This window comes from Marcopretia estuarina LEGE 06307 (assembly GCF_056633115.1).
The window spans coordinates 225,089-281,711 of the sequence record NZ_JBSJOY010000005.1 but is presented as its reverse complement, the minus strand read 5'-3'; the positions used below and the strand labels follow the sequence as shown (position 1 = coordinate 281,711).

At 68.2% G+C, this 56,623-nt stretch carries 53 protein-coding genes and 1 tRNA gene (2 of these 54 cut by a window edge); 36 read left to right on the top strand and 18 right to left on the bottom strand.

The window, feature by feature from the left end; all coding sequences use genetic code 11:
* From ilvB to ppsA, 5 genes are all read left to right on the top strand, one after another.
* Positions 1-498, top strand: partial view of a biosynthetic-type acetolactate synthase large subunit gene (gene ilvB, locus ACWJI3_RS13045; RefSeq protein ID WP_255139893.1) — the 3' portion only. The gene continues 1,317 nt to the left of window position 1, outside the view; only the last 498 of its 1,815 coding nucleotides appear in the window; its start codon lies off the left edge, out of view; its stop codon occupies positions 496-498.
* A gap of 176 nt (positions 499-674) precedes the next feature.
* Complete coding sequence (locus ACWJI3_RS13040; protein WP_315855824.1) at positions 675-1,052, top strand: hypothetical protein; 378 nt, start codon at positions 675-677, stop codon at positions 1,050-1,052.
* Positions 1,049-1,351 (top strand): GIVxVP protein, encoded by a 303-nt coding sequence (locus tag ACWJI3_RS13035; RefSeq protein ID WP_480203891.1) that lies wholly within the window; start codon positions 1,049-1,051, stop codon positions 1,349-1,351. Before ACWJI3_RS13040 ends, ACWJI3_RS13035 begins: the two co-directional genes overlap by 4 nt.
* A 26-nt stretch (positions 1,352-1,377) precedes the next feature.
* Positions 1,378-2,565, top strand: coding sequence for an ABC transporter substrate-binding protein (locus tag ACWJI3_RS13030; RefSeq protein ID WP_480203890.1), 1,188 nt, complete (start codon positions 1,378-1,380; stop codon positions 2,563-2,565).
* A 25-nt stretch (positions 2,566-2,590) separates the two neighbouring features.
* Entirely contained in the window at positions 2,591-5,095 is a 2,505-nt protein-coding gene (gene ppsA, locus ACWJI3_RS13025) for a phosphoenolpyruvate synthase (protein ID WP_480203889.1), read from the top strand.
* A gap of 70 nt (positions 5,096-5,165) precedes the next feature.
* On the opposite strand, the gene ACWJI3_RS13020 is transcribed toward ppsA, so the two are convergent.
* Positions 5,166-6,716: an FAD-linked oxidase C-terminal domain-containing protein gene (locus ACWJI3_RS13020; protein WP_255139851.1), complete on the bottom strand. Its 1,551-nt coding sequence runs from the start codon at positions 6,714-6,716 to the stop codon at positions 5,166-5,168.
* 241 nt (positions 6,717-6,957) lie between these two features.
* On the opposite strand from ACWJI3_RS13020, the gene hemL reads away from it, so the two are divergent.
* The 7 genes from hemL to ACWJI3_RS12985 all read left to right on the top strand — a co-directional run bounded on the left by hemL (position 6,958) and on the right by ACWJI3_RS12985 (position 14,289).
* Complete coding sequence (gene hemL, locus ACWJI3_RS13015; RefSeq protein WP_094513051.1) at positions 6,958-8,259, top strand: glutamate-1-semialdehyde 2,1-aminomutase; 1,302 nt, start codon at positions 6,958-6,960, stop codon at positions 8,257-8,259.
* Between the two features lie 5 nt (positions 8,260-8,264).
* Positions 8,265-9,458, top strand: a complete 1,194-nt coding sequence (locus tag ACWJI3_RS13010) for an ABC transporter substrate-binding protein (RefSeq protein ID WP_480203888.1) — start codon at positions 8,265-8,267, stop codon at positions 9,456-9,458.
* Positions 9,455-10,399: a branched-chain amino acid ABC transporter permease gene (locus ACWJI3_RS13005; protein ID WP_480203887.1), complete on the top strand. Its 945-nt coding sequence runs from the start codon at positions 9,455-9,457 to the stop codon at positions 10,397-10,399. The genes ACWJI3_RS13010 and ACWJI3_RS13005 overlap by 4 nt, the downstream gene beginning before the upstream one ends.
* Positions 10,396-11,301 (top strand): branched-chain amino acid ABC transporter permease, encoded by a 906-nt coding sequence (locus ACWJI3_RS13000; protein WP_480203886.1) that lies wholly within the window; start codon positions 10,396-10,398, stop codon positions 11,299-11,301. The genes ACWJI3_RS13005 and ACWJI3_RS13000 overlap by 4 nt, the downstream gene beginning before the upstream one ends.
* Positions 11,298-12,071, top strand: a complete 774-nt coding sequence (locus tag ACWJI3_RS12995) for an ABC transporter ATP-binding protein (RefSeq protein WP_480203885.1) — start codon at positions 11,298-11,300, stop codon at positions 12,069-12,071. The genes ACWJI3_RS13000 and ACWJI3_RS12995 overlap by 4 nt, the downstream gene beginning before the upstream one ends.
* Complete coding sequence (locus ACWJI3_RS12990; protein WP_480203884.1) at positions 12,068-12,805, top strand: ABC transporter ATP-binding protein; 738 nt, start codon at positions 12,068-12,070, stop codon at positions 12,803-12,805. The genes ACWJI3_RS12995 and ACWJI3_RS12990 overlap by 4 nt, the downstream gene beginning before the upstream one ends.
* A 107-nt stretch (positions 12,806-12,912) precedes the next feature.
* Complete coding sequence (locus tag ACWJI3_RS12985) at positions 12,913-14,289, top strand: NAD(P)/FAD-dependent oxidoreductase (RefSeq protein WP_480203883.1); 1,377 nt, start codon at positions 12,913-12,915, stop codon at positions 14,287-14,289.
* Here ACWJI3_RS12985 and ACWJI3_RS12980 read toward each other — a convergent pair.
* Positions 14,264-15,073, bottom strand: a complete 810-nt coding sequence (locus ACWJI3_RS12980; protein WP_480203882.1) for an SDR family NAD(P)-dependent oxidoreductase — start codon at positions 15,071-15,073, stop codon at positions 14,264-14,266. The two genes, ACWJI3_RS12985 and ACWJI3_RS12980, sit on opposite strands and share 26 nt — an antisense overlap.
* 114 nt (positions 15,074-15,187) lie before the next feature.
* Between ACWJI3_RS12980 and ACWJI3_RS12975 the strand changes: the two genes are divergently transcribed.
* The 3 genes from ACWJI3_RS12975 to ACWJI3_RS12965 all read left to right on the top strand — a co-directional run bounded on the left by ACWJI3_RS12975 (position 15,188) and on the right by ACWJI3_RS12965 (position 17,676).
* The gene (locus tag ACWJI3_RS12975; protein WP_480203881.1) at positions 15,188-16,111 is read left to right on the top strand and encodes a DMT family transporter; all 924 of its coding nucleotides are present in this window, start codon (positions 15,188-15,190) and stop codon (positions 16,109-16,111) included.
* Complete coding sequence (locus tag ACWJI3_RS12970) at positions 16,108-17,118, top strand: VOC family protein (protein WP_480203880.1); 1,011 nt, start codon at positions 16,108-16,110, stop codon at positions 17,116-17,118. The genes ACWJI3_RS12975 and ACWJI3_RS12970 overlap by 4 nt, the downstream gene beginning before the upstream one ends.
* A 66-nt stretch (positions 17,119-17,184) precedes the next feature.
* Complete coding sequence (locus tag ACWJI3_RS12965) at positions 17,185-17,676, top strand: DoxX family protein (RefSeq protein WP_369803040.1); 492 nt, start codon at positions 17,185-17,187, stop codon at positions 17,674-17,676.
* A gap of 105 nt (positions 17,677-17,781) precedes the next feature.
* Here ACWJI3_RS12965 and ACWJI3_RS12960 read toward each other — a convergent pair whose 3' ends face one another.
* The 4 genes from ACWJI3_RS12960 to ACWJI3_RS12945 all read right to left on the bottom strand — a co-directional run bounded on the left by ACWJI3_RS12960 (position 17,782) and on the right by ACWJI3_RS12945 (position 24,204).
* Positions 17,782-19,419 carry a GMC family oxidoreductase gene (locus ACWJI3_RS12960; protein ID WP_480203879.1) on the bottom strand — a complete coding sequence of 546 codons (1,638 nt, stop codon included), beginning with the start codon at positions 19,417-19,419 and terminating at the stop codon, positions 17,782-17,784.
* A 51-nt stretch (positions 19,420-19,470) separates the two neighbouring features.
* Complete coding sequence (locus tag ACWJI3_RS12955) at positions 19,471-22,134, bottom strand: MGH1-like glycoside hydrolase domain-containing protein (protein ID WP_255139861.1); 2,664 nt, start codon at positions 22,132-22,134, stop codon at positions 19,471-19,473.
* 64 nt (positions 22,135-22,198) lie between these two features.
* Positions 22,199-22,645, bottom strand: coding sequence for an Rrf2 family transcriptional regulator (locus ACWJI3_RS12950; protein WP_094512978.1), 447 nt, complete (start codon positions 22,643-22,645; stop codon positions 22,199-22,201).
* Positions 22,642-24,204, bottom strand: coding sequence for a UbiD family decarboxylase (locus ACWJI3_RS12945; RefSeq protein WP_480203878.1), 1,563 nt, complete (start codon positions 24,202-24,204; stop codon positions 22,642-22,644). The genes ACWJI3_RS12950 and ACWJI3_RS12945 overlap by 4 nt, the downstream gene beginning before the upstream one ends.
* A gap of 57 nt (positions 24,205-24,261) precedes the next feature.
* On the opposite strand from ACWJI3_RS12945, the gene ACWJI3_RS12940 reads away from it, so the two are divergent.
* From ACWJI3_RS12940 to ACWJI3_RS12915, 6 genes are all read left to right on the top strand, one after another.
* Positions 24,262-25,020, top strand: a complete 759-nt coding sequence (locus tag ACWJI3_RS12940; RefSeq protein WP_094513054.1) for a 2-phosphosulfolactate phosphatase family protein — start codon at positions 24,262-24,264, stop codon at positions 25,018-25,020.
* A gap of 74 nt (positions 25,021-25,094) precedes the next feature.
* A complete protein-coding gene (locus ACWJI3_RS12935) occupies positions 25,095-25,913 on the top strand; it encodes a carbon-nitrogen hydrolase family protein (RefSeq protein WP_094513055.1) in 819 nt (272 codons plus the stop codon).
* 35 nt (positions 25,914-25,948) lie between these two features.
* Positions 25,949-27,031, top strand: coding sequence for an N-acetylmuramoyl-L-alanine amidase (locus ACWJI3_RS12930; RefSeq protein ID WP_094512980.1), 1,083 nt, complete (start codon positions 25,949-25,951; stop codon positions 27,029-27,031).
* Complete coding sequence (gene murI, locus ACWJI3_RS12925; RefSeq protein WP_094512981.1) at positions 27,028-27,861, top strand: glutamate racemase; 834 nt, start codon at positions 27,028-27,030, stop codon at positions 27,859-27,861. The genes ACWJI3_RS12930 and murI overlap by 4 nt, the downstream gene beginning before the upstream one ends.
* 23 nt (positions 27,862-27,884) lie before the next feature.
* Positions 27,885-28,856: a solanesyl diphosphate synthase gene (sds, locus tag ACWJI3_RS12920; RefSeq protein WP_094512982.1), complete on the top strand. Its 972-nt coding sequence runs from the start codon at positions 27,885-27,887 to the stop codon at positions 28,854-28,856.
* A 308-nt stretch (positions 28,857-29,164) separates the two neighbouring features.
* Positions 29,165-30,028: a helix-turn-helix domain-containing protein gene (locus tag ACWJI3_RS12915; RefSeq protein WP_480203877.1), complete on the top strand. Its 864-nt coding sequence runs from the start codon at positions 29,165-29,167 to the stop codon at positions 30,026-30,028.
* Positions 30,029-30,086: 58 nt separating this feature from the next.
* Here the strand turns inward: ACWJI3_RS12915 and ACWJI3_RS12910 are convergent, their stop codons facing one another.
* Complete coding sequence (locus ACWJI3_RS12910; protein WP_094512984.1) at positions 30,087-31,082, bottom strand: sensor domain-containing diguanylate cyclase; 996 nt, start codon at positions 31,080-31,082, stop codon at positions 30,087-30,089.
* A 148-nt stretch (positions 31,083-31,230) separates the two neighbouring features.
* Here ACWJI3_RS12910 and ACWJI3_RS12905 point away from each other — a divergent pair, with 148 nt between their 5' ends.
* Together ACWJI3_RS12905 and ACWJI3_RS12900 are read left to right on the top strand one after the other, a co-directional pair.
* Positions 31,231-33,759 (top strand): CPBP family glutamic-type intramembrane protease, encoded by a 2,529-nt coding sequence (locus ACWJI3_RS12905; RefSeq protein WP_480203876.1) that lies wholly within the window; start codon positions 31,231-31,233, stop codon positions 33,757-33,759.
* On the top strand, positions 33,756-34,139 hold the full coding sequence (locus ACWJI3_RS12900; protein WP_480203875.1) for a hypothetical protein: 384 nt from the start codon (positions 33,756-33,758) through the stop codon (positions 34,137-34,139). The genes ACWJI3_RS12905 and ACWJI3_RS12900 overlap by 4 nt, the downstream gene beginning before the upstream one ends.
* Positions 34,140-34,198: 59 nt before the next feature.
* Here ACWJI3_RS12900 and ACWJI3_RS12895 read toward each other — a convergent pair whose 3' ends face one another.
* The gene (locus ACWJI3_RS12895; RefSeq protein ID WP_094512986.1) at positions 34,199-34,999 is read right to left on the bottom strand and encodes a prohibitin family protein; all 801 of its coding nucleotides are present in this window, start codon (positions 34,997-34,999) and stop codon (positions 34,199-34,201) included.
* A 276-nt stretch (positions 35,000-35,275) separates the two neighbouring features.
* On the opposite strand from ACWJI3_RS12895, the gene ACWJI3_RS12890 reads away from it, so the two are divergent.
* Positions 35,276-36,745, top strand: a complete 1,470-nt coding sequence (locus tag ACWJI3_RS12890; protein WP_480203874.1) for an iron uptake porin — start codon at positions 35,276-35,278, stop codon at positions 36,743-36,745.
* 50 nt (positions 36,746-36,795) lie between these two features.
* Positions 36,796-38,022 carry a hypothetical protein gene (locus tag ACWJI3_RS12885; RefSeq protein ID WP_480203873.1) on the top strand — a complete coding sequence of 409 codons (1,227 nt, stop codon included), beginning with the start codon at positions 36,796-36,798 and terminating at the stop codon, positions 38,020-38,022.
* A 92-nt stretch (positions 38,023-38,114) separates the two neighbouring features.
* On the opposite strand, the gene ACWJI3_RS12880 is transcribed toward ACWJI3_RS12885, so the two are convergent.
* A complete protein-coding gene (locus ACWJI3_RS12880) occupies positions 38,115-38,765 on the bottom strand; it encodes an HAD family hydrolase (protein WP_480203872.1) in 651 nt (216 codons plus the stop codon).
* Between the two features lie 886 nt (positions 38,766-39,651).
* On the opposite strand from ACWJI3_RS12880, the gene acs reads away from it, so the two are divergent.
* Complete coding sequence (acs, locus tag ACWJI3_RS12875; RefSeq protein WP_480203871.1) at positions 39,652-41,616, top strand: acetate--CoA ligase; 1,965 nt, start codon at positions 39,652-39,654, stop codon at positions 41,614-41,616.
* Positions 41,617-41,637: 21 nt separating this feature from the next.
* Positions 41,638-42,600, top strand: coding sequence for a hypothetical protein (locus ACWJI3_RS12870; protein ID WP_480203870.1), 963 nt, complete (start codon positions 41,638-41,640; stop codon positions 42,598-42,600).
* On the opposite strand, the gene ACWJI3_RS12865 is transcribed toward ACWJI3_RS12870, so the two are convergent.
* Positions 42,549-43,358 carry a DUF1350 family protein gene (locus tag ACWJI3_RS12865; protein ID WP_480203869.1) on the bottom strand — a complete coding sequence of 270 codons (810 nt, stop codon included), beginning with the start codon at positions 43,356-43,358 and terminating at the stop codon, positions 42,549-42,551. The two genes, ACWJI3_RS12870 and ACWJI3_RS12865, sit on opposite strands and share 52 nt — an antisense overlap.
* A gap of 35 nt (positions 43,359-43,393) precedes the next feature.
* On the bottom strand, positions 43,394-43,861 hold the full coding sequence (locus ACWJI3_RS12860; RefSeq protein WP_094513059.1) for a peroxiredoxin: 468 nt from the start codon (positions 43,859-43,861) through the stop codon (positions 43,394-43,396).
* A 180-nt stretch (positions 43,862-44,041) separates the two neighbouring features.
* Here ACWJI3_RS12860 and ACWJI3_RS12855 point away from each other — a divergent pair, with 180 nt between their 5' ends.
* The 5 genes from ACWJI3_RS12855 (at position 44,042) to ACWJI3_RS12835 (ending at position 49,154) form a co-directional block, all read left to right on the top strand.
* Positions 44,042-45,070: a 3'-5' exonuclease gene (locus tag ACWJI3_RS12855; protein ID WP_480203941.1), complete on the top strand. Its 1,029-nt coding sequence runs from the start codon at positions 44,042-44,044 to the stop codon at positions 45,068-45,070.
* A 109-nt stretch (positions 45,071-45,179) separates the two neighbouring features.
* Complete coding sequence (locus ACWJI3_RS12850) at positions 45,180-45,434, top strand: hypothetical protein (RefSeq protein ID WP_094512991.1); 255 nt, start codon at positions 45,180-45,182, stop codon at positions 45,432-45,434.
* Between the two features lie 218 nt (positions 45,435-45,652).
* Positions 45,653-46,684, top strand: coding sequence for a PstS family phosphate ABC transporter substrate-binding protein (locus ACWJI3_RS12845; protein ID WP_480203868.1), 1,032 nt, complete (start codon positions 45,653-45,655; stop codon positions 46,682-46,684).
* A 295-nt stretch (positions 46,685-46,979) separates the two neighbouring features.
* Positions 46,980-48,059 carry a magnesium/cobalt transporter CorA gene (gene corA, locus ACWJI3_RS12840; RefSeq protein ID WP_480203867.1) on the top strand — a complete coding sequence of 360 codons (1,080 nt, stop codon included), beginning with the start codon at positions 46,980-46,982 and terminating at the stop codon, positions 48,057-48,059.
* Between the two features lie 45 nt (positions 48,060-48,104).
* Positions 48,105-49,154: a CHAD domain-containing protein gene (locus tag ACWJI3_RS12835; protein WP_480203866.1), complete on the top strand. Its 1,050-nt coding sequence runs from the start codon at positions 48,105-48,107 to the stop codon at positions 49,152-49,154.
* Positions 49,155-49,357: 203 nt separating this feature from the next.
* Here the strand turns inward: ACWJI3_RS12835 and ACWJI3_RS12830 are convergent.
* The 7 genes from ACWJI3_RS12830 to ACWJI3_RS12800 form a co-directional block, all read right to left on the bottom strand.
* Positions 49,358-49,431: transfer RNA gene (locus ACWJI3_RS12830), tRNA-Pro, on the bottom strand.
* Positions 49,432-49,446: 15 nt separating this feature from the next.
* Positions 49,447-49,812, bottom strand: a complete 366-nt coding sequence (locus ACWJI3_RS12825) for a hypothetical protein (protein ID WP_094512998.1) — start codon at positions 49,810-49,812, stop codon at positions 49,447-49,449.
* A 2-nt stretch (positions 49,813-49,814) separates the two neighbouring features.
* Complete coding sequence (locus ACWJI3_RS12820) at positions 49,815-50,015, bottom strand: hypothetical protein (protein WP_094512999.1); 201 nt, start codon at positions 50,013-50,015, stop codon at positions 49,815-49,817.
* A gap of 5 nt (positions 50,016-50,020) precedes the next feature.
* Positions 50,021-50,377, bottom strand: a complete 357-nt coding sequence (locus ACWJI3_RS12815) for an MliC family protein (RefSeq protein ID WP_233133014.1) — start codon at positions 50,375-50,377, stop codon at positions 50,021-50,023.
* Between the two features lie 72 nt (positions 50,378-50,449).
* On the bottom strand, positions 50,450-51,208 hold the full coding sequence (msrA, locus tag ACWJI3_RS12810; protein ID WP_094513000.1) for a peptide-methionine (S)-S-oxide reductase MsrA: 759 nt from the start codon (positions 51,206-51,208) through the stop codon (positions 50,450-50,452).
* A 25-nt stretch (positions 51,209-51,233) separates the two neighbouring features.
* Entirely contained in the window at positions 51,234-51,497 is a 264-nt protein-coding gene (locus tag ACWJI3_RS12805; RefSeq protein ID WP_094513001.1) for a hypothetical protein, read from the bottom strand.
* A 123-nt stretch (positions 51,498-51,620) separates the two neighbouring features.
* The gene (locus tag ACWJI3_RS12800) at positions 51,621-53,369 is read right to left on the bottom strand and encodes an ABC transporter ATP-binding protein (protein WP_480203865.1); all 1,749 of its coding nucleotides are present in this window, start codon (positions 53,367-53,369) and stop codon (positions 51,621-51,623) included.
* 149 nt (positions 53,370-53,518) lie between these two features.
* Here ACWJI3_RS12800 and ACWJI3_RS12795 point away from each other — a divergent pair, with 149 nt between their 5' ends.
* The 4 genes from ACWJI3_RS12795 to ACWJI3_RS12780 form a co-directional block, all read left to right on the top strand.
* Complete coding sequence (locus ACWJI3_RS12795; RefSeq protein ID WP_094513003.1) at positions 53,519-53,842, top strand: DUF3288 family protein; 324 nt, start codon at positions 53,519-53,521, stop codon at positions 53,840-53,842.
* A 163-nt stretch (positions 53,843-54,005) separates the two neighbouring features.
* Positions 54,006-55,070 (top strand): anthranilate phosphoribosyltransferase, encoded by a 1,065-nt coding sequence (trpD, locus tag ACWJI3_RS12790; protein ID WP_480203864.1) that lies wholly within the window; start codon positions 54,006-54,008, stop codon positions 55,068-55,070.
* The gene (gene carA, locus ACWJI3_RS12785) at positions 55,067-56,203 is read left to right on the top strand and encodes a glutamine-hydrolyzing carbamoyl-phosphate synthase small subunit (RefSeq protein ID WP_255100750.1); all 1,137 of its coding nucleotides are present in this window, start codon (positions 55,067-55,069) and stop codon (positions 56,201-56,203) included. The genes trpD and carA overlap by 4 nt, the downstream gene beginning before the upstream one ends.
* Positions 56,204-56,318: 115 nt before the next feature.
* Positions 56,319-56,623, top strand: the 5' portion of a protein-coding gene (locus tag ACWJI3_RS12780; protein WP_094513062.1) for an STAS domain-containing protein. The gene runs 46 nt beyond the window's last position; 305 of the gene's 351 nt are visible here — the first part of the coding sequence; the start codon lies at positions 56,319-56,321; its stop codon lies beyond the right edge, outside the window.

Below are 56,623 nucleotides of genomic sequence, written 5' to 3'. Positions count from 1 at the left end.
CCCGGGGATCAGGTGGTGTGCGTCGCCGGCGACGCCAGCATCCTGATGAACATCCAGGAACTCGGCACCCTCTCCCAGTACGGGCTCCCGGTGAAGGTCGTGATCGTCAACAACGGCTGGCAGGGCATGGTGCGCCAGTGGCAGGAAAGTTTCTACGGCGAGCGCTACTCCGCCTCTGAGATGACCGGCGGCATGCCGAACTTCTCCGCCCTGGCTGAAGCCTTCGGGGTGCGCGGCGTCGACATCACCGACCGCAACCGTCTGTATCAGGATCTGCAGGAGGCCCTGGCCCATCCAGGCCCGGCCGTGGTGAACGTGCAGGTGCGGCGCAACGAGAACTGCTACCCGATGGTTCCCCCCGGTGCCAGCAACGCCCAGATGGTGGGCCTGCCCAGCCATCCGGAGCTGGCGATCGACACCACGCGCGACTGCGGCTCCTGCGGTGCCACCACCGAGAGCGCCCATCTGTTCTGCCCCAGCTGCGGGGCAAAGCTCTGACCTCCCCTGCCGTCCTGACGGGAGGCCACAGCGCCCTAGCCCCCCTGAGCATCGCCAGCGCACTCGGGCCCGGTCTCCCCGTCCGGTCGCAGAAGAAGCTGAGACAGAGACCTCACCGTCACTCCAGCCTTCTGCACGATCCCCTGCAGTGTCTGCTGTGGATTGTTTTTCCTTGCTTGCTGGCCGCGCTGCTCATGGTCACCCTCAGCCCTGCTGCCGCTGAGGCGGCCGAAGTGCTCCAGGTGCGTGGCGCCACGTTGTTGCAGGTGGGCGACCAGAACCGCAGCTACCCGGTGCGATTGGGATGTGTACAGGTGGACCCAGCCGATGGTGCGGCCGCCACCTCCTGGCTGCGGGAAGCACTGCCGCGGCGCACGCGCGTGAATCTGCGCCCGCTGGGCACCGCCGATGGCACCCTGCTGGCGCGGGTCACCGTGCTCTCCAGCGGCATCGACCTGGGCACAGGGCTGCAACAGGCCGGTCTGGCCACCCCGCTCGACGCGACAGCCGCGCCACAGGGCTGCCCGGCGGCAGCCGCCTCGGCGGTGTCATGAGCATCAACCGCACCGCCAAAGGGATCGTGCTGGTGCCCAGCCTGCTGCTGGGCGGCGCCTTTCTCGCCGCAGGCACCTGGATGGAGGGGGCAGCCGCCGCCAACCGCCCCCTGGCCTTCACCCTGGGTGGAGTGCTTGTGGCTGCGGGGCTGTTCACCCAGCTGATTCCGGAAAGCCAGAAGGAAAGCTCAAGCCTCGACGAAACAGAGCGAACAACACCACCAGCGCGGCCCGGCCGCAGCCTGGGCAAGCTTGGGGGCAGCACGAACAAGGATGGCGGTGGAGCACAACCCTCCTAGTGTTCACCGGCTGAATGGAAACCCGCATGTCCCCGGGGAAGTCCGCGTCCGGCTCCGGTGGTGAACCACCTCCTCGCCGCCACCTCTTCTGGATGGGTGCCGGTGTGGTGGCTGCCCTGCTCGGGCTGCAGGGCCTCGCTGCCAGTGCACCGATCCGCAGCGATGTGCTGATGCTGCTCACGCCTGAAGGGCTGCTGGCAGGGGTGGGTGACGGCCTGCGCCGCGGCTACGCGCTGGCCATGGAAGAGGCACGCGTCTGCGGGGTGAAGCCGCCCACGCTCCAACTCGGCTGGCTGCCGCCGGAGCAGGACCCCCGCGCGGCGCTCACGGTGCGGCCGCTGCCCGGCTTGCTGATCGCGCCGCCGGCGGTGTCCCTCGTTTCGTATGGGTTGCTGGCGCAGGAGCTGGGCCTCACCGTGCTGCTGCCGCTGCAGCGGGGCAGCTCCCTCAACGGCCTGCCCAGCCTTGCCGGCGCCGACCGGCTCTGGCCGGTGCTGCCGGCGCGCAGCCTGGAGGCCGACCGCCTCGCCAAAGGGCTGATCGAGGAGAAACGCTCACGCGTGATGGTGATCCACGACGGCAGCAGTGAGCAGATCGCCCTGGCCAATCGGTTCGTGGCCTCGCTCAGCGGCGACGGCGGCCGGGTGGTGGGCTATCAGGAGGGAAGCCAGGAGATCGCCGATCCCGATGCCCGCACCATCACCCGCCTGGTGGACGACGTGGACTACTACCGCCCCGAGGCCCTGGTGGTGATGACAGCACCGACCAGCCCGCTGGCCAAGGCGGTGCGAGAAGCGCGCTGGCCTGCCGATCTCACCCTGGTGTGGCCGTTTCCGGCCACGGAACCGCTGGCCAACGCCCAGCTGGGGGTTGATCCGCTCAGCCGCGGGCCCGGCTGGAACCGCTTCGCCGCCAACTTTCAGCGCCGTTACAACTATGTGCCCAGCCTGGTGGAAGCCACCGGGTACGACACCGGCCAGCTGGCGGCCGTGACCGCCCGCCGCCCAGGTGACACCGCGCCGTGGGACATGGCCTGGCTCGACCCCAAGGCACAACCCCGGGCCCTCTGCGCTGCGATCGAAAGCCGGCGGCAGGGCGGGCGCACGGCGCTCAAGGGAGCCGCCAGCCAACTGGATCTGGGTGCGGGCAGCGCTCCAAGTGCCGAACTGCGACTGACTCCCCTGCCTGCAGCTGGGAACGCCCCCCCTTCCTAGTCTCAAAGGATGAGCGGAGATCGTGATGGGTCAGGCACCTGCGATGGCCAGCCCCGATCTGCTGGTGGTGCCGCTCGCGTCCGTCGGCCTTGACGCCATCGCCCAGGTGGGAGGCAAGAACGCCTCCCTGGGAGAGATGATCCGCCAGCTGGGGCCCCGAGGGGTGGCGGTGCCCGGCGGCTTTGCCACCACGGCGGCGGCCTACCGCCTGCTGCTCGCCCACAACGGACTGGAGGCCAGGCTTGCCGACCTGTTCGATGGCCTCGATGCCAGCGATCTGGCGGCCCTGCAGGCGAGTGGCGCCGCCGCGCGGCAACTCGTGCTGAACGCCAGCCTGCCGCCGCCGCTGGAGGAAGCGATCCGTCAGCACTACAAGCAGCTGAATGAGGACAGTGTCGGTGATCGTGACAGCAGCGCCAGCGGCGCGCGCAGCACCGGCACGGGCGGCACTGGCGGTACTGACAGCTCGGTGCCGGTTCCAGTTTCGGTGGCCGTGCGCTCAAGTGCCACCGCTGAAGATCTGCCGGAAGCCAGCTTCGCCGGGCAGCAGGAGAGTTTTCTGAATGTGCAGGGCATCGACGCCCTGCTGGCGGCCTGCCGCCGTTGCTACGCCTCGCTGTTCACGGATCGGGCCATCTCCTACCGGCAGATCAACGGCTTCGCCCACGACGCGGTGGCTCTGTCGATCGGCGTGCAGACGATGGTGCGCTCCGATCTGGCGGCCTCAGGGGTGATGTTCACCATTGATACCGAGAGTGGCTTCCGTGAGGCGGTGCTGCTCACCGCCGCCTATGGCCTGGGTGAGAACGTGGTGCAGGGGGCAGTGAACCCCGATGAATACCTGATCTTCAAGCCGACCCTGCTGCAGGGGCACGCGCCGATCCTGAGCAGACGGCTCGGCAGCAAGAAGCTGCGCATGGTGTACGCCGAGACGGACACCTGCAACGTGCCGGTGCCGGCGGAAGAGCGTGAACGCTTCGCCATCGACGACGCTGATGTGCTCACCCTGGCCCGCTGGGCCTGCGTGATCGAGGCGCACTACAGCGCCCTGCACGGCGGTCCCACCGCGATGGACATCGAGTGGGCCAAGGATGGCCTCAGCGGCAGGTTGTTCATCCTGCAGGCCCGGCCGGAAACGGTGCAGTCGCGGCGTTCGAGCACCCTGCTGCGACGCTGGCAACTGGATCCCCATCAGGCCGAACTGATCGTGGAGGGGCGGGCGATCGGAGCCTCGGTGAGCAGCGGTGTGGCCCGGGTGCTGGCCAGCGCCGATGCCATCAACCGCTTCGAGCAGGGGGATCTGCTGGTGACAGAGCGCACCGACCCCGACTGGGAGCCGATCCTGCGCAAAGCCAGCGGTGTGATCACCAATCAGGGCGGCCGCACCTGCCATGCGGCGATCATTGCCCGCGAGATGGGGATCACCGCGATCGTGGGCTGTGGCACGGCCACCAGCCGCATCGCCGATGGCGATCTGATCACCGCCAGCTGCTGCGAAGGGGATGCGGGCCGGGTCTATCGCGGCGCGTTGCCCTTTCATGTGGAGGAACAGGAACTCTCCGAGCTGCCTCCTACCCGCACCCGCCTCCTGGTGAATGTGGGCAATCCGGAGCAGGCGTTCCAGCAGGCGGCTCTGCCTGTGGACGGGGTGGGATTGGCCCGGCTGGAGTTCATCATCGCCAACCACATCCAGGTGCATCCGATGGCGCTGTTGAAGCCGGAGCTGGTGGCCGATGCCGGTGAACGCGAGGCGATCGCGCAGCGCACCAAGGGGTATGCCCACCCCGCCGATTACTACGTGGACCTGCTCACCCAGGGCATGGCGCGCATCGCCGCCGCCTTCCATCCAAGGCCGGTGATCCTGCGGTTTTCGGATTTCAAGAGCAACGAATATGCCCGTCTGCTCGGGGGAAGCGGCTTCGAGCCCCACGAGGAGAACCCGATGCTGGGCTGGCGGGGCGCTTCCCGCTACACCGCCGAAGCATTCCGGGAGGCGTTCGGTCTGGAATGCCAGGCGCTCAAGGCGGTGCGTGAGGCGATGGGGCTCACGAACGTGATCCCGATGGTGCCGTTCTGCCGCACACCGGAGGAAGGCGAGCGGGTGCTTGCCGAGATGGCCCGTCATGGGCTGGTGCGGGGCCGCCACGGCCTGCAGGTGTATGTGATGTGCGAACTGCCCAGCAACGTGATCGGCGCCGAAGCCTTCGCCGAGCACTTCGATGGCTTCTCGATCGGCTCCAACGACCTCACCCAGCTCACCCTTGGGCTGGACCGGGATTCCGCGCTGGTGGCGGATCTGTTCGATGAGCGGCACGCGATCGTCAAGGAGATGATCCGCCTGGCGATCCGCACGGCTCACCGCTGTGGCAGCCGCATCGGCATCTGTGGCCAGGCTCCCAGCGACTACCCCGACTTCGCCCGCTTCCTGGTGGAGGAGGGAATCGATTCGATCAGCCTCAACCCCGATGCGGTGATCACCACACGCCTGCAGGTGGCAGCGATCGAGCAGGAGCTTGGCAAGGGCGCCTGAACGGGCGGGAAGGAGCTCCAGCCAGGACAGCCGGGTTCAGAGCAATCAGAGCCTTTCAGGACAGCTGAGCTCAGAACAGCTCGACGGCCTCGCGTTCCAGCAAGCCCGGCTGGCCGTCGGCCAGCCAGGGGGCGGACTTTGGCTCCGGCGGCGGCAGTGTGGCCGCAGCGCCGTTGTGGGCAGGCGTTTCGCGCAGCACCGCCACCCGCCGGGACGACTCGCCGCAACTGCGGGGCGTGGGAAAGATCTTGCCGGGATTGGCCCGCCCCAGCGGGTCGAAGGCGCGACGCACCAGCTGCATGGTGTCGAGGTCGTCGTGGGAGAACATCCAATCGAGATAGCAGCGCTTGTCGGCGCCCACGCCGTGCTCACCGGTGATGCTGCCGCCCGCCTCAATGCAGAGCCGCAGGATCTCGGCGCCGAGGGCCTGCACCTTCTCCTGCACGCCGGGCTCGCCTGCGGTGTAAAGGATCAGCGGGTGCAGGTTGCCGTCGCCGGCGTGGAACACATTGGCCACGGGCAGGCCGTAGTGGCGGCTCAACTGCTCGATCGCCGCCAGCACCGAAGGCAGGGCACTGCGCGGCACCACCCCGTCCTGCACGTAATACGTGGGGGTGATGCGCCCCACCGCCGCGAATGCCGATTTGCGGCCCTTCCACAGCTGGGCCCGGTCGGCTTCCTGCTCCGCCTGGCGGATGGAGCGGGCCCCGGCCTCACGGCACAGGTCGCTGGCCAGAGCCACCGCGGCCGCCACTTCCCGCGCCTGGCCGTCGAGCTCGATCAGCAGCACCGCCGCTGCATCGCGCGGATACTCCTCCACCCCGAAGAGGTCGTCGACGGCGTTGATCGTGAAGTTGTCCATGATCTCCATCCCCGCCGGCAGAACCCCGGCGGCCGTGACCCGGCGCACCGCTTCACCGGCTGCCTCCATCGTGACGAAATCAGCCAGCAGCACCTGCACGTTGGGGGTCTGGGGCAACAGGCGCAGGGTGATCGCCGTGGCGATGCCCAGGGTGCCTTCGCTGCCGATGAACACACCGCGCAGATCCAGACCGGGCAGCTCTGCCAGCGGCCCCCCCAGCCGGGTTAGCGTGCCGTCGGGGAGCACCACTTCAAGCTCCAGCACGTGGTTGCTGGTGACGCCGTACTTGAGGCAATGGACGCCACCGGCGTTCTCGGCCACATTGCCGCCGATGCTGCACACCACCTGGCTGGACGGGTCGGGGGCGTAGTAGAAGCCGTCGCCCGCCACCGCGCGGGTGACCCAGCTGTTGATCACACCGGGCTGCACGGTGATGCGCTGGTTGTCGAGGTCGATCGCCAGCACCGAACGCATGCGGCTGGTGACCACCAGCAGGGCCTCCTGCTCCGCCACGGCGCCGCCTGACAGCCCCGTGCCGCTGCCACGGGCAACGAACGGCACCCCCAGGGCATGGCAGCAGCGCAGGATCGCCGCCACTTGCTCGGTGGTTTCCGGCAACACCGCCAGTGGCGGCTCATGGCGATGCAGGGTGAGACCGTCGCTGTCGTAGGTGAGCAGTTCCTGGCGCCGGGCCACCACGGCACGCGCCGGGAGCAGACGGCGCAGCTGACGTTCGATGGTGGACCAGGGCAGGCTCACGGGGTTTCGGCCTGGATGACGGCCTGGAGGTGGGGACGCTGGGCGGGCAGAGCGGCCGGCAGGCCAGCAGTGATGGGCCTGTGACACCAGGCTCATGGCCCTCGGCCAACAAGACCTTACCGAGCAGAGGCGGCAACCACCGCACTGACACATCTTGAGTCAGGATGGGGATCGGCCGAGCGGCATTGCGCTGTCGCGCCGTTCTCAACCGTCTGCGGATCGCGCCTTGACCTCGGCCCCTGTGTCAGTTCCTGCCCTGAACACCAGCCGTTCCCAGGAACTCTTCGCCGCTGCCCAGAAGCTCATGCCCGGAGGGGTGAGCTCTCCGGTGCGGGCCTTTCGTTCCGTCGGCGGCCAACCGATCGTCTTCGATCGGGTCCAGGGGGCCTACGCCTGGGACGTGGATGGCAACCGCTACATCGATTACATCGGCTCCTGGGGGCCGGCGATCTGCGGCCATGCCCACCCCAAGGTGATCGGTGCGCTGCGCAACGCCCTGGGCAAAGGCACCAGCTTCGGCGCCCCCTGTGCCCTGGAGAACCAGCTGGCCCAGATGGTGGTCGATGCCGTCCCTTCTGTGGAGATGGTGCGGTTCGTGAACTCCGGCACCGAAGCCTGCATGTCGGTGCTGCGGCTGATGCGGGCCTTCACCGGCCGCGAGAAGCTGATCAAGTTCGAGGGCTGCTACCACGGCCACGCCGACATGTTCCTGGTGAAGGCGGGCTCGGGCGTGGCCACGCTCGGCCTGCCCGATTCCCCCGGCGTACCGCGCAGCACCACCGCCAACACGCTCACCGCCCCCTACAACGACCTGGAAGCGGTCAAGCGGCTCTTCGCTGAGAACCCCGGTGAAATCGCCGGGGTGATCCTCGAGCCGGTGGTGGGCAATGCCGGCTTCCTGCCCCCCGAACCGGGCTTCCTGGAGGGTCTGCGCGAGATCACCACCGAAAACGGGGCTCTGCTCACCTTCGATGAAGTGATGACCGGCTTCCGCATCAGTTATGGCGGTGCCCAGGCCCGTTTCGGCATCACCCCCGATCTCACCACGATGGGCAAGGTGATCGGTGGCGGTCTGCCGGTGGGCGCCTACGGCGGCCGCGCCGACATCATGGCCATGGTGGCGCCGGCCGGGCCGATGTATCAAGCCGGCACGTTGAGCGGCAACCCGCTGGCGATGACCGCCGGCATCCACACCCTCGAACTGCTGCGCCAGCCAGGCACCTACGAGAAACTTGAGGCCACCACCTCGCGGCTGATCGCCGGCATCCTGGCGGCCGGCAGGGATGCGGGCCTGCCGATCTGCGGCGGCAGCATCAGCGCCATGTTCGGCTTTTTCCTCTGCGACGGGCCGGTGCGCAACTTCGAAGACGCCAAAGCCGCCGACACCGTGCGCTTCGGCAAGCTGCACCGCGCCATGCTTGAGCGCGGCGTCTACCTGGCGCCGAGCGCCTTTGAAGCCGGCTTCACCTCGCTGGCCCACAGCGAGGAGGACATCGACGCCACGCTCGAAGCCTTCCGGGCCGCCTTCGCTGCCATCGCCTGATCGGCATGCATAGGCACCTTTACCCCTCCCGCCGCCTCCTGCTGGCGATGATCGGGCTCGCCTTCGGGGTGGCTGGATGTGAGGCCACCACCTCCGACAAGCCTCTCGATGTCAACAAAGGGGTGCCGGTGGGGGCGGTGCTGGCTCTCACCAGCAACGCGAACGTCTACGGGCAGGACCAACAGCTGGGCCTCAAGCTCGCCGAACGCTGGTTCAAGGGAAAGGGTGTGCCGATCCAGCTCACCATCGAGGATGGAGGTGGTGATGAGCAGGCAGCCAGCCAGGCCTTCAATCTCCTGATCGATGCCGGTGTGGTGGCCCTGATCGGTCCCACCCTCTCCCAGCAAGCCTTTGCCGCCGCCCCGATCGCCCAGCGCCGCGGGGTGCCTGTCGTCGCGCCTTCCAACACCGCCAAGGGCATTCCGCAGATCGGCAGCTTCATCAGCCGCGTTTCAGCCTCCAGCGCTGTGATCGCTCCGTTGGCGATCGAAGCCGCCTTGAAGCAGGATCCAACGATCCGGCGCACAGCGGTGTTCTTCGCCCAGGACGACGCCTACAGCACCTCTGAAGCCGAGATCTTCCAGAACGCCCTGGTGGCAAAGGGGCTGAAACCGGTCACCGTGCAACGCACCCAGTTGAACGACCAGGATTTTCAGAACCAGATCACTGCGGCGCTGCGGTTGAAGCCTGATCTGATTGTGATCTCGGCCCAGGCCGTCGATGGCGGCAACCTGATCCGCCAGCTGCGAGAGCTCGGCTACAAAGGCCGCATCGTGGTGGGCAACGGCATGAACACCCCGAACATCTATCCGATCTGCCAGATCTATTGCGACGGGATCCTGATCGCACAGGCGTACAGCCCGGAGCTGGACACAGCCACCAACGCGGCCTTCGTGAAGCTCTTCAAGGAGGCCTCTGGTGGCGCCATCCCCCCCCAGCTCACTGCCCAGGCTTTCACCGCGTATCAGGTCGTGGCCGAAGCGCTCACACGGCTGAACCGCCGTTCGCCCATCAACGGCCGGCCGCTGACGGAGGTGCGCCAGGAGCTGATGAAGGAACTGCTGGCCGGTCGCTACGACACACCCTTGGGTGAGATCGGCTTCACCCCAGAGGGCGAAGTGGTTCAGAAGCGCTTCTACGTTGCAGAGGTGCAGATGGTTACGGGCGGGCAAAGCGGGCGCTTCGCCTTGCTCGATTGAGCGACACCGTGGATCACCTGCTGCAGGTGCTGCTCAATGGCCTGGCCAGTGGGGCCGTCTATGCCCTCTTTGCCCTCGGGTACACGCTGGTCTTCTCGGTGCTCGGGGTGATCAACTTCGCGCAAGGGGCCCTGTTCACGCTCGGGGCCTATTTCACGTATCTGCTGATCGGCGGCAGCGTGGGCTCCAATGGCCTGCTCGCAGGCGTCCAGCTGCCCTTTGCCCTGCCCTTCTGGCTGGCCCTGCTGCTTGCCGGTGTCGGCGCCGCCGGCATGGGCGTGCTGGTGGAAGCCACCGCTTTTGCACCCTTGCGCCAGCGACGGGCCGAGCCGCTGCTCTACCTCATCTCCAGCCTGGGCGCTGGGGTCGTGATCGTGAATGTGGTGCAGTTGCTGATGGGCGCCGAAAGCTATTCGATCCCCGCCGCCACCCTGGCAGAGCTGCCGCCCACCATCCGGATCGGAGCAGCCCAGGTGCGCTCCGTGCAACTGCTGCTGATGGCGGTGGCTGCCATCGTGCTCGTCACGCTGACGCTCTGGCTGGAAGGCAGTCGCATGGGCAAGGCTCTGCAGGCCGTCTCGGAAGATCCAGACACCGCCCGACTGCTGGGCATCAATGCCGGGGCCATGATCCAGCTCGCCTTTGCACTGAGCGGCTTTCTCGCCGGCGTGGCCGGTGGGCTGGTGGGGCTGAGCGTGAGCATCTCCGGGCCGTACTTCGGGATCGGCTTCGGCATCAAGGCCCTCGGGGTTCTGGTGCTTGGCGGCCTGGGCAGTGTGCCCGGAGCGATGCTGGGGGGCCTGGTGGTTGGCCTGGCCGAGGCACTCGTGCCTGCCGACTTTTCCGGCTACAAAGACGGGGTTGCCTATGCCTTCCTGTTCGCGGTGCTGCTGCTTCGGCCCCAGGGGTTGCTGGGCAAAACCCTGATCAGCAAGGTGTGAGCGACCTCTCCCTGCTGGTGCAGATGGGGCTGGGCGCTCTGCTCGCCCTTTCGGTCTACCTGCCGCTGCGTGCGGGTCAACTGTCACTCGCCACCCCGGGCTTCTATGCCATCGGCGGCTATGTGGCCGCACTGCTTTCCACGCGCTGGCCAGCGCTGGCCGGCAACGGAGCGCTCTATCCCTTGCCCTCACTGCTGCTGGAAATGGTCCTGGCGACAGGGTTGGCCACAGGGCTGGCGCTGCTGATCGGCCGGCCGGTGCTCCAGCTGCGGGGCATCTATCTGGCGATCGCCACGATCGCCCTCGTGGAGATTCTGCGGGTGGTGAACCTCAACGCCGGCTGGAGTGGTGGTGCGGTGGGCATCTTCGCGATCCCACAACCGTTCAACGGCCCGCAGGGCTATCTGATCTGCACGGCGCTTCTCCTGGGGTTCTGCTGCTGGCTGTGCGCCCGGCTGGAGCAGATGCGCCTGGGACGGGCGATGGCCGCCATGCGGGAGGACGAACTGGCCGCCCGCTGCATGGGAGTGCCCACGGCTCAGGTGGCCTTGAGCGCCTTTGTGCTGAGCGCCGCGATCGCGGCGCTCAGCGGGGTGGTGGCCGCCCATTTCCTCAACACCTGGAACGCCCGCCAAGGCAGCTTCGATGCCAGCATCACCACCCTCGCTTTCGTGGTGTTCGGGGGTTCACGCACCTGGCTCGGTCCGGTCCTGGGTGGCCTCTTTCTCACCGCACTGCCGGAACTGCTTCGGCCGGTGGGGGATCTGCGCCTGATCGTGTTCGGTCTGGTGATCCTGGTGGGCCCGATCCTGGCGCCGCAGGGCCTGATCACACCGGAACGGTTGGCGGCCCTGGTTCACGCCCTGCCACTGCCAACGGCCAGAAAAAGCACCTCGGCATGATCGGCACACCACTGCTGGAACTGGAGGCGGTCACCAGGAGTTTTGGCGGGCTGATCGCCGTGAACCGCGTGTCGCTGCAGGTGGAAGCCGGGTCGATCACCGGGCTGATCGGACCGAACGGAGCTGGCAAGACCACTCTGTTCAACCTGATCTCCGGGCTGACGCCCCCCGATGCGGGCCGCATCCTCTGGCACGGTGCCGCCATCGATGGCTTGCCGCCGGAACGGGTGAACCGGCTGGGTATCGCCCGCACCTTTCAGAACCTGCGCCTGTTCGGACCGCTCAGCTGCCTCGACAACGTGCTGGTGGGACTGCACAGCGCCGACAGAGCACCTCTGCTCGGCGCCCTGCTGAACCGATCTGCTTTCCGCCGCCAGCAGGGCCAGCTGCGTCAGCGAGCCCATGAGCTGCTGGAACTGCTGGAGCTCGATCACCTGGCGCACCAGCCGGCCGACAGCCTCGCCTATGGGCTGCGGCGCCGGCTGGAGATGGCCCGTGCACTGGCCACCGGCCCCAGGTTGCTGCTGCTTGATGAGCCGGCTGCCGGCATGAATCCGGCCGAAAAAGCCACACTCGCCGATCTGATTCGGCGGCTGCGCCAGCACTTCGATCTCACCGTGCTCGTGATCGAGCACCACGTCCCCTTGATGATGCGCCTGTGCGACCGCCTTGCCGTGCTCAACTTCGGGCAGCGGATCGCTGAAGGGACCCCCGCCGAGGTACGCAACGATCCACTGGTGATCGAAGCCTACCTGGGGAGCACGACATGAACGGGGATCCGCCAGGCGGACCCACGCCGCTGCTGGCCCTGCGGGGGCTCACGGTCCGCTACGGGGCGATCCAGGCCCTCGGCGATGTGAACCTCGAACTCCACAGCGGCGAGCTGGTGGCGCTGCTCGGTGCCAACGGCGCCGGCAAAAGCACCACGCTGCGCGCCATCTCGCGGTTGGTGGATGCTGCCGCGGGATCGGTGGAATGGAAGGGGCGCTCTCTCGCCTCGTTGTCCACCGAAGCCACCGTGCGCCTTGGCATCGGCCATTGCCCGGAAGGCCGCCGGGTGCTGGCGCGCCAGAGCGTGGCCACCAATCTGGAACTGGGGGCCTTCCTGCGGCGTGATGCCAAGGCGATCCACGCCGACCTCGACTGGTGCTACAGCCTGTTTCCGCGGCTTGCTGATCGGCGCCGCCAGCCGGCCGGCAGCCTCTCGGGGGGCGAGCAACAGATGCTGGCGATCGCCCGTTCCCTGATGGGGCGGCCGGAACTGCTGATGCTGGATGAGCCAAGCCTTGGACTCGCCCCCAGGCTGGTGGAGGAACTGATGGCAGTGCTCCACACGTTGCACAGCCAGGGCCTCACGATCCTTCTGGTCGAGCAGAACGCCCTGGCGGCCCTGGCGATCGCCGACCGTGGCGTGGTGCTCGAAGCTGGCACAGTGCAATTGCGCGGCTCTGCCGCTGCCTTGCTCGCCGACGACGAACTGCGCGCCAGCTATCTGGGCGCTTGAGGGCACGTCAGCACGCGGCCCTGCTCTGTTCTTCGCACCAACGTCCTGGGCGCCTATCCACGCCGATGCGCCCTGAATAGGCTGCGACCGTCCGGCCTGCAACCGCCATGCCACGCGAGCGCTTCTTTCTGGAGTTGGAGCCGCCGGCTGAAGCTCTGCGCGGGCGACCCCATGTGGTGATCGTGGGAGGGGGTTTTGCTGGGCTATCGGCGTGCAAAGCCCTGGCCGGCGCCGATGTTCGCGTGACGCTGATCGACAAGCGCAACTACAACCTGTTCCAACCGCTGCTGTATCAGGTGTCCACCGGGCTGGTGGCTCCGGGGGATGTGACCGTGCCGCTGCGGCTGCTGGTGGGGCGGCAGCGCAACGTGCAGGTGCTGATGGGGGAGGTGAAGGAAATCGATGCCGAAGCGAAGGAGCTGGTGTTCAACGAGCGCCGCTTCAGCTACGACCACCTGATCCTGGCGGCAGGTTCCGGCAGCTCCTACTTCGGCCACGACGAATGGCAGGCGATCGCCCCGCCGATGAAGCAGCTGGACGACGCCCTGGAGATCCGCGAGCGGCTGCTGCTGGCGATGGAGGAGGCGGAGCAGACGCCCGAGGCGGAGAAGCGGCGCCTGCTGCAGTCGGTGGTGGTGGTGGGGGGCGGACCCACTGGCTGTGAGCTGGCGGGGTCGGTGTCGGAGCTGCTGCGCCACGCCCTGGCCAGGGATTTCCGCCAGCTCGATCCCGAAGACACCCGCATCCTGTTGGTGGATCCCGGCGATCGCCTGCTGCGGGGCATGCATCCCGATCTGGGCGCCGGCGCCAGGCGCTTCCTGGAATCCATCGGCGTGGAGGTGCTGCTGGGGGGCCGGGTGAAGGCGATCGAGCCGGGGCGGGTCACGATCAGCACCGCCGCTGGCGAGCAGGTGCGGGAGGCGGCCACGGTGTGCTGGACGGCGGGGGTGAAGGCGTCCCCACTGGGTGCCCGGCTGGCTGAGGCCACCGGCGTGCCCCTCGACCGGGGCGGCCGGGTGCCGGTGGAGGCGGATTTCTCCGTGCCCGGCCATCCCGAGATCCGGGTGGTGGGTGACCTCTGCGCCTATGCCCCCAGCCCGGGCGCCAGCCCGCTGCCAGGGCTGGCCAGCGTGGCGGTGCAGATGGGCAGCTGGGTAGCCCGTGATCTGCGGGCCGGGCTGGAAGGGCGCCCGCAGGCGCCGTTCCGCTTCGTGGATTTCGGCTCGATGGCGATCCTGGGGCGCCTGCACGCCGAAGCCGACCTGCGCGGCTGGCGCGTGGACGGCCCGCTGGGCTGGCTGATCTGGGGCGTGGCCCACCTGGGCTTCATGCCCGCCAACGAGAACCGGGTGAGCCTGCTGGTCAAATGGCTGTGGGCGATCGCCGCCCGGCAGCGCGGCTCCCTGCTGATCATGGGAGAACCGCGCTTTGAGGAGGGTGTGCCGGAGGGCTCTGCCGCTACAGACCCGGGCTGCTCTGCATGATGCCGCCATCGGCAAAGATCGTGGTGGCGGTGATGTAGCTGGCGTCGTCGCTGGCGAGGAAAGCCACCACCTTGGCCACCTCTTCCGGCTGGGCCATGCGGCCCAGCGGGATGGCGGCATCCAGCTTGGCCATCAGCTCCGGATCCTTCATCGTGGAGTCGTTGATCGGAGTGGCCACGGCCCCCGGTCCCACATTCACCAGAGTGATGCCGTGGGGAGCCAGCTCGAGGGCGGCGGTGCGGGTGAGCATGCGCACGCCGCCCTTGGCGAGGCAGTAGGGCGTGTTGTTGGGCATGGGCCAGTCTTCGTGAACCGAGGAGATGTTGATGATGCGGCCGCCGCCGCCCTGGGCAATCATCTGCTTGGCGGCGTACTGGGTGGCGAAGAAAACGCCACGCAGGTTCACATCCAGCACCTTGTCGTAGTCGTCGGGGGTGGTGGTGAGAATGGAGGTGCGCGTTTCGATACCGGCGTTGTTCACCATCACATCAATGCGCCCGTATTTCGCCACTGCAGCATCCACCAAGCGCTGAAGATCATCCAGCTTGGACACATCAGCCTGCACACCGAAGCTGCTGCCGCCGAACGCGCCGATCTCCCGCTCGATCTCTTCGGTGGCCTCAGGATGGGAGCGGTAGTCGATCACCACCTTGGCGCCGCGGTGCGCCAGGGCTTCCACAATCGCTTTGCCGATGCCGCTGTTGCCGCCGGTCACGATCGCCACCTTGCCTTCAAGCAGCTTGGCCAGGGTGCGGATGGCGTCTGGATTGGTGGTGCTGGTCACGGAATCCATGGGTGACAGGGGCAGCTTTGAAGGTAAGCATGGGCCCAACGGGAAGGGTTGAACACCGTGGCGAATGTGATTCCATCCACACCCCCGCAGGAGGCCTCCGGCTCAATGCGTTCACTGCTGCTGGGCGCCGCCCTGCTGGTGCTGGCCTTTCTGGCGAACACCGCCCAGAGCGCCTTCGGCAAAGCGCTCGGCAGTGGCATGGGGCCCGTGCCGTTCACCTGGCTCACCTTCGTGATCGCGCTGGCACTGATCCTGCCCTGGGTGCTGTGGCGCGGTGGCCGTGATCTGCGCACGTCCGTGCCACTGCTGCACCTGCTGCGCAGTTGCACCGGGCTGGCGGGGTTCTTTCTGTTCATTACCGCCGCGCGACTGGTGAATCTGGTCAACGCCAATGTGCTGCTGAACACCACGCCGTTGTTCATCCCGATGCTGGGTCTGCTGGTGCTCGGCCAGCAGGTGCCCAGAGCTCTGTGGGGCTGCCTCGCCATCGGCTTTGCCGGCATGGTGATCGTGGTGCAGCCCAACGCCTCCCTGCTCACCCGCCCCGGCGATCTGCTGGGCCTGGCTGCCGGCCTGCTCTGCGCCGTGGAGTTCCTGGCCGTGAAGCGGCTCGACCGCACCGAGGCGCCGCTCACCCAGATGATCTATTTCCTGCTCATCGGCAGCGTCGGCTCCACCCTGGCGATCCTTGGTCCGCTGCGGCCGGAGGGACAGGCCGGTGCACTGCTCAGCGGGCTGGACACCAGCCAATGGCTCACGGTGCTGGCCTCCGGCGTGTGCCTGGCCTGCTTTCAGTTTCTCTTGATCAAGGCTTACACCTATGCCGAACCCGGCGCGATCGGCGCCTTTCAGTATTCGTCGGTGGTGTTCGCCGGCCTGATCGGCTGGATCTGGTTCGCCGAGACGCCCACCCTGGCGGTGTGGGTCGGCACCGCGCTGATCACCCTCGGCGGCGTGCTGAGCATCGTGCTGCAACGCCCGGGGAGCACCGCACAGCCTGCTGGCCCCATGGGCAGCACCGGCACATGACGCACCCCCTGGTCAGCTCTGGGCCCCACATCGAAGCGGTGGCAATCACCTGTGCCAGTGCCGAGCGCAGCGCCGCCTTCTTCTGCGCGTCGCTTGGCTTCATCCGTCTCGCTGAGGAGCGGGTGGAGGGCGGGCCCCAGGCCGCTCTGTTCGGGCTGCCGCAGGGACGGCTGCAACGGGTGCAGCTGGGGCTGGGCGAGGAGCGGCTGGATCTGATCGAAGTGCTCGATCCTGGCCCGGGGCAGCGCCCGGGGCGGCCGCTGCCACCTGACTCACGCAGCTGCGATCTCTGGTTTCAACACCTCTGCCTCGTCACGGCGGATCTGGCGGCGAGCCACGCCCGGCTGCAGCACCTGCTGGCCGCTGGCGCAATCACGGCGGTATCAGCGGCGCCGCAGCGGCTGCCCGAGTGGAACACCGCCGCCGCCGGCATCTGGGCCTTCAAGTTCCGTGATCCTGATGGCCACAACCTGGAGCTGCTGCAGTTTCCCGACGGCAAGGGGGATCCCCGCTGGCATCGCCCGCGGCCGGCCGGTGCCTCTGAGCTGCTCGGCATCGATCACAGCGCCATCGCCATCGCCGACACCGCCCGCAGCCGTGCCTTCTACAGCGAGCTGCTCGGCCTGACGGCACTGCCCAGCGGCGAAAACAGCGGGCTGGAGCAGGACCGGCTCGATGGGCTGAGCGAGACGCGGGTGCAGATCACGCCCCTGCGCTGCGCGGCAGGCATGGGCATCGAAACCCTTGGCTATCTGCCCCCCAACCAGGGGCGCCCGCGACTGGCGGATCAGGCGCCGCAGGACCTGGCCCACTGGCAGATCCACCTGGCGGCCAGCGGCCTCGATCGCATCGCCGCCAGCGCGGCGGCATTCGGGGCCGAGCTGCTGCCGCCCGGCCTGGTGGCGCTGGAAGCGGGGGCCGGCGGGAGCAGACGGGCGCTGCGGCTGGCCGATCCCGATGGCCACGAGCTGCTGGTGCTGGAAACCGCTGGCGTCAGCGCTCCCTGAAGCCCGGCAGCCGCTCGGGACGCCTTGGTTACCTTGAGGCACCGACGCACGAGAGCTGCCGTGGCCGTGGACATCGTGGAGATCCTGGTGCCCATCGGCCCCTCTCCCCTCAGTGAAGCGGTGCTGACACTGCTGCGGGTGTTCACCGGCATCGCCTTCATCCGCCACGGCTGGCCGAAGCTGCGCAACCTCACCACCTGGGCGACCGCGCTGAAAACACCACGCTGGCTCTGCTTTCTGTCGGCATTCTCGATGTGGGCAGGCGGTATCGCCCTGATCCCCGGTCTGCTCACGCCCCTGGCCGCCCTGGCGATTCTGGTGTCGATGGGGTACGCCATGGTGCTGGAGGTTCTAGCGGGCACCCCCTTCATCGCCCCCGATCCCTATCAGATTCCGCCGGGAGATTATGCCGGCCCCATGGGCGTGGGGGAACCACCCAGCTGGGAAAAGGCCGCCATGTATGTGGTGATGTGCCTGGTGCTGATCGGAGCCGGAGGTGGCGCCCTTTCGCTCGACGGACTCCTGATTCGCGACGCCCTGATGCTCAACTTCGGCTGACACCATTCGGCGCTGCTGAGAGGATGCAACTGTGCTGAGGGCATTCAACTCGGTTGACAGCGTTCAACCAAGAAGATTCCCCCCTGGCGCCTCTCCCCGGCTGGATCATCCCTGCAGCCGGGCGATGAGATGATCGCCCACCCGCAGGGCGTTAGCGATGGCGGTGAGCGAGGGATTCACCGCACCGATGCTGGGGAAGAAGCTGGTGTCCACCACGTAGAGATTGTCGAGCTCGTGGGCTTTGCAATCAAGATCCAGCACCGAGGTGGTGGGATCGGTGCCGAAGCGGCAGGTGCCAGCCTGGTGGCCCACGGCGGCAATCGCCATGCTGGATTTCACGTAGATCTGCCGCTCCACCAGGTGATTCTTCAGATAGAGAGAATCCAGCAAGCCGCGAAGATTATGCTCAAGCCTGGCGCTGGCCGTCTGATTGTTGGGGGTGTAGGAGAGGGTGATCGCCCCCTCCTTGTTCACGGTGATGCGGTTCTCAGGGTCGGGGAGATCCTCGCTGCTCAGCCAGAAATCCAGTGCATGTTCCGCGATCTGGTCCATGCTCCAGCCGGGCATCAGGAAGGTTTCCAGTGGGGCATAGCCCTTCATGATCGTGCCGCTGGTCTTGCCGGTCATCTGGATGTTGCCCATCGGGTAGGGAAACGCCTCAGAGCCCAGATACCAGTCATTGATCGACACCGTTTTCTGAAACACGGTGGTGTTGGGTTCATGGGCCAGGGCCACGAGGGCCTTGCTGTTGTGGAACATGTAGTTGCGCCCCACCTGCCCCGAGCCATTGGCCAGGCCGGCCGGGTGGCGGTCGTTGGCAGACATCAGCAGCAGCCGGGCGCTGTTGGCGGCGCCGCAACTCACCACCACCACATCGGCGGAAAAGCGCATCGGCTCGCCATCGCGCAGAAGTTCCACCGCCGTGACCCGCCCACCACTGGCATCGGTGAGCAGCCGCTGCACATGGGCGCGGGTGAGCAGCGACACGTTCGCATCGGCCAAGGCCGGCCGAATGCCCACCACGTCCGCATCGCCCTTGGCATGCACCAGGCACGGAAAGCCATCACAGCGGTTGCACTTGCGGCAACGGCTGAAGGGCAGGTTGGCCTCATCGAGCATCACCCCGCTGGGGGCGTGGAAGGGGCGCAGGCCGGCGGCACGCAGATCGTCGACCAGCTTCTGCATGCGCGGCTCATGGGCAATCGGCGGGTGGGGATAGGGGGCAGTGCGGCGGGGTTCGGTGGGATCTTCCCCCTGCTGGGCATGCACGTGGAACAGTTCTTCGGCGCGCTGGTAATAGGGCTCGAAGACGTCGTAAGGGAGGGGCCAGGCCGGTGAGATGCCGTCGTGGTGAATCAGCTCGCCGAAATCGGCCTCGCGCAGGCGGAAGTGGGCGGCCCCGTACATCTTGGTGGCGCCTCCCACCATGTAGTGGCTGCCGGGCTGAAAGGCCTTGCCGTGCTTGTCGTGCCAGGTGTCCGCAGACACATAGCGCCCCTGCTGAAACACCGCTTCGGCGCTCCAGTTCTGCGGTTCCTGGGGGAGCCAGTCGCCGCGTTCCAGCACCAGCACCTTGAGGCCGCTGCCAGCCAGGTGCCGCGCCAGGGTGCCGCCGCCGGCCCCACTGCCGATGATCAACACATCCACGTGGCTGCCATCCGGTGGATTCAGCTGCCCGGCACCAGGCAACGGGGCGAGGGTGATCGACGGGTCGATGATCCGGGCCGTTGGGGTGGCAGGCATGGCGGAAGGGTGGCGGCGGAACAGAGGGGAAGGCAGAGACAGGTGCTGCGATCAGGGCACTGGATATTGGGAGAGTTGGTTGATCATCTTGCAGACGATCGCACTCCAGCCGGTCTGGTGGCTGGCGCCCACCCCACGGCCATTGTCGCCATGGAAATACTCATGAAACTGGATCAGATCACGCCAATGGGGGTTGTGCTGAAACAGGTCCACATCCCCGAGGAAGGCGCGCCGGCCCTGGCTGTCACGGCGGAAAAGATTCACCAGCCGCTGCTCCAGCTTCAATGACACATCCCAGAGGCTGAGCCATACGCCAGAGCCGGTGGGGAACTCCACCGTGAAGCTGTCGCCATAAAAATGGCCGAATTTCTGCAGAGATTCGATCAACAGATAATTAAGCGGCATCCACACCGGCCCACGCCAGTTGGAGTTGCCACCGAACATGGCCACCGGGCTGTCCGCCGGTGAATAGGAGAGGCAATCTGATTCACTGCCTTCGGTGTAGCAGAAGGGTGCGGTTTCATACACCTTCGACAGAGAGCGGATGCCGTAGGGAGAAAGGAATTCCGTCTCATCGAACAGCCGCTCACAGATGCGGCGCAGCCGATCTTCCGGCACCAGGGAAAACAGCAGCCGGTCGTTGTGGCGCCGGCCCAGGTGCGTTTCCACCCAGGAGGGGGAGGTGCGCTCGTGGGTGTACCACGCCATGCTGTTCTTCACATCCAGCACCGGCAGACGTTCCAGCGTTTCCTGATCGAAACTGGCCACCGCCAGCAGGGGAATCAGGCCAGCAATCGAGCGGCTGCGCAGGAAATCAGTGCTTCCATCGGGCCGCTTGATCACGTCGTAGTAGAAGCCATCCTGCTCATCCCAGTTCAGAAACTCGTTGTCTGTGGGGGTGTTGAGCGTGAGGTTGAGCTGCACGAAGTCGTAGACAAAACGCTCGCACAGATCCGCATACTCCGGTTCACGCACACTCAGCTCCACGCTGATGTTGAGCAGATTCAGGCTCAGCGACGCCATCCAGGCGATGCCATCGCTTTCTCCGATGTGGCTGCCATCGGCGAGCGGAAAGCGGCGATCGAACACGGCAATGTTATCCAGACCGAGGAATCCACCCTCGAACACGTTGTCGCCCGAACGATCGTTGCGGTTGGCCCACCAGCCGTATTCCAGCAACAGCTTGCGCAGTGCCGCCCGCAGAAAGGGCATGTCCGGTTCACCGTTCTGCTTGCGGTCGATCTGATACACACGCATCGCCGCCCAGGCACCGATCGGTGGGTTCGGATCGGAGAGCGCCCATTCGTAGGCAGGGGTCTGGGCGTTGGGCGCCGTGAAGCGGGGGCTGCGCAGCAGCATGCACTGCTCCTTGGCGGTGGCCGGATCGAAGCCGGCGAAGGCCACGGCATGCACCATCAGATCCCACTGGCAGAAATAGGGGTATTCCCATGAATCGGGCATGGAGATCACATCTTCCACATGCAGACGGCGCCAGGCCGCATTGGCGCTCCTGAAGCGCTCCGGCGGCGGCACCGGCTGGCCCGGATCCCCCTCCAGCCAGCGTTTCACGTCCCAGCTGTAGTACTTCTTGCACCACAGCAATCCGGCGGCGCCTGCGAGGTGAATGCGGCGGTCGTCGGCTTCCAGCCCCGGCACGCAGTGCTCGAAGTAGGCCCTCCATTCCTGCACGCGTGCCTGATGGGTGGCCTCGAACGCCGCGCCGAACGCCGCCGGCTGCTCGCCCGCCCACAGGCGCAGGTCCACCACCCAGGTCTCCCCCGGGGCCAGTGTGCGGCGCAGCAGGCGGGCCGCCTTGGTGCCCCGCTGGGCGGGGTTGATGGCTCCCTCCTCCCCCTCCACCACATACCGGTGAAAGCCGTCCTTCTGATACGGCCGCTGGTTGGGCTGGCGGAACAGGCGCTCGGTGTTGGTCTCGTTGTCGGTGAAGATCCAGGGGCCAGGCTCGGCGCAGGCCAGCCGGTACGACCCGAGGCCGGGCAGCACAGGGGTGCGCAGCAGATCCCCTTCAAGCTCCAGCGGCTGCTCGAGCGCGCCCGCATAGCCCCAGCTCCAGGTGTTGCGCAACCACAGGGTGGGCAGGAGGGTGAGCGGGGCAGGATCGGGGCCTCGGTTGGTGAGGCGCAAGCGGATCAGCAGGTCGTCGGCCGCCGCCTTCGCGTACTCCACCTCCACATCGAAGTAACGGTCGTCGTCGAACAGCCCGGTGTCGACCAGCTCGTACTCCGGGCTGTCGCGCCCGCGCCGCCCGTTCTCGTGGATCAGGTGGTCGTAGGGGAAGCAGCGCTGGGGGTACTTGTAGAGCCCCCGCATGAAGCTGTGGGTGGGGGTGTTGGCCAGGTGAAAGGTGTAGTCCTTGATGTCTTCGCCGTGGTTGCCTTCCGGGTTGCCCAGCCCGAAGGGCCGCTCCTTGAGGATGGGATCGAGGCCGTTCCAGAGCGCCACCGAAAAGCAGAGGCGGGCGTGCTCGTCGCAGAGGCCCAACAGGCCGTCCTCCCCCCAGCGGTACACGCGCGAGCGGGCGTGGTCGTGCGGGAAGGAGCGCCAGGCATCGCCGTCGGCGGAGTAGTCCTCCCGCACCGTGCCCCACTGACGATCAGGTAGGTAGCTGCCCCAGAGCGCCCAGGGCACCAGCCCCTGATCCCGTTCGGCCATGCGGCGCCGTTCGGCGAACTCGATGGCGTCGCGGTCGGGCATCAGCGCGTGATCAACACCTGGCCATCCTGGCCGGGTTCGGCGCTTCCGCAGGCCGCTCTGTGCGTTAGCCCACCATCAGGCCGCCGTCTTCACTGAGGCATTCCTGCCAGCTGCGCAGATCGAAGAGCAGTTCCTCGAGCGTGAGCACGGCCAGTTCCTGCTCCAGCGCCCGCTGCAGACGCCGCACCAGAGCCTGGGCCACCTGCTCGCCCGCCAGTGCCGGGTCGCTGGCTGTAGCCGCCGCCGGCCCCAGCGCCGGATCAGCCTGCACGGCTTGCAGCACGGTGGCGACAGGAATCGCCGCCGGTACCCGCCGCAGGCGGTAGCCGCCGCTGCGGCCCCGCCGCGCCTCCACCAGATCGGCCCGCCGCAACTGCAGCAGAAGTTGCTCCAGCATCGGGGCCGGAATCGACTGAGCGGCGGCGATCTGGGTCACCGAGCGCCAGGCGCCCGGCTCCCTGGCCAGCTCCAGCAGCGCCTTGAGCGCCTGCAGGCCGCGGCGCTTGATCAACGCCGCGCCGCCAGACGCTCCAGCACGTTCTCGAGGGTGTAGCCGAACAGGGTGGGATCCGGTTCGGTGGCGTCGATGTCGGCCAGGCCCAGCTCCTGCCAGCGGGCATCGAGCCGATCTTCGATCGCCGCCGGCCGGCGGAGCGGTTCGCCCCAGTCGTGGCGCTTTTCCGGCCCGATCTTGGTGGTGGCATCGATCGCCAGACGGCCGCCCAGCCCCAGACGCTCGCTGGCGAAATCCAGCGTGTCGAACGGGGTGTCCTCCAGCACGAACAGATCGCGCTGGGGATCCACCTGGGCACTGATGGCCCAGATCACCTGGCGCGGGTCGCGGATGTTGATCGACTTGTCGACCACCACCACGAACTTGGTGTAGGTGAACTGGGGCAGGACGGTCCAGAAGGCCATCGCCGCCCGCTTCGCCTGGCCCGGATAGGCCTTGTCGATCGAGAGCACAGCCAGCTTGTAGCTGAGCCCTTCCATCGGCAGGAAGAAATCGATGATCTCGGGCACCTGTTGCCGCAGGATCGGCGTGTAGATGCGGTTGAGCGCGATCGCCAGCATGGCCTCCTCCTTTGGCGGGCGGCCGCTGAAGGTGGTGAGGAACACCGGGTTCCGGCGCTGGGTCATGCACTGGAAGCGCACCAGCGGTGACGCCTCGACGCCGCCGTAGAAGCCCATGTGATCACCGAAGGGGCCGTCGGGCAGTTCCTCGCCGGGGGTGATCGTGCCCTCCAGCACCACCTCGCTGTGGCTGGGCACCTCCAGGTTCACTGTTTTGCACTTGGCCAGCCGCACCCCTTCGCCGGCGTAGATGCCGGCGAACAGCCATTCGGAGAGCTGCACCGGGATCGGGGTGGCGGCGGCCATCACCAGCAGGGGGTGCACGCCGATCGCCACGGCCACCTCCAGGGGCTTGCCCATGGCCGCCGCCTTGCGCAGGTGGCGGGCACCGCCACGCACGCTCAGCCAGTGCACCGTCATGGTGTTCACCGACTGGCGCTGCAGCCGGTAGACACCCACGTTGGGCACGCCCGTTTCCGGGTCCTTGGTGATCACCAGTCCGAGGGTGATCACCCCGCCGGCATCGCCGGGCCAGGGGCGCAGCAGCGGCAGGCTGTCGAGGTTCACGTCCTCCCCCTTGAACACCTGCTGGTGGCAGGGCGGCAGCAGGTCGAGGTCGGGGCGGGCCTTCACCACATCCCAGAGCACCCCGCCGAAGCGCACCGCCTCGCGCAGCCCCTTCGGCGGCCGGGGCTGCTGCAACAGGGCCAGCCGCGCGCCGAGATCCTCCAGCTCTTCGGCCGACTCCAGGCCCATGCTCCACACCACCCGCTGCACGGTGCCGAGCAGGTTCACAGCCACCGGCATCGGGCTGCCGATCACGTTCTCGAACAGCAGGCCGGGGCCCCCGCGGGCCAGCACCCGGTCGGCGATGGCGGCCAGTTCCTGGTCGGGGTCGACGGGGGCTGTGATGCGCCGCAGCTGGCCGCGCTGCTCCAGTAGCGACAGAAAGCCCCGCAGATCTCTGGTGGAACTCCGCGGCAGCGTGGCCGTCATTGAGTGGGTCCTGAGCGTCGCTGCCTACTGTGACGCACGCGACCCGTGCCCTGCGCCGTGCAGATCCATACCTTCCACACCTCCGAAGATGTGCCAGACCGCGGCCCTGGAGCGGCGGCGGCGGGCCCGGATGCGGCCGTGGTGATCGACGTGCTGCGCGCCACCACCACGATCGCCTGGGCACTCCAGAACGGCGCCGAGGCGGTGCAGGCGTTCGCCGATCTCGACAGCCTCAAGGCCGCGGCCGCGGCCTGGCCGGCCGCGCAACGGCTCACAGCCGGCGAACGGGGCGGCGCCCGGGTGGAGGGCTTCGATCTCGGCAACTCCCCCCTGGCCGTCACGCCGGCGCTGGTGGCGGGCAAGCGCATCTTCATGAGCACCACCAACGGCACCCGCTCGCTCGACAAGGTGCGCACTGTGCCCCTGCTGCTGACCGCCTGCCTGCCCAACCGCGCGGCAGTGGCGGCGCGGCTGCTGGAGCGGCAATGCGAGCAGGTGTGGATCGTGGGCAGCGGCTGGGAGGGCTCCTACTCGCTGGAAGACACCCTGGCGGCTGGCGCGGTGGCCCAGGCGGCGATGGATGCCGCAGCCGCTGGCGGCCGGTCGGTGGAGGCGGGCAATGACGAGATGGTGGCGGCGCTGGCGCTCTGGCAGCAGTGGCGCCACGATCCCGAAGGCTGCCTGCGTACCGCCAGCCATGGCCGGCGGCTGATCGGCCTGGGCGATCACGACGATGATTTCCGCTGCTGCGCCAGCGTGGATTCGCTTGAGATCGTGCCGATGCAGGCCGAGCCAGGCGTACTCAAAGCCAGCTGAAGCCGGCGCCCAGCCCCGTTCCGGTGCCGGAAGGCAGCTCCCTTACAGTTCCGCCGACCTCTTCCCTGCTCATGGTGACGAGCTTCCTGGCCGCTGCTCTGCAACTCACCAGCACGCCCGATCCGGAGTCCAATTTCGCGGCCGCCGAGGAGCTGATCGATCTGGCGGCCCGGCGCGGCGCCGATCTGGTGGGGCTGCCCGAGAACTTCGCCTTCATGGGCAACGACGAGCGGCGGCTGGAGCTGGCGGGCAGCCTGGCCGAACGCTGCAGCCGCTTTCTGGTGACGATGGCGCGGCGCTACCAGGTGACTCTGCTGGGCGGCGGCTATCCGGTGCCGGCCGGGGAGCGGGCCACCTTCAACCGCGCAGAGCTGGTGGGCACCGAAGGCCAGCTGCTGGCCCGCTACGACAAGATCCACCTGTTCGACGTGGATCTTCCCGATGGCAACACCTATCGGGAGTCGGGAACGGTCAAAGCGGGCGAAACCTTGCCGCCGGTGGTGGATGTGCCGGGCCTGTGCCGCATCGGACTTTCGATCTGTTACGACGTCCGCTTTCCCGAGCTCTACCGCCACCTAGCCGGTGCTGGTGCCGAACTCATCATGATTCCGGCCGCCTTCACCGCCTTCACCGGCAAGGACCACTGGCAGGTGCTGCTGCAGGCGCGGGCGATCGAGAACACGGCCTACGTGATGGCACCGGCCCAGACCGGCCTGCACTACGGCCGCAGGCAGAGCCATGGCCACGCCCTGGTGATCGACCCATGGGGCACGGTGCTGGCGGATGCGGGAATTTCCCCCGGGCTGGCGGTGGCGCCGGTCGACCCTGATCATGGCCAACGGGTTCGCACCCAGATGCCGAGCCTGAACCACCGCCGTCCTTCGCTGTTCTGACCCTGGGGAAGCCCTGCCCGTCACTGCTCACCACGCTGCGGGCGTCGTGCCGCGCGATCGCCCTCGCCACGCTCGCGCCGTCTGCCCTGCTGCTGGCCTCTCTGCCGGCCCACGCCGCCAGCGCCCTGGCCGCCTGGCGCGTCAGCCGGGATGGGGTGCTTGAGCTGCGCACCTCGCCCTCAATCTCCCTGCAGGCCTTCTACGAAAGCGGCAGGGGCGCCCAGGGTCCTCGGGTGTGGATCGACCTCCCCGGCGCCCCGGTGCGGCCTCGCACCCTGCGCGGCAGCGGCGCCCTGCGCGAGGTGCGCATCGGCAAGCCCGATCCCGGCACCACCCGCCTTGTGCTCGAATTCGCCCCAGGCACCCAGCTCGATCCGCGCAACATGCGCCTGGTGGGCACCGCCCGCGACCGCTGGCGCCTCGAGCTGACCGGGCTGGGCTCCAACCGGCTGATCTCCACCCTCGGCGAAGGCAACGTGGAGGTGGCAGGCGGAGGCTGGGTACGGCCGACTCCCTTCGGCGGCAGCCGCCCCCTCCCCTCGACCGGCGGCATGCCCGCAGTGCCGCGCGGCCGCTTCCGGGTGGTGATCGATCCGGGCCACGGCGGACCCGACCCGGGCGCCGTGGGCATCGGCGGGCTGCGGGAAACCGATGTGGTGCTCGACATCTCGTTGCAGGTGGCCCAGCTGCTGCAGAGCAAGGGTGTGCAGGTGGTGCTGACGCGCACCTCCGAAATCGACGTCGACCTGCCGCCGCGGGTGGCGCTGGCGAACAGCAGCGGTGCCCAGGCTTTCCTCAGCATCCACGCCAACGCCCTGAGCATGGCCCGGCCGGATGTGAACGGCATCGAAACCTTCTACTTCCAGGGCGCTCAGTCGCGGGCGCTGGCGGAGGCCGTGCAGGAGGAGATGCTGCGGGTTTCACCCGGCAGCCCCGACCGCGGCGTCAAGACCGGCCGCTTCTTCGTGATCCGCCGGACGGTGATGCCCGCGGCGCTGGCGGAAACCGGCTTCGTGACAGGCGATCTGGATTCCCCCCGGCTGGCGGATGCGGGACACCGCCAGCGGCTGGCCCAGGCCATCACCCGCGGCATCCTGCGTTACCTGGGGGGCGGATGAGCAAGCGACGCATCGGCCTGCTCGACAGCGGACTCGGCGGCCTGACCGTGCTGCGCCGCCTGGTGGAGCGGCATCCCGACCAGCCCTACATCTACCTGGGCGACACCGCTCGGGTGCCCTATGGCGAGCGCTCCAGGGGGGAGATCCGCTCGATTGCCGCCGAGGTGGTGAGCTGGCTGCAGCTGCAGTCGGTCGATGTGGTGCTGATGGCCTGCAACACCACCCATGCCCTGGCCCTTGATGTGGTGGAGGCCATTGCCGGCCGCGAGGTGCCGGTGCTGGGTCTGATCGACAGTGCTGCCACCGTGGTGCAGGGGGAACGGGTGGGCGTGCTGGCCACGCCGGCCACCGCAGCCAGCGGCGCCTATGGACGCGCCCTGCGCGCCGTGCGTCCGTTCATCAAGGTGGTGGAAGTGGGCTGCCCCGCCTTCGTGCCCCTGATCGAGCGGGGTGATCTCACCGACCCGCAGCTGCGCGAGGCGGCCCACACCTATCTGAAGCCCCTGCTGGCCGCCGATGTGGACACCGTCGTGCTTGGCTGCACCCACTACCCGCTGCTGGAAGACCTGCTGCGGGAGCTGCTGCCCCAGCACGTGGTGCTGGTGGATCCGGCCGAGGCCGCCGTGGCGCGCCTGTCGGTCTGCATCGGCCGAACGCCGGCGCCGCTGCCGCAGCGCTGCGGCCTGCACCCGTCTCCCGCACTGGCCAGTGGCAGCCGCTTCTGCGTGACCGGCGATCCGGAGGCCTTCGCCCGTGCCGCCATGCCCTGGCTGGGCTGGCGGCCGGTGGTGGAGCAGGTGGCGCTCTCAGCGCCGATCCAGGCCTTCTAGGATCCATCCACTGAGCAGGGGTCATGGCCACGGTCGCGCAATTGCTCCAGCCGGTCGAGAACGACCTCGAAACTCTGCTGAGCGATCTGCGCAGCCTGATCGGCGCCGGCCACCCGATCCTCCAGGCTGCAGCTGAGCACCTCTTCAGTGCCGGTGGCAAACGGATCCGCCCCGGCGTGGTTCTGCTGCTCTCACGGGCTCTCAGCCCTGATGGTGAGCTCTCCAGCCGGCACCGGCGCCTGGCTGAGATCACCGAAATGATTCACACCGCCTCCCTCGTCCACGACGACGTGGTCGATGAGGCCTCCACCCGCCGCGGCGTGGACACGGTCCACAGCCGCTTCAACAATCGCCTGGCGGTGCTGGCGGGCGATTTCCTTTTCGCCCAGGCCAGCTGGCACCTCGCCAACCTCGACGACCTCGATGTGGTGAAGCTGCTCTCGCGCGTGATCATGGACCTGGCCGACGGCGAAGTGCGTCAGGGTCTGTTCCGCTACGACACCGGCCAGAGCTTCGAGACCTACCTCGAAAAGAGCTACTGCAAAACTGCCTCGCTGATCGCCAACAGCGCCCGCGCCGCCGGGGTGCTGAGCAACCTGCCGGTCGATCGCCTCGATCAGCTCTACCGCTTCGGCCGCCAGTTGGGCCTGGCCTTCCAGGTGGTCGACGACATCCTCGACTTCACCGGCAGCGATCAGCAACTGGGAAAGCCTGCTGCCAGCGATCTGGCCGCCGGCTACCTCACGGCCCCGGTGCTCTTCGCCCTTGAGGAACGTCCGCCCCTGGCCGGGCTGATCGAGCGAGAGCTCTGCGAACCCGGCGACCTCGATCAGGCGCTGGAGCTGGTGCGGGGCTGCGAAGCGATCCCCCGGTCGCGCACGCTGGCCGAAGGTTTTGCCCGAGAGGCCGGCGAAGCGCTCCAGTGGCTACCGCCTTCCGCCTCCAGCGACGCCCTCAAGGCCCTGCCGGACTTCGTGCTCAGCCGCCTCTATTGAGCGCGCTTTGCCGAGCTGAGTGGGCTTGCTCCGCCGAATCGCACGGCCGTTTGACCTGCTCTCATGCAATGGCCAGAGCAGGTTGCTGCACGAGGGATGGATCCATTCACCGAGAAGCCAGTTCTCCTTCACACAGGCTGCTTCAAAATCAGGGAGGTGTGAAGATTCAAAGCCACAAGATCTCTCACGTTTTGCTAGCGATTGGCGGGCAGCTTTACCCATGCTGAAAAGGAACCCTCCCATGGACATCAATCAGCACCATTTCGAGCTACAAATCCTCTGACCTCCCCCTCTCAGAGATCCACACCATGAGCGAGGGCAGTCCCTCCAACCAACCCGTGCCCGACGTGGACGCCGAGGATCAGGCCGCGGCTAATGCACTGGGCGCATTGGGAGCCCAGCTCCGTCAAGCACGCGAGGCCAAGGGCATTGCCCTGCCGGAGCTTGCCAAGCGCCTGTTCTTCCGCGAGGAGCAGTTGAACGCGCTTGAAGCCGGCGACCGTGCCGCCCTGCCCGAGCTTGTGTATGTGATTGCCCAAGCGCAGCGCGTGGCCGGGGTGCTCGGGCTGGATGTGGCGCCGTTGTTGCAGCCGCTGCGCAACCTGCAGAAAAGTGGCCTCACCCACCGCTGCCTGGACCCAAGCACCTCAACGACACAGCAGACGGCGCCAGGGTCCGCCAAGACCGCCGCCGCAGGCGTGATGGTCCGTTCCATTGCCGTGATGGCTCTGATCGTGGGCGCTGGATCGGCGCTGGTGTGGGGCTGGCGGCGCTTCGATGCCGGCACCCTCCAGACACGGCTTTCCGCGCAGCCGGCTGCCCCCTCCCCTGCACGGCCCGAGCCCCCGGCCAACGAACCAGCCCCTGCCATGGTGGCCCCGGTGGCCGTGCCGCCAGCTCCTGGCGATCTGCTGCTGAGCAGTAGTGCCCCCAGCTGGCTGGAAGTGCGTCAGGTGGGCGGCCCTGCCGGCGAGGAGGTGGTGTTCCGCGGCACCTTCAAGGGGGAGCGCCACTTTCCGCTCGGCGATGGCCTCAAGGTGCTGGCCGGGCGCCCCGACCTGGTGACGGCCCGTCTGGAAGGCAAACCGGCTGAACGCCTCGGTTCGATCGAACAGGTGCAGTGGCGCACCTTCAAGACTTCAGCAGCGGATCCGTCCGCTCCGCCTCCCTGAGCACAAGAAGCCACCCCCCAAGGGGCACCTCCGCAGGGTTGCTGGGGCGGAGCGGCCTTCATTCCCTTTCCATCGCCACAATCTGATCGCGACCGTTCATCCGGGCCAGTTCTGAGGCTTTTGTTGCCCGCTGGAACAGGCTGGCGAAATCGGCGTCGGTGTCGCTCATGGTGGTGACTCCACCGCTGAGGTGAATCTGCTGCTCGCTGTGGAAGGACGACACACCAATATGGTGGACGCCCTCCAGCACGCTTTCCGCCAACCAGGTGGCCTGCTCATCGGTGCTGTTGATCAGCAGAATCGCGAATTCCTCGTCGCCCACCCGTCCGATCAGGTCCTGGTCCGCGGCGTGGCTGCGGCAGAGATCGGCCACTTTCACCAGCACCTCATCGCCCGCCTTGTGGCCTGAACGGCTGTTGATCATCCGGAAGTTGTCAATGTCGAGAATCACCAACGACAACGGCACCTGGCGCTCCCGCGCATGCCTCAGTTCGAGTTCGCCGAGCTGAAGGAAAAGGCTGCGCCCCAGCAGATGGGTGATCGGGCAATGCAGCGACTGGCGGCGCATCTCGATTTCCCGCATCGCCAATTCAGCAATGCGCTCCAGAAGACGGATCTGCTGATCGCTGGGCTGGCGAGGCTTGCGGTCGATCACGCACAGCGTGCCGAGGTTGTGGCCGTCTTCAGAGGTAAGCGGTGCGCCCGCATAGAAGCGAATCCTGGGCTCCTCCAGCACGAGGGGATTGGTGTTGAAGCGCGGGTCTTCGAGCGCATCGGGCACCACAAGCACGCCGTTGCCGGCGATGGCATGGGCGCAGAAGGCCATCTTGCGCGGTGTCTCGTCGATCTCCAGCCCCTGGCGGGCGATGAACCACTGGCGGTCGGTATCGATCAGGGAGATCAGGCCGATCGGTGTGTCAAGCAACTCAGTGGCCAGCTCCAGCAGGCGATCGAGGTGCGGATCCTTGCGATGATTGAGTAGGTCGTGGCGCTCCAGCGAGCGCAACCGCTGGAGTTCATCGACGGGGACCGGGTAGTCGGGGAAGGGGGACATTGCAAGGCCACGCGCAGACAGCTCCTGCCTCTGTTGTAGCCAGGCCAGGCTGCGTCACGCCCTGAGCCAGTGGGCTTGGCAACCGACTGGTATGCAAAACAGCACCCAAGCGGCTCCCGTAACCTCGGCTCTCCCCCCGGTAGCCGTCGTGCCTCCCCGAACGCGCCGGCTGCGGCCCCTGCCCAGCGCCAGAAGGGCAGCGACCCTGGCCGCTGGTTTCTCCGCCGGTCTCGCCGCTGTTCTGGCGGCCTTGCTGGCGGTTCTGCTGCCCATGCTTCAGTCGGCGCAGGCGGCGACCGGGCCGTCCAGCTACGCCCTGGCCTGGGAGCAACCCTTCAACCGCCCAGATCACTACCCCCTTGATCAGCGTCCTGATCCGGCGCTCTACAAGCCGAACGGCGCCTGGATCGGCCGGCTGATCCTGCCGGAGGCGCGCGCCGCAGATCCCGCCGGTCAGGGTCAAAGCGCCCAGGATCCCGGCGCTGACTGGGTGTGGCTGGAGGTGCAGCACGCGCCTCCCCAGCACGAGAAACTGGTGGGCCAGCGGCTGCGGCTGGGCTGGCAGGAGCGGCCGCTGTTGCAGGCCATGGTGCGCACCGTCAGCACCGACATCCACTTGGATGCGGCGGCCCATGCGGCGATCGCTGCCGGCAACGTGCTGCCGCAGCGGCTCGATGGCCGCCGCGGCGTGGGTCCGCTGCAATCGCTGGCCGGGGCTCGCCCCCACGACGACGTGATCGTGCGGCTGGAGGAGGTGGAGCTCACCACCAGCCCCACCGGCAGCCCCGGCCTGGCGATCGCCCAGCCGCCGGTGCAGATCACCGGGCGCTATGTGGCCCTGGTGCAACTGCTGCAACCAGCCGCCGCCACCGAGAACCCCGACGGCGATCGCTTCGAGGTGCGGCACTTCGATCGGCGCCAGGGCGGATTCAGCGGCCCGCTGGACGTGGTGCGGATTCCGCGGCAGCCACCTGATCGCGATGGGCGCCGGCTGTTCAACCCGGATGGCCTGGTGGGGGATCCGATCGGCGCCGCCGGCTGGCTGGTGTACGGCGCGCCCGATGCCAGCGGCCTGTTCACGGCCCAGGCACTGCTGCCCCGGGCTCTGCTGCAGCCCCAGGCCGATCAGCTGGTGCAGGGCCGCGGCGCCGGCCTCGACTACGTGCTGCACCGCAACTGGGCCCGCACCCCCGAGCGGAAGGGCCGCTTCTCACGGGTTCAGGTGGGGGGAGAAGGCAGCTGGCAGCTGGGCGAGCGGGGCCTGCTGATCCACAGCTTCGGCGGCATCGGCGGCCCCGCTGGCGAAGCGATCGTGGCCGGGACCGTGACCGGCCACTTCGCCTTCGGCGACGCCGAACTGGGGCGCGACCCCTTCAGCGGTGAGCCGCTGTTTGCGCTCCGCTTTCACCAGATCTATGCCAACAACCCCAACGGCATCGTGGCCGGCACCCAGGACTGGAGTGCCTACAGCGGCGATCTGCAGCGGGGCTGGCTGTGGCTGCGACCGATCTCCGATGTGCTGATCCGTCAGGACCTGTTCAGCGACGTGCAGCTCGGCCCCCGCCGCTTCTCCCTGCTCGACGAACTGGGGGTGCAGGCCAACGTGATGATGGCCCGTTACCGCAGCGGCGACGGCACGGGCCTGTCGTCGGTGACGCCGGCCACCTCCTGCGTGCAGGATTCCAGCCAGACCCTCTACATCGCCCTGCAACGGCTGCGCCAGCAGGTGCTGGCCGATCCCGGGCTGATGGCCTGGTGGCGCGCCCATCCCAACGACAGCGACAGCCGGCGCTTCGAGCGGCTGCTGGCCCTGGGCCGGTCGCTCGACGACCTGCTCACTCCCTTCGGCATGGTGCGCTCCGACTGGGTGCGCAACGCGGCAGTGGTGGCCGGCGCTGACACGCTCACCAGCGGTGAGCAGCATTTCGTGCGCGGGGAAAGCGTGCGCGATGCCCTGCTCAGCTGGCGTTCGATGCTGCCCCGCCGCGGCCATGACGACAACGCCCGCGTGTTCCTCCAGAACGGCTCGCAGCTGTGGTTCCAACGCACCAACCAGGTGCCGGGCCGCGACCCCGAGCTGCTGCCGCTGGCACCCACGCTGCTGCTCGGCCAGTGGCCCTGGTTGTCGGTGCCGCTGCGGCGGCTCTCCGATGCGGTGAGCACGCCGCTGCTGGGCGGCAATGGGCTGGTGGCGGCGCTGGGAATGCTGCTGTACGCACTGGTGGCCCTGCCGCTGGCGCGGCGCAGCGGCCTGCTGCGGCAGGGCTGGCGCTGGCGACCGCTGGGGCCACTGCTGCGCCAGGCGCCGCTGCTGCTGCTGATGCCAGCGCTGGGGGAGGAAGCGGTGTTCCGCGCCGCCCTGCTGCCGGCAGCCGCAATGGAGGGGGTGGGGCCCTGGTCGTCGCTGGCCTGGGGCGCCCTGAGCGTGGGGCTGTTCGTGGCCTACCACCCACTGGCTGGCGCCACCTGGTACCGGCCGGGGCGGCAGCTGTTCCGTGATCCGGCCTTCCTGCTCTCCTGCAGCTGGCTCGGCGCCGTGTGCGCGGGCGTCTTCCTACTCAGCGGCTCGCTGTGGCCGCCCGTGCTGATCCATTGGCTGGCCGTGACCCTGTGGCTATGGCCCCTGGGCGGACGCCTGCGGTTGAGGATGGAGGCCCCCAGGCCGGTGGCCCCATGACCCTCGAACGGTTCAAGCAGGCCCTGGCCACATTGATGGAGCAGGCGCCCACCGACCCCCTGGAGCGGGATGAATTCTTCGAAGTGAACCCGCTGCCCGCCGCCGATGGCCCCTTTGAGGTGGTGGTGGTCGACGAGGAGCAGGGGATCTTCGCCGCGCTCTATCTCGACCGCCTGTTCGAGGAGCAGGAAGCTGAAGGCCAGGACGAGGTTGAAGCGCTGGTGCCCGCCTACCTGCAGGAGGCGTTCGGGCTGGAGCGGCACGACTGGCAGCCCACCGCTCCCTTCGATCTGGGCTGGCGGTCGCGGGAATTTCTCTGGTTTCTGGAATTCCAGCTCCCCGGTCTCACGCCGCCCTGTCACAGCGACGCCGTCAGCTGAGTGAGGGCTGGCGCGGGGCGCAGACGGCTGAGTGTGTGCTGACGGGGGCTCAGAAGGCTTCAGCGCCCCCTGACGATCACCGGTGTGCCACCGCCTGGAGCGGTGCCGGGCAGGGCGGGCACCACCGAGGTCTGACCGTCCCATTTGTCGAGGAACAGCTTGTAGAGCACCTGGTCATCGAGGCTGGAGTTGAGGATCTGGTAGCGCTTGGCCTCCTGATCGGCGATCTTCACTTCGGTCTGGGCGCGCAGCAGCCGCTGCTCGGCGATCTGTTTCTGTTCGATGGCGGCGCGGTATTCCTCGGCGATCTGCAGACCGGTGAGGTCGAGGCCCTGCACGATCACGTAGTTGAACTTGCTGAGTTCTTCCGCCACCTTCTCCTGCACCAGGGCGGAGATGTCGTTCCATTCGGTGGCGATCGTCACCAGCTCGTACTGGGAAAACACCGATTTGAGCGCCTTGAGCAACGAGGGCTGGATCACCCGCGGATAGATCTGGGAGTTATCGGTGGCGATCGTTTCGAACACGCGGGCCGCCTCGCTGGGCTTGATCGCGTACTTCACCGTGGCGGTGGCCTCGATCACCTGCAGATCCTTGGTGAGGGTGGAGAACTGCTCCGGCCGCACCTGGGTGCGCACATCAAAGAACGAGGTGGCCTGAATCAAGGGGATCTTGAGGTTGGGGCCTGGGTCGCGCTGGTTGCCGGTCACCTTGCCGAGCGTGGTGACCACGGCGACGTTGCCGGCCGGCACGATGAAGATCGTCTGGGTGAAGAGGATCAGCAGCGCCACGGCCCCGGCGATCAGCAGCTGAAACATGGCGCCCGGGCCATCACCGGCCGGTCGCATCGAGCCTTGCATGGTGGTGGGGCGTGGGGAGTGCGCACCCTAGGGGGAGCCTGTGGCGGGAGTGCGAAGCAGGAAACCGGGATCCCGCCGCCGGCAGGCTGCCAATACCGGCAGGCGCTGAGCAAAGGGAAGCGTTGACCTGAACAACCGCCGATGATGGGCGTCACAGTGCTGCCTCCGGTGCCGCGCCCCGTCCCGCTTGGCCTGCTGAGCCTCGTTCCGTGGTCGCTTGCTGTGGCTTCGGCAGCAGGGGCGCCGGCGACCGCAGCTCCTGTGGAGGCGGCTCCTGTGGCCGCCCCGTCCGAAACCATCGCCCGGACCGAGGCGGCCCTGACGGACCTGATGGCATCGCGGGGGTGCCGCACCAACAGACTGCCGACAACAGCCGGGGGTCAGCGGGCCCTGAGCCGCTGGAACGCGGCCGCCATGCTGCAGGCCTGCCTTCAGCAACGGGCGCCGGCGACAGGCGACCTGCAGCGACTGCAGCACGAGCTCGCCGCCGAACTGGCCGTGTTACAGGGGCAGCTCGGCAACGAGCAGGCCCGGTTGCGGGCGCTGGAAGCCGCCGCGTTCTCCACCACCACCACCCTCAGCGGCCAGGCCAGCTTCGTGCTGGGCACCAACGCCTTCAGTGGCTCCGCCGCAGGGCTGGTACAGCAGAACCGGCAGACCTTCGGTGCCGCCAGCTTCAGCTACGACCTGCAGCTCATCGCCGACACCAGCTTCAACGGCAAGGACCTGCTGCGCACCACGCTGCGGGCGGGCAACCTCGCCTCCAGCAGCTTCGGTGGCGCCGGGCCCAGCAACCTCTCCACCCTCGCCGCCGCGTTTCAGGAGAACTGCGGCTTCAACGTAAGCAATTGCGGCAACGCGCTGGCGATCGATCGCGCGTTCTATCAGTTCCCCCTGGGGGCGGGCTTCACCGCCACCATCGGCGGCCGCGTCGAGCAGGACGACATGCTCGCCCTCTGGCCCAGCGTCTACCCGGCTTCAGCCGTGCTCGACCTGTTCACCCTGGCCGGGACTCCAGCCGCCTACAGCGAGAACCTGGGGGCAGGCGTTGGCCTGTGGTGGGCCCGCCGGGGCTTCAGCATCAGCGCCAACTACGTGGCCGCGAGTGGCAATGCCGGCAATGCGGGCCAGGGGGGGTTCGGCACCGCCAACGCCGGCGCCACCGGCACCGTTCAGGTGGGTTACGGGCACAAGGCCTGGGGCGTGGCGGCGGTGTACACCCGCCTGCAGAACACCAACGGCCTGATCGGTGCCGCCAGCCCCTTCACCACCGCCAGCCTCAGCGTCCCGGGCACCACGGAGGCCTTCGGCCTGAGCGGCTACTGGCAGCCGTCACGGGCGGGCTGGTGGCCCTCGATCAGCGCCGGCTGGGGCCTCAACAGCACCATCTATTCCAGCCGCGGCCTCAGCAGTGGGCTGAGCAACAGTGGCACTGGGGGCAGCAACGGCCTCGTGGCCACCAGCCAGTCATGGGCGGTGGGCCTCCAGTGGAGCGACGTGCTGGGCAAGGGAAATGTGCTCGGCATGGCCGTGGGGCAACCGATCGTGGCCACGCGGCTGGTCGGCGGCGGCGACGGCCAGGACAGCAATCTGGTGGCCGAATGGTGGTACAGGCTGCAGGTCAGCGACAGGATTGCCGTGACCCCGGCACTGTTTCTGCTCAGCCGGCCGCTCGGCGCTGACACCCCCGCAGGAGAGCAGTTCCGCCAGTTCGGCGCCCTGATCACCACCAGCTTCCAGTTCTGAACCCGACCGGCCAGACCGCACGCCGGCGAATCCACGCGCGACCCACGGCCATGCCCGCCACGCTCACCTTTCACTTCCGCCCCCGCGGCCCCGCGCGCTTCGCGGTGGGGGGCTTCCTCACCCTCTGGCTGGGCGGCTGGGCGGCCGGGGAAGTGTTCGCGCTGTTCACGCTCAGCCGTCTGCTGCGGGAGTGGACCGGGGCCGGCCCGATGGACATGAGCGTGGGGAAGGCCGCAGCGGTGACCGCCTTCCTGCTGCTGTGGGTGAGCCTCTGGACCCTGGGCGGGGTGATGGCGATACGCGAATGGCTGCGTTGTTTCTGGGCCGATGAGCGGCTGGTTGTCACCGACGATGTGCTGACGCTGCACACGCGGCTGGGCCCGTTCGTGCGCCGGCAGCGCATCGGGGTGGGCCAGATCCGCCGCTGCGCGGTGCGCAGCCGCCACCAGCAGCCCAGTGCGCTGGTGGCAGAACTCGAGAACCGGGTCATCGAACTCACGCGGCTGGGCACCGCTGGCGAACGGGAGCAGGCCGCCGCCGCATTGAACGCAGCCTTCGCTCTCGATCCAGCAGCGCCGGCGGATCCGGTGGCCACTGATTTGCCCCAGCCGCTGACGGCCCAGCTGCCGCGTCAATGGCAGGAGCTGGAGGCCGCGTTCTGCGACGCCCCGTTGCTGGTGCCCACGCTCCGCATCCGGCGGCGTCAGACGGCCATCACGGCCGTGATCACCTTGCTGCTGCTGGCGCTGCTGGGCCTGCTGGGCCGGTCAGCCCTGGCCGACCCATCCCTGTGGCCAGTGGTGGCCTTCCTGGCCCTGCCGGCACTGGGCTGCGGCTGGGGAACGGTCTGGCTGCTGCTGGGCCGGCGCGAGCTGCGCCTGGAGCGCCACCAGCTGGTGGTGCAGCGCCGCTTCGGCCGCTCCGTGCGTGAGGTGGCCCAGCTGGACGCCCTGGAGTTGGTGGAGAGCACCGACAGCGACGGGGACCGCTGGTACAAGCTGCAGGGGCTGCGCTCCGAGGGCAAACCCCTCACGCTTGAAAGTGCGATCAGGGATCCCGCCGATCCACGCGCCCTTGGCCAGTGGCTGCAGCAGCGCACCCAGATTCCGTACCGCGATGCGATTCCGTCCGAGGGCGAACGGGAGGAGCAGCGGGCGGCCGCCCTGCTGGAGCTCAAGCAGCGACTGGGCGAAACGGGCCGGGCCGGCTCATGGATGCTCAAGCTGGTGGAGCGGATCGAGACAGACAAGAAAAGGCCACCGGCCCCGCCGGCCTGAGCGTGGAGCCGTCCCGGGGCCGCGCCACGGGCATCACCGACACCACCTGCACCACCGCTCAACCGTCCCCGCACCTCCGGGTTTCCACAGGCTCAGAGCCGCAGCTCCGCCAACGACTGCAGACAGATCACCTCGGGCGGGTACTGGGCGCAGACCCCATCGTCGGGCAACAGCACATGCACCTGGCAGCCTGCCGCCTGGGCCGAGCAAGCACCGGCGATCGAATCCTCAAAGGCCCAGCAGTCACTGGGGTCGACACCGAGGCGGCGGGCGGCCAGCAGAAAGACATCGGGGGCCGGCTTGCCAGCAAGGAGCTCCGGGTCATCGCCATGCACCCGCCGCTCGATCAGCTGCAGCCAGGCATGGGGCTGACTCTTGAGGGTCACCGCCTCACGGGAGCTGCTGGTGGCCAGGGCCATGGGTATGCCCAGGGCATGGCAACGCTCCACCAGCGCCTGGGCACCCGGCATGGCTGCGGCCTGCGGCAACAGGGCCTCAGCGATCGGCTGGCGCACCTCCAGCAGCTCAGCGTTACTCAGGGAAGGCCCACCGCTCTGATGGATCCACTGGCGCACCTGATCGGCGCAATCGAGGCGCCGGCGACCACGCAGGGCCAGCACTTCCTCCGGCCGGAGACTGCGGCCGAAGTGGGCGGCGGCGGCCTGCCAGGCCTGGGCATGCAGCGGTTCGGTGTCCAGCAGGAGACCGTCGAGATCGAACAGGCAGGCCGCGGGACGGGTCATGGCGCCATCTTCCCAGCTACCAAGACCAGTCGCCCAGGCTGGCGGGGCATCAGGGCCTGCGCAGGTGGAAAGCAGCGGCCCTGCGCTGGGGAAGCGCCGCCGCAGAGGAATCACCTGGGTGATGGATATCGAATCCTCCAGCAGAGGCGCTTCCTGGGGTTCAGCAGCAAGGCGAGCAGACGATCTGTCCTGACAAAGAATGATCTTTCCTGACAAAAAATGATCTTTCCTGAGCATTGCCACCTGGAGCGTGATCATCACGTTCCAGCATTCCAAGCTTGCCCTTTCTGCGCTGCGCTGCAACAGCCGGCGCGCATCACTAGCTGCCAATGTGGACGTATCCGCCAGTTGGACGTAACCGCCAATGTGGACGAACTCACCCAGTAGCAGATCTGCAGCCTGGTGAAGAGGAGGTGGCGTATGCGGACGCTGGCCACCAAGGAAATGAGCAACGAGAAGAGATGGAGGACAAGGCCAGCAAGTTTTGGTTCACCATGCGCCCCGGCAAGCGCCGGTCCTTACCGGATCCTGCTGGTGACAAGTTGAAGCCAAGATCATTCCAAAATCAGCGGACATTGCCCGATTCACGACGTGCCACGCACAAAACCGTTCAATCTGCACACTTCGCCACCGCTCCTTTTTGCTGTTCGGTGTTGCCCAGAGCTTCCCTAACTGGTGAGGACGAAAGGGGAAGCCACGTCGAGGCTCAACGCGAGAATTTGTTGAAGTCAACGTGGAGCTTCAGTCAAGCCAGCGCAACGACCAGCGCAACGAATAGAGAGTCCGGCGAACAGCAGCCGCGTGTTGCTGAAATCCAGCCCGTGCGACGCCAGAACGGCAACGCCACCAGCGGCCGCTTGAATGGGGGGCCCTGGTACCGATGGCGATGAGCGAGGTCACGATCGAATCCGTGCTGCAGGAAGGCCGGGTGTTCGAGCCCCCCGCCGCCCTCGCTGCCAGCGCCCGGGTCGGCAGCCTCGCGGCCTACCGGCAACTGGCAGAGGCAGCGGACACCGACCCGGACGCCTTCTGGGCCGAGCAGGCGCGGGGAGCCCTGCACTGGTTCCAGCCCTTCGAGAGCGTTCTCGACTGGAGCGACCCGCCCTTCGCCCGCTGGTTTGAAGGGGGCACCACGAACGTGGCCTACAACTGCCTCGATCGCCATCTGGATGGCCCCCGCGCCCACAAGACGGCACTGATCTGGGAGGGGGAACCCGGCGATGAGCGGCGGTTCACCTACACCGAACTGCACGCCGAGGTGTGCAAGGCCGCCAATGCCCTGCTGGGCCTCGGCATCGGCAAGGGCGATCTGGTGGCGCTCTACATGCCGATGGTGCCGGAAGCGGCCATCGCCATGCTGGCCTGCGCCCGCATCGGCGCTCCCCATTCGGTGGTGTTCGGCGGCTTCTCGGCCGAAGCGCTGCGTGACCGCCTGATCGATGGCCAGGCCAAGGCGGTGATCACCGCCGATGGCGGCTTCCGCAAGGACAAGCCGGTGGCGCTCAAGCCGGCGGTCGACCAGGCCCTCGCCGAAGGCTGCCCCAGCGTGGAGCACGTGCTGGTGGTGAAGCGCACGGGCACCCCCACCGCCATGACCGAGGGGCGCGACCACTGGTGGCACGACCGGGTGGAGCCGGCCAGCGCCGAGCACATCGCCGAGCCGATGGCCAGCGAAGACCGCCTGTTCGTGCTCTACACCTCAGGCTCCACCGGCAAGCCGAAAGGCATCGTGCACACCACCGCCGGTTACAACCTCTGGGCCCAGATCACCTTCCAGTGGATGTTCGACATCCGCGAGGACGACATCCACTGGTGCACAGCCGACGTGGGCTGGATCACGGGCCACAGCTACATCGTGTACGGGCCGCTCTCGGCCGGTGCCACCACGGTGATGTACGAAGGCGCACCACGGCCCAGCAAGCCCGGCGCCTTCTGGGAAGTGATCCAGAAGCACCGCGTCACGATCTTCTACACGGCGCCCACTGCGATCCGGGCCTTCATGAAGAACGGCCGTGAGGTGCCCGACCAGTACGACATGAGCTCCCTGCGCATCCTCGGCACCGTGGGCGAACCGATCAACCCGGAAGCCTGGATGTGGTACCGGGAGGTGATCGGCCATGGCCGCTGCCCGGTGGTGGACACCTGGTGGCAGACCGAGACCGGCGGGGTGATGATCAGCCCCCTGCCGGGTGCCACACCCACCAAACCAGGCTCCGCCACCCTGCCCATGCCCGGCATCGTGGCCGATGTGGTGGACATGGACGGCAACAGTGCTGATGTGGATGAGGGGGGCTACCTGGCCGTGCGGCGCCCCTGGCCAGGGATGCTGCGCACCATCCACGGCGATCCGGAACGCTTCCGCAAAACCTATTGGGAAGCGATCCGGCCGGCGGACGGCAGCTGGGTCTACTTCGCCGGGGACGGCGCTCGCCGCGATGCCGATGGTTATTTCTGGGTGATGGGCCGCGTCGATGACGTGATCAACGTGTCTGGGCACCGGCTGGGCACGATGGAGATCGAATCCGCCCTGGTGAGCCATCCGGCCGTGGCCGAAGCCGCCGTGGTGGGCCGGCCCGACGACCTCAAGGGGGAGGGAATCGTGGCCTTCGTGACCCTGGATGCGGGCACCAGCGGCGACGAGGCCCTGATCGCCGCGCTGAAGCGCCACGTGGGCGCCGAGATCGGCCCGATCGCCCGCCCCGACGAGATCCGCTTCACCGATGCCCTGCCCAAGACCCGCAGCGGCAAGATCATGCGCCGCATCCTGCGCGCCCTGGCGGCCGGCGAAGAAGTGAGCGGCGACACCAGCACCCTGGAAGACCGCTCCGTGCTGGATGCCCTGCGGGTCTGAGGGCCACACCGGAACCCCGACATGCGGATCCCCAGCAACCGGGAGGAATCCCTGGCCATCCTCGCCGCCATGGCGGATGTGGGCGGCTGCGGCGGAGAACTGCCGCCGGCCGCGGCGACCGCGGTGGCGGCGGCCGGTCACTGGATCTTCCGGCTCGGGGCTGAAGGACTGCCACGCCCGCTTCCACCCACCAGCCCGGCGCTGCTGGCCGCGGCCCTGCAGCCGGCGGCCCTGCGCCTGGAGGCGATCCGCTTCCTCACGGTGATGGCCTTCCTCGGCGACCGGCTGGATCCGGGGCGCATCGAGCGGGTGCTGGCCTACGCGGCGGCTCTCGGCATCCACACCGCCTCGATGGAGGAGATCGCCGCTGCCGCCCAGGGGCATCTGCAGGAGGCGCTGGCTCTGATGGCCCGCAACAACCTCAGCTCCCTGACGGGCTCCCCCTGGAGCGCGGAAGCCGACATCGCCGCCTGGCTGCAGCCGTACCAGGGAGAAGGGGCGGATCCGGCCCTGGCGGCTCGGTACCGGGCACTGGGCACACTCCCGCACGACCGGCTCGGGCGTGCCTTCCACGACCACTTCCAGCACAACGGCTACGCCATGCCGGGGGAGCCGGGGGCTCTCAACGAACGCTTCACCACCCCCCACGACACCTGCCACGTGCTCACCGGCTACGACACCACGCCCCACGGCGAAATCCTGGTGTCCACCTTCACCGCCGCGATGCATCCGCGGCATCCGATCTCCGGGCACGTGCTGCCGGCGATCTTCTCCTGGCATCTCGACACCCAGCTCAACGACGTGGCCCGATCAGCGCACGGGGCGCTGGATCCTGAGGCGTTCTGGCACGCCTGGGCGCAGGGGGAAGCCATGCCCCTCGATCTCTTTGCTCCGAGCTGGGACTTCTGGGCCTGGGTGGAGCAGCCTCTCGCTCAGCTGCGGGAGTCCTGGCTGGTCGGGCACAGCCACCAGTCGGTGAGCTGATCGGCCAGCCGATCGATCTGCCGCTGCCGGGCCGGGTCATCGGCCCAGGCTCCCAGCAGGTTCTGACGCAGGCCGGCACTGGCGGGTGTGAGGTGATCGCCAGGCCGCTCCAGCAGGGTGGAGGCGTCATCAGGCCGCTGCTGCAGCACGCCGATCAACCGCCGGCTCTGGTCGAGTGCATCGGTGCCGAAGCGGATCAGCAGGTTGCGCGGCTGGCGGTAATGCAGGCCCACCAGCCGCAGGGTTTCCTCCGGTGAAGGGCTGAATTCGGTGCGCAGGCCCAGGCGGGGGGCGAGGTCGGCAAGCAGGGGAATGGAGCGATCGGCGGAGAAGTTGTTGAAGCTCATCGCCGCCAGACCACGGCAACCGCGGCCGCCATCGGGCGCCAGCAGGTGCAGCTTGCAGCCCAGGCTGTGGCCGAGCCGCAGCACCGGCAACGGGGCCGTAGCGGAGGGAGCGACACCAGGATTGGGACGAGCAGTGGCCGTGCTGCGGGCCGCCCGGAAGCAGCGCCAGGCCTCGGTGGCCTGCGCCTGGTGATCGAAGCCGGGCACGTAGCTCCAGGCGCGCACCAGCAGCCCCCGCAGCGCCAGCGCCTCCAGCAGGCGGCGGTAGCTGAGCTGGGGGCTGGCCGCCAGCACCGTGCCGCCGATGAACTCCACCACGCCGATGGGCGGAACCTGCGCGCCACCGGGAAAGGCTTCAGCGGTGGGCGGGGCGAGGCTCCAGAGCGGGCCCTGCTGCTGCCAGCGGCTCATGGGTCGGCCCGGTGAGGCTGCACGGGCGCGTCCACTCAGGCCACCGTCAGCCGCCGCAGCGCCGTGAGGGCCTCACGGGCATGGGCGGCCCCATCGAGCAGGTTGTTGAACATGTGCCGCACCACGCCATCGCCATCGATCACGTAAGTGACACGGCCAGGCAGCAGGTTGAGCAGGGCGCCGGGCACACCGAAGGCCTGGCGCAGGGCATTGCCCTGATCCACCAGCAGGGGATAGGTGAGCCGGTGGCGGGCGGCAAAGCGGCTGTGGCTGCCGGCGTCATCACCGCTGACGCCCCAGACCACAGCGCCAAGGGCGACCAGTTCGGCCTCGCTGTCGCGGAAGGCGCAGGCTTCGGCGGTGCAACCCGGGGTGTCGTCCTTGGGATAGAAGAACAGCACCAGCGGCCGGCCGCCGAGCTGGTCGCTGCGGCGCTCCACCCCGTCCTGGTCGGTCAGGGCGATCAAAGGGATCGGATCACCCACCTGAAGGGCACGGGCCACGCACGCCATTGCAACTGGCCCGACCCTAGGAACGCGGCCCACTGGCGCGGGACGGCTGCGGGCTGGGAACATGGCAGCAACCTGGGCATGACCAGGGTCATCCGCCGCAGGCCATCGATCGATGGCACCCGCCCCGCAGCGTCCCTCCCGATGGCAGAACCGCCGATGGAATCAGCGCCGATGGGGTCGAGCCACGACCCGGCCGATGGCCCGCAGGCCCCCGGCTGCTGGGAACAGGTGAGCCTGCTGGATCTCGTTGCAGCCGCCCCGGCAGCAGGGGCCGCACCCAGGGCTCCCGCCAGGCCGGCGCCGGTGGCTGCACCCGCTTCCGCCTCCAGGCCTGCAGCTGCAGAACCGCCTGCAGCGGAGCCCACGAGCACGGCCAAGCCACGCCTCAGCCTGCCGCCCCTGGCCGCCACCACGGATCCCCTGGCGGCAGCGGAGCGGCCGGCCGGTGCTGCGGCAGGCTGCCCCACCCAGCTGCTGATCCTCGACACCGAAACCACCGGGCTGGACCCGCAGCAGGACCACTGCATCGAGGTCGGAGCCATCCTTTTCCATGTCCCCACCCGCGCCGTTCTCAGCCAGCTCTCCTTCCTGCTTCCCTGCGAAAGCAATCCGGCTGCGCCGATCAACGGGATCCCCGCTGCCGTCACCCGGCTGAGCCAACCGTGGGACAACGCGCTCGCCTACTTCCGCGCGTTGGTGGAGGCCGCCGATGTGATCGTGGCCCACAACGCCAGCTTCGACCGCCAGTGGTTCGGGCGGGGCGTGTTGCCCGCACTGGCGAAACCCTGGCTGTGCAGCATGGAAGATCTGCGCTGGCCGTCGGAGCGGCAGCTGCGGGCGACGCCGTCGGTGCGGGATCTGGCGCTGGCCTATGGGGTGCCGGTGTGGGCCGCGCACCGGGCCCTCACCGACTGCATCTACCTGGCCCAGGTGTTTTCCCGCTGCGACGACCTGGAGGAGCTGCTGCTGGCAGGCCTGGAGCCACGGCGTCTGTACCGGGCCCAGCTGCCCTACGAGCAGCGCCACCGCGCCCGGCAGGCCGGCTTCCGCTGGAACGACCCCATCCCCAAAGCCTGGACCCGGCGCCTGAGCGAGCGGGAAGCAGCGGGCCTGGGCTTTCCCGTAGCACCCGTGGAACCCCTCGCTGGCAGCAGCAGCGGCAGCCCGATCGCCCACCCGATCAACAGCACCGCCGCCTGAGCGGCCAGTCAATCGGCGAGCAGTGTGCGTGGCAAAGCGGAAGTCTCCTGTTGCGTTCGCCCAATCAGGCCAACGCCCACACAAGCTGGTGAAAGAGCACTGTGATCGGATGTCCATTCCCCGGTTGCTTGAGGGCGCCGGCCCGCCGGTGCCGAAACGGTGGCAACTGCGCCGCTGGCAACGGGCCCGCACCTGGGCCCGGCTGGTGCGCGAGGCCGAAGCGCTCTGGCATGTGGATGTGCGCGACCTGCGGCGCCTCGGCGCCCTGGAGCTCGACCAGCTGCTGCATGAAGTTCCTCCTTCGCTGCGCCCGCGTGTGAACCGCTGGCTGGGGGGCTACCGGGCCCGCACCCGCCTGAACTGAGCGGGGCCAGGAGCAGGGTGTCAGCACAGGATCGGCAGGGCCCTGGCAGAACTGCGGCGGATGATGACCAAGCCCTAACCGTCGCTTAATCCTCCCCCCATGCCGCTCTGCGCAGAGTGAGGCGCTCGGTTCCCTTCTCCATGCCCTGGCGATCCACCCTCCCTTGCCGCCCCGCGCAGCACTCCGGGACCAGCGGCGGGAGAGGCGCGCGCAGCGGCATGGCGCTCTGCCTGCTTGCCGCCCTGGTGGGAGGCTCCGTGACCCTCCCTTCCGCTGAAGCCTCCGCTCCCTCACCCCCCAAGGGCGGAACGATCCGGATCAGCGGCTCCAGCACGGTCTTCCCGATCACCGGCGGCGTGATCCGCGCCTTCCGTGGCACGAGCGCCGGCGCCAATGTGCGCTTTGAGCTGCTGGAAACGGGCACCAGTGCAGGCTTCCGCGATTTCTGCTCCGGCAAGGTGCAGATCAGCAACGCGTCCCGGCCGATCAACAGCGAAGAGCTGAAGACGTGCACCGCCCGGGGGGTCAACTTCATCGAACTGCCGATCGCCTTCGACGCGCTCACCGTGGCGGTGAACCCGCGCAACACCTGGGCGAAGGCCATCAGCACCACGGAGTTGTCGCGGTTGTGGCGCCGCAGCGCCGAGGGCAAGATCATGCGCTGGAATCAGGTGAATGCCGCCTGGCCAGCCACACCGATCCGCCTCTGTGGACCCGGCAAGGATTCGGGCACCTTCGACTACTTCAACAAGGCGATCAACGGCAACGCCAGCGATTCTCGCCGTGATTACACAAGCAGCGAAGATGATGCCGTGGTGGTGAACTGCATCGCCAAGGATCCCCAAGCTCTCGGCTACCTCGGCTTCGGCTGGTATGCCTCCAACACCACCAAGCTCCGGGCCCTGGCCGTGAATGGCCGCAAGGGACTGGTGAGCCCTTCGGTGGTGAACGTACAGAACGAGCGCTACAGCCCGCTGTCACGGCCGTTGTTCATTTACATCAACGACAGCATGTTGCGCGGGCAGGATGATGTGCGGCGCTTCGTGAAGTTCTACCTGCAGAAAGGCCCGCAATACGTGAAGCAGGCCCGCTTCGTGCCATTGCCGGATGCCACCTACCGGCTGGTGGAAACCAAGCTCTACCGCAATGTGCTCGGCACCTCCTTCGGTGGAGACCTGCCGGTGGGGCTCACGATCGGCCAGGCCCTGGCGCGCAGCTTCAGCCAGCTGCGCCAACCGGTGGCCCGCTGAGGTCGGGGGCGCTGGCGCCGGAACGCCGGCGGCCAGCGTGCTGCCCCAGGCCCCGGGGCATGGCCCAGCAGGCAGCTGCCAGCCGCCATCACCGCTGAAATGCCAACCCTTGCGCTGCTCCGATGATCGGTTTGCTCTGGGAACGCCGCGCACAGGTCGGCTGGTGTCTGCTGATTCAGGCCGCCGTGCTCGCCACGGGGGTGGGGCTGGAGCAATGGCTGCAACCACCGGCCCCTTTCCCTGGCGGCACCACGACCGCTAGAACGCAGGGATGACCCGACTCGATCCAGGCCGGTTGCGTTCCAGACGCCTGGGCGAACGGCCGGGTCAGCTTCCCAGCCAGTTATTCATCCATGGCGGCAGGGCGCCGACGCGCCTGTCGGTGCTGTGTTTCCACCCCTCGGGCCTGGAAGAACGGGACGGGCTGCAGCTCGACGAGCTGAACGTGCTGCTGGAGCGCGGCCTGCCCCTGTGGGTGCGGGTGCAGGGCATGGGCAACCAGGCCCTGATCCGCTCGGTGCTCGACCGGCTCGGCGTGCCGGAGCACTTTCAAACGCCCTTGCTGGATCTGCCCCAACGACCACGGGTCGACTCCTCCGGCGACATGGTGCTGGCCGTGCTGCACCGCCTCAGCTTTGCCGACACGCCCGACCGCCTGATCGGCGAGCAGATCGGGCTGCTGTTGCTGCCCACACTGCTGATCAGCATCGAGGAGGTGCCCAAGCCCAGCTCCTTTCCAGAACTCACGCACTGGCTGTCGTGCCTGGATCCCGCTCCAGCCAAGGAAGATCTCGACGACATTCTCCACTTCCTGATCGACGAGTTACTGGATTCCTTGTTTCCGCTGTTGGAGCAACTCTCGGAGTTGCTGGAGCAATTGGAGGAAGCGGCATTGATGCGGCCCAAACCCACACTGCTCAACCGTGCTTACACGGCCCGGAACACCCTGCGTGACATCCGGGGTCAGGTGTGGCCCCTGCGCCACCAGATCATGGTGCTGCTGCGTCAGAACCAGCGCCTGCTCGGACCCGATGCCCTGCATGGCTTCCAGGACATGGAACAACGGGTGGGGCTGATCTTTGAAGCGTGTGAATTAGTGCGGCGCCAATGCGACTCCGTGACGGAGGCCTACATGGCCAGCATCAGCAACCGCATGAACCAGGTGATGAAAACTCTCACCATCGTTTCCACCATCTTTGCTCCGCTCACCTTCATCGCTGGGATCTACGGCATGAACTTTGTCAACATGCCGGAACTCCAGTGGCGTTTTGGCTACGCTGCAGTTGTGATGTTCATGCTGCTGGTGGCTGCTTTGCAGAGCTACTGGCTGTGGCGCCGCGGCTGGTTCCAGGACTGGACAACCGGCCGGCGTTGACAAGCAAGCTCCCGCCCCGTGGTGAACAGCGTGAGGACCACCGTGATGAAGAGCGTGATGGGTGACGTGATGGATGCCGAGATCAACACCATGAAGACCAACAGGACGGACAGACCCACGACCGACGACGAGTGCGGCAGCTCGCCGGATGAACGTGACAACACCGCCGACGCAGACGGTGCTGCTGTCGAGGTGCAGCCGCTAAGCAGCAGTGGCGCCCATGCCGCCCTGCTGATCCAGCGCCAGACCCGCCGGCTGGGCAAGCTGCAACCGGACGTGCTCGCCGACCACGATCCCGAACCCCTGCATCAGCTGCGGGTGAGCCTGAGGCGCCTGCGCACGGTGCTGCAGCAGTTCGCCCCGGCGCTGGTGCTGCCCGACACGATCAGCGATCGGCGCATTGCCAAGGTGGCGCGCCACACCGGCCTCACCCGCGACCTCGACGTGCTGCAGCAGCGGCTGCACGGCAGCTTGATGCCCCTTTTGCCAGCGGCGGAGCAGAAAGCCCTGCGGCCGGTGCTGAAGCGGTTGAAGCGGGAGCGCCGGCAGGCCTTTGAGGGGCTGGAGGAGGCGCTGCGCAGTGGCCCCTACCTGAAGCTGCTGGCACGCCTGCACCACTGGCAGGCCCAGCCGCGCTTCACCCCGCTGGGGGAGCAGCCGCTGCGCTGCTGGCTGCTCGAATGGCAGGCAGCGGCCTCCGCCAGCTTGTTTCTGCATGACGGCTGGTTCGCCACCGATCCGCACGAGCCGGCCCTGCACGAGCTGCGCAAGCGCCTCAAGGCCCTGCGCTACACCCTCGAGCCTCTCGAAGAGCTGGTGGGGCCGTCTCTGAGCCGCTGGATCGCCCTGCTGCGTCAGGCCCAGGATCACCTGGGCGAACTGCACGACCTGCAGGTGCTCATCGAGGGGCTGTTCGATCCGCAGCGGCCCGGCCAGCCGGAAATCAGCCTGCCCGGGCTGGAGGCGGAGATCGCCAAGGAGCAGGCGCAGCAGTGGCGAAGTTGGCGCGAGCTGGCCGACACGCTCCACGGCGCTGCCGCCCGCCAGGAGCTCCAGGCCATCCTGCTCGATGCCAGTCGCCTGCCTGCGACCTGAGGAGAGAGGTGGATGTTCGCTTAGCAAGCAAACCGGCGACTGCGCCTGAAGCCGGTGGCAGCGGCCGCAGCTGGCGGTCGTGAGAGAGAAGCTGGCGGAATGGCCAAAAAAAAAGCCGGCCTGATGGCCGGCGGTAGAAGAACGTTCGTGTTGCTGTTGGTGAGCCCTGAGGCTGGTTCAACGACAGAACGGAGGTGGACCGATCGGAGCGGCGGGATTTGAACCCACGACCCCCACTACCCCAAAGTGGTGCGCTACCAAGCTGCGCTACGCCCCGGCGAGATGGAAACTATCACAGCTCCGGTGGCAGCCAGCGCTCCCAGTGCTTGGTGCGTTTGAGCCGCCGCAGCACCCGGGCGTTGAGCTGTTCACGGCGGGCACCGGCATAGCCCCACAGCCGCAGCCGGCGCGCCGTGTGGCGCAGTTCCGCCAGGGAGAGGGAGGCAAGCCGCAGCTCCGGCACCCGCCGCCAGGCGCTGGCCCGCACGGGCATCGGGTCGCCAGCCGAGGCCCCAGGCAGGCCCAGCAGCGCTCCCCCGGCCATCCACTCCGGCACCAGAACGAACAGGACTGCCAGCAGTCCGTAGAGCTCCACGAGGCCGCGGGGGAGGGGGTGAAGCTTGCGCTTGCCCTGGGGCTCGCCTGGGGGATCGACCACGCTCAGATCACGCTGCCGTTGGCCCGGGGCACGCGCGGCTCGAGCCCGGGGGCGGGGGTGCTTCGCGATGGCGGCGCCTCCTTCCACAGCAGCGGCGCCTCCGGCGCCGGGTTGAGCTTGCCGTACCAGAACACCAGGGCAAACACCAGGCCCAGGGTGCAGAGCAGTGACACGATCACTGTGCGGTCGGAGAGGGAACCCATCGATGTCAGGCCTGATCGGTGCGGAAGCAGGAGAAGCGCTGCGGCAGCCGCTCCACGGTGAGCTCATCGCCTCTGAGGATCAACCGCAGGTTGTCGTCGCCGTAGCGCACCCCCGGCAGCGGCGAGGTTTCCCGGAACAAGGTGGCGCGGGAACCGCCGCTGATCAGTGAGGCCTGAGCGTCATTGCGCTCCACCACGAGGCGTCCCTGGTCGCGGCAGAGAAAACTTTCGCGGATCTCGTAGTGCTCCCACCAAGGGGAGCTCATCGCCAGAACCGGCGGCATCAACGGAACCACAACGGTGGCGCTGAGGCCGGCGGCCAGGAGGCTGGCAGCGGATCTGGCAGCGGGTCCGGTCGTCATCGGGAAGAACCAGTGTGGAAGCGAAGGGTCGAGGAGGGCCGCCGAACCGCTCGGGCCAGCCCAGAGGCTGGGTCAAAGGCGGATCGGCTCGTTGGAGCTGCGCAGCACGCAGTGCTGCACCGACCAGTCGTACTGCGCCCAGACCTCGGGCGCCAGCAGGAAGTTGCCGCCGGCAAAGGCGGTGAGCCGCACACCGCTGGGGCGGGCGGAGCAGTAAGGGCGGCTGCCGGGGCGGGCCAGGTACTGCTGGTGGTGGGTTTCGGCGAAATAGAAGGGCTTGTGGATCAGGATCTCGGTGGTGATCGCCGGGAAGCCGGCGGCGCTGAGTTGCTCCTGGTAGTGGCGGCGGCTGGCCTCGGCCAGCGTCAGCTGCTCGGGCGTGGTGCAGAGAATCGCCGAGCGGTACTGGCTGCCGGTGTCATTGCCCTGGGCCAGGCCCTGGGTGGGGTCGTGGCATTCCCAGAAGAGCTTGAGCAGATCGGCGAAATCGACCCGCCGGGTGTCCCACACCACCCGCACCACTTCGGTGTGTGCGGTGCGGCCGGAGCACACCTCCTCGTAGGTGGGGTTGGGGGTGTGGCCGGCGGCGTAGCCCACGGCCGTGGTGACCACGCCGGGCAGGCGCCAGAAGCCCTTTTCCGCGCCCCAGAAACAGCCGCAGCCGAAGCTGGCTTCCTGTTCATGGGCCTGCAGCGGTGCCTGCAGCGGTGTGCCCAGCACCACGTGGCGTTCAGCGGTGGGGATCGGCGTGGCCCGACCGGGTAGGGCCTCCGTGGCGGAAACGATCCGCTGCTTTGGGCTGCTGGTGCCGGTCGTGAAGAGTCCGAACAACGGGTCGTTGGAAGCTGAACGGAGCCTAGGCAGGGGTTTCCGTGTCCGCCGCCGGCAGCAGGGCGATGTGGTTCAGCAGCGTGGTGGTGAACGCAAACAGCAGGAAGGGCAGCGACAGCACCAGGATCACGCCCACACCCACCAGGGCGAAGATCGGCTTGCTGGAGCCCATCAAGGCGAGGCCTGCCGCCAGGCTCACGAAAATCACCAGCATCCACACCAGCACCTGCCCGTAGATGTCGCCGAAGGTGAGGGTGCAGCGCAGGTTGTAGCCCTTGAGGGGATCCATGACGACGAGGGAACGGTTGGCGGCCGGGAGATCCCGGCCCCCAGCTAAGCCGCCCCGGGGCAGGTTGTCTGCTCCGTTCAACAACTCGTTTTGGTTCAGCCAGCGGCAGCTGAGCGTCTCGGTTCAGGCCAACTGGAGCTGAACCTCCGCCTGCTGCCGCTCCCAGAGGCGGCGGTAGGTGCCGGGCAGGGCCAGCAGATCCTCGTGGTGGCCCTGCTGCACCAGCCGCCCGTCCTCCAGCACCAGCACGCGGTCGCAGGCGGCGGCGGCCGAGAGCTGGTGACTGATCATCACGATCGTGCGGCCGTGCTGGGCGCGGATCGACTGCAGGATCGCCGCCGCCGTGTTGTTGTCCACGCTGGCGAGGGCGTCATCAAGCACGAGCAGGGGGCAATCCACCAGCAGCGCCCGGCCCAGCGCCGCGCGTTGGCGCTGGCCACCGCTCAAGGTGATGCCACGCTCTCCCACCAGCGTGCCGTAGCCATCGGGGAAGCCACGGATGTCGCCTTCCAGCCGCGCCTCGCGGGCCGCTCCCTCCACCTGCTCGAAGCTGGCGTCGGGGTCGCCGTAGCGGAGGTTGTCGGCCAGGGTGGCGGTGAACAGATAGCCCTCCTGGGGCACCAGGGCCACCTGGGCGCGCAGGTCGGCCAGCGACAGAGCCGTGACATCGACGCCATCGATGAACAGCTGCCCGGACGGCACCTCCGCCATGCGGCCTAAGGCCCGGGCCAGGGTGGTTTTGCCGCAGCCCACCGGGCCCACCACCGCCACCAGTTCGCCGGGGGCGATGCGGAAGCTCACGTCGCTCAAGGCCTCGCGGTGGGCGTCGTCGTAGCGGACCGTGAGACCACGCGCCTCGACAGCCCCATGGCGCTCACGGGCGGGAGGCACCGGATCGGTCGGGGATTCCACCCGTGGCCGGCGGCCGAGCAGTTCCTCCACCCGCTCCAGGCTCACCTGGCCGGTCTGGAAGGTGTTGAGGGTGAAGCCGAGCAGGGCGGTGGGGAACACCAGCCGCTCCACGAACAGGATCAGGGCCACCAGGTTGCCGATGCTGAGGCGGCCGCTTTCCAGCTGGCCGCTGCCGATCGCCAACAGCAGCAGCAGGCTGATCGAGGAGATGCCTTCCAGCAGCGGGAACAGGGTGCTGCGGGTGCGGGAAAGGGCCAGGGCCGAGTCGCGGTAGCGGCCGTTGCGTTCGCCGAAGGCCGTCTGCTCGTGCACCTCCTGGCCGTAGATCTTGATGGCGCTGATGCCGGAAAGGTCTTCCTGGATCAGGTCGCTGAGGCTGGCCAGGCACTCCTGCTGGCGCCGCTGCTGCCGCATCATGCGGCCGCCGAACAGACGCACCACCATCAGCATCAAGGGGTACAGACCCACCGCCGCCAGGGTGAGCAGCGGGTCGATCATCAGCATCGCCGGCAGGGTGAGCGTGTAGGCGAGGGCCGTGTTGGTGAGGCTGAGCACAGCGAAACCGAGCAGGCGTCGCACGTTCTCCACATCGCTGGTGGAGCGACTAATCACCTCGCCGCTGCCGGTGGTCTGCACCCAGCCGGGCTCCTGGCGCAACATGTGGTCGAACACCCGCTGGCGCAGGCTGGCCTCCACCTGGCGCCCCACGCCGAACACCAGCAGGCGTGAAACCAGGCGCGCCACCCCCATCAGCGAGGCCAGCAGCACGATCCAGCCGGCCTGCCTCAGCACGTAGGACACGGCGAAGCCGTCCTGCAGGTCGTCGATGATCCCGCGCACCATCAGCGGGATGGCCACGCTCAGCAGGTTCACCACCACCAGGGCCAGCACACCGCCGAGCAGCACCCGCCGGTGGGGGCGCAGGTAGCGCCAGATCAGACCCAGGCGGATGGCGGCCATGGCGGGGGGTGGAATGGCTCCAACCTACGGATCGCGCCAGCCGGGCGAGAGTGGCAGGCCTTCGAGCCGGGCCGCGCGGAGATCAGCACCCCGCCCCGCCCGAACCGCCGCACACAGCGCCTCATCCTGCCCCGAACACACCCCTACCCATGCCGTCACCCGAGAGCCAGTCGCATCCTTTGTATGGCACCGATCGCCAGGTGGTGGACGGCCTGCTGGCCAGCGACCAACCCGGCGACGGCCAGCTGGTGGATCTGGCCCGCCTGCTGAACCGCTACGACGGCTTTCCCGGCGCCGAGGATCTGCGCGCCGATCTCACCAAGACCCTGGCCCACTGGGGCCTCAACCGCGAGGAGCTGCACCGCCGCACGCGGGCGTTGTGGGAAGGCGGCTACCGGCCCGGCCCGGTTGCGGCCGCCGAGGGCCAGGCGGTGGGCAGCGGCTTCGACACCGCCGCGCAGGACACGCCCTGAACGACGGGAATCGGTCTCAGTGTGCTCCGATGATCAGCGGATTCGCGTTTCTCAGGTGATAGTGGGAGCGTCCCCATCACCTGGCCCGGCGTGTCCTGCACCCGGGCTTTTTTTCTGGCCGGGCGCCCTTTCCCCGCAACCAGGCCACCACGTCTCAGGCTCGATGCGTTCCACCCTTTCCTGGCCCCAGCTGCTCGAAACCCTGCTGCAGGGCCAGCCGCTGGCCGATGCCGATGCCACCGCCCTGATGGAGGGCTGGATCGCCGCGGCGATCGAACCGGAACTCACCGGTGCGCTGCTGGCTGCCCTGCGCAGCAAGGGGGTCAGCGGCGGGGAACTGGCGGCCATGGCCGCGGTGCTGCGCGAGGCGGCACCCCTGCCCTGCCCCCGCCCCGATCTTCCCCTGGTGGATACCTGCGGCACCGGCGGGGACGGGGCCGACAGCTTCAACATCTCCACGGCGGTGGCCTTCGTGGCGGCGGCCTGCGGTGCCACCGTGGCCAAGCACGGCAACCGCAGCGCCAGCGGCAAGGTGGGCTCCGCCGATGTGCTGGAGGCGCTGGGGCTCAACCTCAAGGCGCCGGCCGCCACCGTGGTGGGGGCACTGCCGCAGAGCGGTGTCACCTTTCTGTTCGCGCCCGGCTGGCATCCGGCCCTGGTGGGGCTGGCACCGATCCGCCGCCGTCTGGGCGTGCGCACGGTGTTCAACCTGCTCGGCCCGCTGGTGAATCCGCTGCGGCCGGAAGCCCAGGTGCTGGGCGTGGCCCGCGCCGACCTGCTCGATCCGATGGCCGATGCCCTCTGCCGCCTCGGCCTGGAGAGGGCGGTGGTGGTGCACGGCCATGGCGGTCTCGATGAGGCCTCGCTGTCCGGTCCGAGCGAGCTGCGCCTGGTGGAGCAGGGGCAGATCCGCTCGCTCCGCCTCGATCCCACCGCCCTGGGGCTGGCCGAGGCGCCGATCGAGGCGCTGGCCGGCGGCGATGTGGCGACCAACCAGCGCATCCTGGCGGCGGTATTGCAGGGGGAGGGCAGCAGCGCCCAGCGCGACGTGGTGGCGCTGAACACGGCGCTGGTGCTCTGGGCCGCTGCCAGGGCCGAGAGCGTGGAGGACGGCCTGGCGCAGGCGCTGGCGGCGCTGGCGGGCCCGGCCCCGTGGCAGCGGCTCGAGGACCTGCGCGCAGCCCTGGCGCAGGAGGATGATCAGACCAGCGCTACCCCTGCCCCTTGACCGCCCCCTCCGCCGCCCTGCTCGTGCTCGCCGATGGCACCGTGCTGCGGGGCACGGCCTTCGGTGCGGTGGGCACCACCATCGGTGAGGTGGTGTTCAACACCGGCATGACCGGGTATCAGGAGGTGATCACCGACCCCAGCTACGCGGGCCAGCTGGTCACCTTCACCTACCCGGAGCTCGGCAACACCGGCGTGAACGCCGACGACCGTGAGGCCGATACCCCGCAGGTGCGCGGCGTGATCGCCCGCCAGCTGGCGCCGGTGGCCAGCAGCTGGCGCTCTGAAGGCCTGCTGGCCGACTGGCTGGCGGAGCACGGCGTGGTGGGCATCGCCGGCGTGGACACCCGCGCGCTGGTGCGCCACCTGCGGGAGCGGGGTGCCATGAACGGCGCGATCAGCAGCGATGGCACCGCCGCCGCCGCCCTGCTGGAGCAGGTGCGCCGGAGCCCCTCGATGGAAGGCCTGAACCTGGCGGAAACCGTCAGCACCCCCACCAGCTACGTGTGGCAGCAGCTCTGCGGCGCCGGCTTCGATCAGCGCCAGCAGGTGGCGCCGGCTGAGCCCTACCGGGTGGTAGCGATCGACTTCGGCATCAAGCGGGCGATCCTGGAGCGGCTCAGCGCCCACGGCTGCACGGTCACGGTGCTTCCGGCGGGCGCCAACCTCGACGAGGTGCTGGCCCAGGAGCCGGAGGGGGTGTTCCTCTCCAACGGGCCCGGAGATCCGGCCGCCGTGCAGAGCGGCATCCGGCTGGCGGCGGGGCTGATCGAGCAACCCAGCCTGCCGGTGTTCGGCATCTGTCTGGGCCACCAGATCCTCGGCCTGGCCCTCGGGGGCAGCACCTACAAGCTCGGCTACGGCCACCGCGGCCTCAACCATCCCTGCGGCGGCCATGGGGTGGTGGAAATCACCAGCCAGAACCACGGCTTCGCCCTGGCGGCCGCCTCGCTGGATGCGGCACAGGTGGAAATCACCCATACCAACCTCAACGACAACACGGTGGCGGCCCTGCGCCATCGCCACCGGCCCGTGTTCGGCGTGCAGTACCACCCGGAAGCCAGTCCTGGCCCCCACGACGCCGACCACCACTTCGGCCGCTTCGTGGCCCTGATGGCTGAACGCCGCGCCTGATCGACCGGCGGGTGTTCCGGTTTTGTGTGCGAGCGGTCTGGGCCTTGCCATCGCTCATTACACTTCGGTCGCTCGTTTCGCATCGAGGGCTGGGGCGATTCCAGAACTGCATCGACTGACCGTTTCCTTACGGGGCGGCTGTGAGCGTCGCGAAAACTGCCTGCTGTGCAGTTTCACTGGCCAGCTCGACGCCTATTCCGACAAGCAGTTCAAGGAGTTCATCACCGAACAGATGGGCAGCAACAAGCTGCCGCTGCTGCTGGATCTCACCCACATCGATTTCATCGATTCCTCCGGCCTCGGCGTGCTGGTGCAGCTGGCGAAGCAGTGCACCGAAGCCAACATCCAGTTCGTGGTGGTGGGCAACGCCCGCGTCATCCAGACCGTGAAACTGGTGCGCCTGGAAAGCTTCCTGCACCT

Bases quoted from the DNA above. Each gene is read 5' to 3' on its own strand.
- ACWJI3_RS13035 (WP_480203891.1), top strand. From the start codon at position 1,049: ATGAGCATCAACCGCACCGCCAAAGGGATCGTGCTGGTGCCCAGCCTG.
- ACWJI3_RS13030 (WP_480203890.1), top strand. From the start codon at position 1,378: ATGTCCCCGGGGAAGTCCGCGTCCGGCTCCGGTGGTGAACCACCTCCT.
- ppsA (WP_480203889.1), top strand. From the start codon at position 2,591: ATGGGTCAGGCACCTGCGATGGCCAGCCCCGATCTGCTGGTGGTGCCG.
- ACWJI3_RS13010 (WP_480203888.1), top strand. From the start codon at position 8,265: ATGCATAGGCACCTTTACCCCTCCCGCCGCCTCCTGCTGGCGATGATC.
- ACWJI3_RS12995 (WP_480203885.1), top strand. From the start codon at position 11,298: ATGATCGGCACACCACTGCTGGAACTGGAGGCGGTCACCAGGAGTTTT.
- ACWJI3_RS12990 (WP_480203884.1), top strand. From the start codon at position 12,068: ATGAACGGGGATCCGCCAGGCGGACCCACGCCGCTGCTGGCCCTGCGG.
- ACWJI3_RS12985 (WP_480203883.1), top strand. From the start codon at position 12,913: ATGCCACGCGAGCGCTTCTTTCTGGAGTTGGAGCCGCCGGCTGAAGCT.
- ACWJI3_RS12975 (WP_480203881.1), top strand. From the start codon at position 15,188: ATGCGTTCACTGCTGCTGGGCGCCGCCCTGCTGGTGCTGGCCTTTCTG.
- ACWJI3_RS12970 (WP_480203880.1), top strand. From the start codon at position 16,108: ATGACGCACCCCCTGGTCAGCTCTGGGCCCCACATCGAAGCGGTGGCA.
- ACWJI3_RS12960 (WP_480203879.1), bottom strand. From the start codon at position 19,419: ATGCCTGCCACCCCAACGGCCCGGATCATCGACCCGTCGATCACCCTC.
- ACWJI3_RS12955 (WP_255139861.1), bottom strand. From the start codon at position 22,134: ATGCCCGACCGCGACGCCATCGAGTTCGCCGAACGGCGCCGCATGGCC.
- ACWJI3_RS12945 (WP_480203878.1), bottom strand. From the start codon at position 24,204: ATGACGGCCACGCTGCCGCGGAGTTCCACCAGAGATCTGCGGGGCTTT.
- murI (WP_094512981.1), top strand. From the start codon at position 27,028: ATGAGCAAGCGACGCATCGGCCTGCTCGACAGCGGACTCGGCGGCCTG.
- sds (WP_094512982.1), top strand. From the start codon at position 27,885: ATGGCCACGGTCGCGCAATTGCTCCAGCCGGTCGAGAACGACCTCGAA.
- ACWJI3_RS12915 (WP_480203877.1), top strand. From the start codon at position 29,165: ATGAGCGAGGGCAGTCCCTCCAACCAACCCGTGCCCGACGTGGACGCC.
- ACWJI3_RS12910 (WP_094512984.1), bottom strand. From the start codon at position 31,082: ATGTCCCCCTTCCCCGACTACCCGGTCCCCGTCGATGAACTCCAGCGG.
- ACWJI3_RS12900 (WP_480203875.1), top strand. From the start codon at position 33,756: ATGACCCTCGAACGGTTCAAGCAGGCCCTGGCCACATTGATGGAGCAG.
- ACWJI3_RS12895 (WP_094512986.1), bottom strand. From the start codon at position 34,999: ATGCAAGGCTCGATGCGACCGGCCGGTGATGGCCCGGGCGCCATGTTT.
- ACWJI3_RS12885 (WP_480203873.1), top strand. From the start codon at position 36,796: ATGCCCGCCACGCTCACCTTTCACTTCCGCCCCCGCGGCCCCGCGCGC.
- ACWJI3_RS12880 (WP_480203872.1), bottom strand. From the start codon at position 38,765: ATGACCCGTCCCGCGGCCTGCCTGTTCGATCTCGACGGTCTCCTGCTG.
- acs (WP_480203871.1), top strand. From the start codon at position 39,652: ATGAGCGAGGTCACGATCGAATCCGTGCTGCAGGAAGGCCGGGTGTTC.
- ACWJI3_RS12870 (WP_480203870.1), top strand. From the start codon at position 41,638: ATGCGGATCCCCAGCAACCGGGAGGAATCCCTGGCCATCCTCGCCGCC.
- ACWJI3_RS12865 (WP_480203869.1), bottom strand. From the start codon at position 43,358: ATGAGCCGCTGGCAGCAGCAGGGCCCGCTCTGGAGCCTCGCCCCGCCC.
- ACWJI3_RS12855 (WP_480203941.1), top strand. From the start codon at position 44,042: ATGGGGTCGAGCCACGACCCGGCCGATGGCCCGCAGGCCCCCGGCTGC.
- ACWJI3_RS12850 (WP_094512991.1), top strand. From the start codon at position 45,180: ATGTCCATTCCCCGGTTGCTTGAGGGCGCCGGCCCGCCGGTGCCGAAA.
- ACWJI3_RS12845 (WP_480203868.1), top strand. From the start codon at position 45,653: ATGGCGCTCTGCCTGCTTGCCGCCCTGGTGGGAGGCTCCGTGACCCTC.
- ACWJI3_RS12835 (WP_480203866.1), top strand. From the start codon at position 48,105: ATGAAGAGCGTGATGGGTGACGTGATGGATGCCGAGATCAACACCATG.
- ACWJI3_RS12820 (WP_094512999.1), bottom strand. From the start codon at position 50,015: ATGGGTTCCCTCTCCGACCGCACAGTGATCGTGTCACTGCTCTGCACC.
- ACWJI3_RS12815 (WP_233133014.1), bottom strand. From the start codon at position 50,377: ATGACGACCGGACCCGCTGCCAGATCCGCTGCCAGCCTCCTGGCCGCC.
- ACWJI3_RS12805 (WP_094513001.1), bottom strand. From the start codon at position 51,497: ATGGATCCCCTCAAGGGCTACAACCTGCGCTGCACCCTCACCTTCGGC.
- ACWJI3_RS12800 (WP_480203865.1), bottom strand. From the start codon at position 53,369: ATGGCCGCCATCCGCCTGGGTCTGATCTGGCGCTACCTGCGCCCCCAC.
- ACWJI3_RS12795 (WP_094513003.1), top strand. From the start codon at position 53,519: ATGCCGTCACCCGAGAGCCAGTCGCATCCTTTGTATGGCACCGATCGC.
- trpD (WP_480203864.1), top strand. From the start codon at position 54,006: ATGCGTTCCACCCTTTCCTGGCCCCAGCTGCTCGAAACCCTGCTGCAG.